The organism is Ideonella oryzae (assembly GCF_024055665.1).
Classification (GTDB): domain Bacteria; phylum Pseudomonadota; class Gammaproteobacteria; order Burkholderiales; family Burkholderiaceae_C; genus Ideonella; species Ideonella oryzae.
The window spans coordinates 224,441-280,761 of sequence record NZ_JAMXMC010000004.1; the positions used below are offsets into that span (position 1 = coordinate 224,441).

At 67.0% G+C, this 56,321-nt stretch carries 52 protein-coding genes and 1 other RNA gene (2 of these 53 running past the window's edge); 30 read left to right on the forward strand and 23 right to left on the reverse strand.

Annotated elements, in window-relative coordinates:
- The 4 genes in view from M0L44_RS07925 to M0L44_RS07940 are tightly spaced (at most 52 nt apart) and all read right to left on the reverse strand, a layout consistent with a single transcriptional unit that may run on beyond the window.
- Positions 1-20: the beginning of a DHA2 family efflux MFS transporter permease subunit gene (locus M0L44_RS07925; RefSeq protein ID WP_290429043.1), read on the reverse strand. The gene continues 1,546 nt to the left of window position 1, outside the view; the window shows 20 of its 1,566 coding nt (coding positions 1-20); its start codon is at positions 18-20; its stop codon lies beyond the left edge, outside the window.
- Between the two features lie 31 nt (positions 21-51).
- Positions 52-1,290 (reverse strand): HlyD family secretion protein, encoded by a 1,239-nt coding sequence (locus M0L44_RS07930; RefSeq protein WP_252769099.1) that lies wholly within the window; start codon positions 1,288-1,290, stop codon positions 52-54.
- A 52-nt stretch (positions 1,291-1,342) separates the two neighbouring features.
- Positions 1,343-2,851 (reverse strand): efflux transporter outer membrane subunit, encoded by a 1,509-nt coding sequence (locus M0L44_RS07935; protein ID WP_252769100.1) that lies wholly within the window; start codon positions 2,849-2,851, stop codon positions 1,343-1,345.
- A gap of 7 nt (positions 2,852-2,858) precedes the next feature.
- Positions 2,859-3,377, reverse strand: coding sequence for a MarR family winged helix-turn-helix transcriptional regulator (locus M0L44_RS07940; protein ID WP_252769101.1), 519 nt, complete (start codon positions 3,375-3,377; stop codon positions 2,859-2,861).
- Positions 3,378-3,545: 168 nt separating this feature from the next.
- Between M0L44_RS07940 and M0L44_RS07945 the strand changes: the two genes are divergently transcribed.
- The 4 genes from M0L44_RS07945 (at position 3,546) to M0L44_RS07960 (ending at position 6,269) form a co-directional block, all read left to right on the forward strand.
- Positions 3,546-4,217, forward strand: a complete 672-nt coding sequence (locus tag M0L44_RS07945; protein ID WP_435526398.1) for a YiaD family glycine zipper/OmpA-like lipoprotein — start codon at positions 3,546-3,548, stop codon at positions 4,215-4,217.
- Between the two features lie 85 nt (positions 4,218-4,302).
- Positions 4,303-5,157 carry a thymidylate synthase gene (locus tag M0L44_RS07950; protein WP_252769103.1) on the forward strand — a complete coding sequence of 285 codons (855 nt, stop codon included), beginning with the start codon at positions 4,303-4,305 and terminating at the stop codon, positions 5,155-5,157.
- 10 nt (positions 5,158-5,167) lie between these two features.
- A complete protein-coding gene (locus M0L44_RS07955) occupies positions 5,168-5,683 on the forward strand; it encodes a dihydrofolate reductase (RefSeq protein ID WP_256490161.1) in 516 nt (171 codons plus the stop codon).
- 10 nt (positions 5,684-5,693) lie between these two features.
- Complete coding sequence (locus M0L44_RS07960) at positions 5,694-6,269, forward strand: DUF4337 domain-containing protein (protein ID WP_252769104.1); 576 nt, start codon at positions 5,694-5,696, stop codon at positions 6,267-6,269.
- Positions 6,270-6,282: 13 nt separating this feature from the next.
- Here the strand turns inward: M0L44_RS07960 and M0L44_RS07965 are convergent, their stop codons facing one another.
- On the reverse strand, positions 6,283-9,423 hold the full coding sequence (locus tag M0L44_RS07965) for a bifunctional diguanylate cyclase/phosphodiesterase (protein WP_252769105.1): 3,141 nt from the start codon (positions 9,421-9,423) through the stop codon (positions 6,283-6,285).
- 69 nt (positions 9,424-9,492) lie between these two features.
- Between M0L44_RS07965 and xth the strand changes: the two genes are divergently transcribed.
- Complete coding sequence (gene xth, locus M0L44_RS07970) at positions 9,493-10,266, forward strand: exodeoxyribonuclease III (protein ID WP_252769106.1); 774 nt, start codon at positions 9,493-9,495, stop codon at positions 10,264-10,266.
- A gap of 39 nt (positions 10,267-10,305) precedes the next feature.
- Here xth and ntrC read toward each other — a convergent pair whose 3' ends face one another.
- The 7 genes from ntrC to M0L44_RS08005 form a co-directional block, all read right to left on the reverse strand.
- On the reverse strand, positions 10,306-11,847 hold the full coding sequence (gene ntrC, locus M0L44_RS07975) for a nitrogen regulation protein NR(I) (RefSeq protein ID WP_252769107.1): 1,542 nt from the start codon (positions 11,845-11,847) through the stop codon (positions 10,306-10,308).
- A 15-nt stretch (positions 11,848-11,862) separates the two neighbouring features.
- Positions 11,863-12,957: a nitrogen regulation protein NR(II) gene (gene glnL / locus M0L44_RS07980; RefSeq protein WP_354004104.1), complete on the reverse strand. Its 1,095-nt coding sequence runs from the start codon at positions 12,955-12,957 to the stop codon at positions 11,863-11,865.
- Between the two features lie 19 nt (positions 12,958-12,976).
- Positions 12,977-13,429 (reverse strand): hypothetical protein, encoded by a 453-nt coding sequence (locus tag M0L44_RS07985; protein WP_252769108.1) that lies wholly within the window; start codon positions 13,427-13,429, stop codon positions 12,977-12,979.
- 150 nt (positions 13,430-13,579) lie between these two features.
- Entirely contained in the window at positions 13,580-14,995 is a 1,416-nt protein-coding gene (gene glnA, locus M0L44_RS07990; RefSeq protein ID WP_252769109.1) for a type I glutamate--ammonia ligase, read from the reverse strand.
- A 293-nt stretch (positions 14,996-15,288) separates the two neighbouring features.
- Complete coding sequence (locus M0L44_RS07995; RefSeq protein ID WP_252769110.1) at positions 15,289-16,077, reverse strand: competence/damage-inducible protein A; 789 nt, start codon at positions 16,075-16,077, stop codon at positions 15,289-15,291.
- Positions 16,078-16,117: 40 nt separating this feature from the next.
- Positions 16,118-16,975: an EI24 domain-containing protein gene (locus M0L44_RS08000; protein WP_252769111.1), complete on the reverse strand. Its 858-nt coding sequence runs from the start codon at positions 16,973-16,975 to the stop codon at positions 16,118-16,120.
- A gap of 63 nt (positions 16,976-17,038) precedes the next feature.
- On the reverse strand, positions 17,039-17,851 hold the full coding sequence (locus M0L44_RS08005; protein WP_252769112.1) for a TIGR00266 family protein: 813 nt from the start codon (positions 17,849-17,851) through the stop codon (positions 17,039-17,041).
- A gap of 120 nt (positions 17,852-17,971) precedes the next feature.
- On the opposite strand from M0L44_RS08005, the gene M0L44_RS08010 reads away from it, so the two are divergent.
- Both M0L44_RS08010 and M0L44_RS08015 read left to right on the forward strand, forming a co-directional pair.
- Entirely contained in the window at positions 17,972-18,715 is a 744-nt protein-coding gene (locus M0L44_RS08010) for a hypothetical protein (RefSeq protein ID WP_252769113.1), read from the forward strand.
- A 62-nt stretch (positions 18,716-18,777) separates the two neighbouring features.
- A complete protein-coding gene (locus M0L44_RS08015) occupies positions 18,778-20,055 on the forward strand; it encodes a pectin acetylesterase-family hydrolase (RefSeq protein WP_252769114.1) in 1,278 nt (425 codons plus the stop codon).
- Positions 20,056-20,134: 79 nt separating this feature from the next.
- Here M0L44_RS08015 and ssrA read toward each other — a convergent pair.
- The 4 genes from ssrA to ompA form a co-directional block, all read right to left on the reverse strand.
- Positions 20,135-20,505, reverse strand: a transfer-messenger RNA (tmRNA) gene (gene ssrA / locus M0L44_RS08020).
- 15 nt (positions 20,506-20,520) lie between these two features.
- Entirely contained in the window at positions 20,521-21,183 is a 663-nt protein-coding gene (gph, locus tag M0L44_RS08025; protein WP_252769115.1) for a phosphoglycolate phosphatase, read from the reverse strand.
- Positions 21,180-21,881 (reverse strand): bifunctional 2-polyprenyl-6-hydroxyphenol methylase/3-demethylubiquinol 3-O-methyltransferase UbiG, encoded by a 702-nt coding sequence (gene ubiG / locus M0L44_RS08030; RefSeq protein WP_252769116.1) that lies wholly within the window; start codon positions 21,879-21,881, stop codon positions 21,180-21,182. The genes gph and ubiG overlap by 4 nt, the downstream gene beginning before the upstream one ends.
- A 70-nt stretch (positions 21,882-21,951) precedes the next feature.
- Entirely contained in the window at positions 21,952-22,599 is a 648-nt protein-coding gene (gene ompA, locus M0L44_RS08035; RefSeq protein ID WP_290429044.1) for an outer membrane protein OmpA, read from the reverse strand.
- Between the two features lie 273 nt (positions 22,600-22,872).
- On the opposite strand from ompA, the gene gyrA reads away from it, so the two are divergent.
- From gyrA to M0L44_RS08120, 17 genes are all read left to right on the forward strand, one after another.
- Positions 22,873-25,503, forward strand: a complete 2,631-nt coding sequence (gyrA, locus tag M0L44_RS08040; protein WP_252769117.1) for a DNA gyrase subunit A — start codon at positions 22,873-22,875, stop codon at positions 25,501-25,503.
- Positions 25,500-26,072 carry a DUF2059 domain-containing protein gene (locus M0L44_RS08045; protein WP_252769118.1) on the forward strand — a complete coding sequence of 191 codons (573 nt, stop codon included), beginning with the start codon at positions 25,500-25,502 and terminating at the stop codon, positions 26,070-26,072. Before gyrA ends, M0L44_RS08045 begins: the two co-directional genes overlap by 4 nt.
- Positions 26,073-26,094: 22 nt before the next feature.
- Entirely contained in the window at positions 26,095-27,198 is a 1,104-nt protein-coding gene (serC, locus tag M0L44_RS08050; RefSeq protein WP_252769119.1) for a 3-phosphoserine/phosphohydroxythreonine transaminase, read from the forward strand.
- Positions 27,191-28,306, forward strand: a complete 1,116-nt coding sequence (gene pheA, locus M0L44_RS08055) for a prephenate dehydratase (RefSeq protein WP_252769120.1) — start codon at positions 27,191-27,193, stop codon at positions 28,304-28,306. The genes serC and pheA overlap by 8 nt, the downstream gene beginning before the upstream one ends.
- A gap of 12 nt (positions 28,307-28,318) precedes the next feature.
- On the forward strand, positions 28,319-29,194 hold the full coding sequence (locus tag M0L44_RS08060) for a prephenate dehydrogenase (RefSeq protein WP_252769121.1): 876 nt from the start codon (positions 28,319-28,321) through the stop codon (positions 29,192-29,194).
- Positions 29,195-29,255: 61 nt separating this feature from the next.
- Positions 29,256-31,271, forward strand: coding sequence for a bifunctional 3-phosphoshikimate 1-carboxyvinyltransferase/cytidylate kinase (locus M0L44_RS08065; protein WP_252769122.1), 2,016 nt, complete (start codon positions 29,256-29,258; stop codon positions 31,269-31,271).
- A gap of 148 nt (positions 31,272-31,419) precedes the next feature.
- Positions 31,420-33,129, forward strand: coding sequence for a 30S ribosomal protein S1 (gene rpsA / locus M0L44_RS08070; RefSeq protein WP_252769123.1), 1,710 nt, complete (start codon positions 31,420-31,422; stop codon positions 33,127-33,129).
- A gap of 53 nt (positions 33,130-33,182) precedes the next feature.
- The gene (locus tag M0L44_RS08075; protein ID WP_151123576.1) at positions 33,183-33,491 is read left to right on the forward strand and encodes an integration host factor subunit beta; all 309 of its coding nucleotides are present in this window, start codon (positions 33,183-33,185) and stop codon (positions 33,489-33,491) included.
- 74 nt (positions 33,492-33,565) lie between these two features.
- Positions 33,566-34,462: a Kdo hydroxylase KdoO gene (gene kdoO / locus M0L44_RS08080; protein ID WP_252769124.1), complete on the forward strand. Its 897-nt coding sequence runs from the start codon at positions 33,566-33,568 to the stop codon at positions 34,460-34,462.
- On the forward strand, positions 34,459-35,586 hold the full coding sequence (locus M0L44_RS08085; protein ID WP_252769125.1) for a glycosyltransferase family 9 protein: 1,128 nt from the start codon (positions 34,459-34,461) through the stop codon (positions 35,584-35,586). Before kdoO ends, M0L44_RS08085 begins: the two co-directional genes overlap by 4 nt.
- A gap of 24 nt (positions 35,587-35,610) precedes the next feature.
- On the forward strand, positions 35,611-35,922 hold the full coding sequence (locus M0L44_RS08090; RefSeq protein ID WP_252769126.1) for a LapA family protein: 312 nt from the start codon (positions 35,611-35,613) through the stop codon (positions 35,920-35,922).
- Positions 35,912-37,060: a lipopolysaccharide assembly protein LapB gene (gene lapB, locus M0L44_RS08095; protein WP_252769127.1), complete on the forward strand. Its 1,149-nt coding sequence runs from the start codon at positions 35,912-35,914 to the stop codon at positions 37,058-37,060. The genes M0L44_RS08090 and lapB overlap by 11 nt, the downstream gene beginning before the upstream one ends.
- 2 nt (positions 37,061-37,062) lie before the next feature.
- Complete coding sequence (locus M0L44_RS08100) at positions 37,063-37,647, forward strand: D-sedoheptulose-7-phosphate isomerase (RefSeq protein WP_252769128.1); 585 nt, start codon at positions 37,063-37,065, stop codon at positions 37,645-37,647.
- Positions 37,644-38,591: a D-glycero-beta-D-manno-heptose-7-phosphate kinase gene (gene rfaE1 / locus M0L44_RS08105; protein WP_252769129.1), complete on the forward strand. Its 948-nt coding sequence runs from the start codon at positions 37,644-37,646 to the stop codon at positions 38,589-38,591. Before M0L44_RS08100 ends, rfaE1 begins: the two co-directional genes overlap by 4 nt.
- Entirely contained in the window at positions 38,588-39,142 is a 555-nt protein-coding gene (gene gmhB, locus M0L44_RS08110; protein ID WP_252769130.1) for a D-glycero-beta-D-manno-heptose 1,7-bisphosphate 7-phosphatase, read from the forward strand. Before rfaE1 ends, gmhB begins: the two co-directional genes overlap by 4 nt.
- Positions 39,143-39,254: 112 nt before the next feature.
- Positions 39,255-40,043: a glycosyltransferase gene (locus M0L44_RS08115; protein WP_252769131.1), complete on the forward strand. Its 789-nt coding sequence runs from the start codon at positions 39,255-39,257 to the stop codon at positions 40,041-40,043.
- A gap of 92 nt (positions 40,044-40,135) precedes the next feature.
- The gene (locus M0L44_RS08120; protein ID WP_252769132.1) at positions 40,136-41,269 is read left to right on the forward strand and encodes a glycosyltransferase family 4 protein; all 1,134 of its coding nucleotides are present in this window, start codon (positions 40,136-40,138) and stop codon (positions 41,267-41,269) included.
- Positions 41,270-41,299: 30 nt separating this feature from the next.
- On the opposite strand, the gene M0L44_RS08125 is transcribed toward M0L44_RS08120, so the two are convergent.
- Positions 41,300-41,788, reverse strand: coding sequence for an adenylyltransferase/cytidyltransferase family protein (locus M0L44_RS08125; protein ID WP_435526399.1), 489 nt, complete (start codon positions 41,786-41,788; stop codon positions 41,300-41,302).
- 213 nt (positions 41,789-42,001) lie between these two features.
- Between M0L44_RS08125 and M0L44_RS08130 the strand changes: the two genes are divergently transcribed.
- Positions 42,002-42,286, forward strand: a complete 285-nt coding sequence (locus tag M0L44_RS08130; protein ID WP_252769134.1) for a ComEA family DNA-binding protein — start codon at positions 42,002-42,004, stop codon at positions 42,284-42,286.
- Positions 42,287-42,288: 2 nt separating this feature from the next.
- Here M0L44_RS08130 and M0L44_RS08135 read toward each other — a convergent pair whose 3' ends face one another.
- The 3 genes from M0L44_RS08135 to dnaE all read right to left on the reverse strand — a co-directional run bounded on the left by M0L44_RS08135 (position 42,289) and on the right by dnaE (position 47,721).
- Entirely contained in the window at positions 42,289-43,491 is a 1,203-nt protein-coding gene (locus M0L44_RS08135; protein WP_252769135.1) for a patatin-like phospholipase family protein, read from the reverse strand.
- Between the two features lie 72 nt (positions 43,492-43,563).
- A complete protein-coding gene (locus tag M0L44_RS08140) occupies positions 43,564-44,076 on the reverse strand; it encodes a hypothetical protein (RefSeq protein ID WP_252769136.1) in 513 nt (170 codons plus the stop codon).
- 102 nt (positions 44,077-44,178) lie between these two features.
- Positions 44,179-47,721 (reverse strand): DNA polymerase III subunit alpha, encoded by a 3,543-nt coding sequence (dnaE, locus tag M0L44_RS08145; RefSeq protein WP_252769137.1) that lies wholly within the window; start codon positions 47,719-47,721, stop codon positions 44,179-44,181.
- 155 nt (positions 47,722-47,876) lie between these two features.
- Between dnaE and M0L44_RS08150 the strand changes: the two genes are divergently transcribed.
- Positions 47,877-49,211, forward strand: a complete 1,335-nt coding sequence (locus tag M0L44_RS08150; RefSeq protein WP_252769138.1) for an esterase-like activity of phytase family protein — start codon at positions 47,877-47,879, stop codon at positions 49,209-49,211.
- On the opposite strand, the gene M0L44_RS08155 is transcribed toward M0L44_RS08150, so the two are convergent.
- Positions 49,212-50,168, reverse strand: a complete 957-nt coding sequence (locus tag M0L44_RS08155) for an asparaginase (protein ID WP_252769139.1) — start codon at positions 50,166-50,168, stop codon at positions 49,212-49,214. It abuts the gene before it with no gap.
- Positions 50,169-50,240: 72 nt separating this feature from the next.
- Between M0L44_RS08155 and lexA the strand changes: the two genes are divergently transcribed.
- Entirely contained in the window at positions 50,241-50,915 is a 675-nt protein-coding gene (gene lexA / locus M0L44_RS08160) for a transcriptional repressor LexA (RefSeq protein WP_252769140.1), read from the forward strand.
- A gap of 25 nt (positions 50,916-50,940) precedes the next feature.
- Entirely contained in the window at positions 50,941-51,333 is a 393-nt protein-coding gene (locus tag M0L44_RS08165; protein ID WP_252769141.1) for a helix-hairpin-helix domain-containing protein, read from the forward strand.
- On the opposite strand, the gene M0L44_RS08170 is transcribed toward M0L44_RS08165, so the two are convergent.
- A complete protein-coding gene (locus tag M0L44_RS08170) occupies positions 51,320-52,624 on the reverse strand; it encodes an MFS transporter (RefSeq protein ID WP_252769142.1) in 1,305 nt (434 codons plus the stop codon). The two genes, M0L44_RS08165 and M0L44_RS08170, sit on opposite strands and share 14 nt — an antisense overlap.
- A gap of 44 nt (positions 52,625-52,668) precedes the next feature.
- Entirely contained in the window at positions 52,669-54,396 is a 1,728-nt protein-coding gene (locus M0L44_RS08175; protein WP_252769143.1) for an HDOD domain-containing protein, read from the reverse strand.
- Positions 54,397-54,710: 314 nt separating this feature from the next.
- Here M0L44_RS08175 and trxA point away from each other — a divergent pair, with 314 nt between their 5' ends.
- Together trxA and rho are read left to right on the forward strand one after the other, a co-directional pair.
- Positions 54,711-55,040, forward strand: a complete 330-nt coding sequence (gene trxA, locus M0L44_RS08180) for a thioredoxin TrxA (RefSeq protein WP_252769144.1) — start codon at positions 54,711-54,713, stop codon at positions 55,038-55,040.
- Between the two features lie 261 nt (positions 55,041-55,301).
- A protein-coding gene (gene rho, locus M0L44_RS08185; protein ID WP_252769145.1) for a transcription termination factor Rho crosses the window boundary here: on the forward strand, positions 55,302-56,321 show its 5' portion. The gene runs 246 nt beyond the window's last position; only the first 1,020 of its 1,266 coding nucleotides appear in the window; it begins with the start codon at positions 55,302-55,304; its stop codon lies beyond the right edge, outside the window.

Here is a 56,321-nt window from a genome sequence, read left to right on the forward strand (position 1 = left end):
GCCGAGGGGGCCTGGCTCATGGAAGACCGTCTCCAGGAAAGAAAGGGGCGCTCAGTTCGCGGCCTGGGGCGTGGTTGCGGCGGCCGCGCGGGCCGGCGCCCGGCCCAGGTTGGCCGCGATCAGGCGCTTGACCAGCGCCTCGGCGTCCCGGTCCTGGGCGTTGTAGACATCGGTGGCCGAGGCCGGCTGGGTGCGCGGCTGGTCCGACAGCAACTTGCCCGACTGGTCCGCGGTGTCGACCGTCACGTTCATCGACAGGCCCACGCGCAGCGGGTGCTCGGCCAGCTCCTTGGCGTCCAGCGAGATGCGCACCGGCACGCGCTGGACCACCTTGATCCAGTTGCCCGTAGCATTCTGGGCGGGCAGCAACGCAAAGGCCGCGCCAGTGCCTGCGCCCAGGCCGACCACCTGGCCGTGGTAGACCACCTTGGTGCCGTAGACGTCGGCCTCCAGCTCGGCAGGCTGGCCAATGCGCAGGCCCTGGAGCTGGCTCTCCTTGAAGTTGGCGTCCACCCACAGGTCATTGAGGGACACCACCGTCATCACCGGCGTGCCGGCCTGCAGGCGCTGGCCCAGCTGCACGTTGCGCTTGGCCACCTGGCCGTCGGTGGGCGCCAGCAGCGTGGCACGCTGCAGCGCCAGATAGGCTTCCCGCATCTTGGCGGCGGCACGCTGAACGGCCGGGTGATCGGCCACGCTGGTGCCGTCGACCATGGCCTGGCTGGCGGCCAACTGCTCGCGTGCGGCCTGCACGGCGGACTCGGACGCCGATGCCGCATTGCGCGCAGCCACCAATTGAACGCTGGCATGCTGGAACTCTTCCTTGCCCACGGCGCCGGTGCTGACCAGCGCGCTGCGGCGGGCCACGTCGTCCTTGGCACGGCTGAGCTCGGCCTGGGCCCGGGACAGGTCTGCCTCGCGCAGCGCCAGTTGGGCCTGCAGGGCCGCCGTGTTGGCATAGAGACCACGGGTCTCGCGCACGGTCTGGGCCAGTTGGGCCTCGGCCTGGTCCAGGGCCACGCGTGCATCGGCCGTGTCGAGCTTGACCAGCGGCTGACCCGCCTTCACGAAATCGGTCTCGTTGGCCTGCACGGCCACCACCGTGCCGCCCACCAGCGGCGTGATCTGCACCACGTTGCCGGAAACATAGGCGTTGTCGGTGTCTTGCAGATGGCGACCGACCATCCAGTGGTAGATGCCCCAGCCGGCGCCAGCCACCACGACGGCAGCGGCGATCACGGTCAGGCCGCGGCGACGGGCGGCGGCGTTGCTTGTCGTTGAATCGTTCATGTCGGGAACTCTTGAAAGTTGTGCGAGCCGGGCTCGTTCGAATGCAATGCGGTCAACCTGGCGGTGCCGCGAGATCAGGGGGTCGCGCGGAGGCTGCGCCATCGGCCACGCGGGCCGGCTCGGCTTGCCATCCACCGCCCAGGGCCGTGGCGAGGTCCACCGCCGCCGTGGCCCGGCGGGCCTGCAGGTCCACCGCCGCGCGCTGCTGGGCCAGCCACTGGCTCTCGGCATTGAGCACGCCGAGGTAGTTGGTCAGGCCGGCGCGGTAGCGGTCCCGGGCGATCTGCCAGGCTTTCTCGGCGCTGGCCAGCGCCGCCGACTGCTCGGTCTGCTGGCGCTCGAGCGACTGGACGGAGCCCAGGGCATCGGCCGCCTCGCGCACGGCGGTCAGGACGGTGGCGTTGTACTGGGCCACGACCGCGTCGCGCTCGGCCTCGCGTCCGCTCAGCTGCGCCGTCAGGCGCCCGCCCTCAAACAGCGGCAGGTGCAGGGCCGGGCCGAAGCTCCATTCACGGCTGCTGGACTTGAACAGGTTGTTCAGCCCCAGCGAGGACAGGCCCACCAGGCCGCTGAGCTCGATGTCGGGATAGAACTCGGCGCGGGCGCTGCGGACATTGGCCCCTGCCGCGTCCACCCGCCAGCGTGCGGCCGCGATGTCAGGCCGGCGTCCGAGCAGGTCGGCGCCCAGGCGGTGCCCACCGGTGCTCAAGCCCGTGCTGGGCAGCGCCGGGCTCAGGCCGTCCAGGGCATCGACGGGCTGCGCGGTGAGCGCTGCCAGCGCGTGGCGCGCCAGCATGATCTGCTCGTCGATGGCCTCGATCTGGCTGCGCGCATCGGGCAGCGCGCCTTCGCTCTGGGTCAGCTCCAGTGCGGTATCCAGGCCAGCGGTCACGCGTTGCCGGGTCAGGCCCAGCATCTCCTCGCGCTGGGCCAGCGTGCGCTCGGCCACACGCTTCTGGGCCGCCAGCCGGCCCAGCTGCAGGTACACCCGGCTGACCTGGCCTGACAGCGTCAGCCGGGCGGCCGAAGCGTCGGCCTCGGCGGCGTGGGCCTGGTCGATCTGGGCGGTCCACTGGGCATCGAGCCGACCGAAGAAGTCCGGCGACCAGCTCAGGGCCGCGTCCAGGGCCCCACTGTTGTAGACGCCGCCGCCGTAGGGCGGCGGGTAGATGCTGTTCTCGGTGAAGCGCTGCCGTGTGACGTTGGCCGCCAGATTGGCCTGCGGTGCGGTGGCCGAATGGACCATGTCGGCCATGGCCCGGGCCTGGGCGGCACGGGCTTGGGCCTGGGCCAGGGTCGGATGGGCGGCCAGGGCCTGGTCGATCAGCCGGGACAGGGTGGCGTCGTCGAAGGACTGCCACCAGTCGCCCGCCAGGGGCGCGGCATCGGCCTGGGTGGACAGACCGGTGCGCTCGGCCCCAAACAGGGCGGCGCCGGGCTGCTCAGGCCCTGGCAGGGCGCAGCCCGCCAGCACGGCCAGCAAAGCCGCGGCCGCCACCCGGCCGGAATGCGCGACACCATGGCGCCGCGGGGAGGTAGGAAAGGACTGAAGCCGGTTCATGGTGATGTCAGGAAGCGCCACCCTGCCCTTCGGCAGTGGCGGACGACTGGGAAAGACGGAGGGCTTCGCCGTTGGCCAGGATGCGCTCCAGCAAGCCGCGCAACAGCATCCATTCGTCATGGGTGAAGCCACTGAGGTGCCGGTTGAGCACCCGGCAGAGCACCTCGGGCACCTGGCTGGCAATGGCCTGGCCCTCGGGCGTGAGTGCCACGTGCACGACCCGGCGATCGCTGGTCGAGCGCTCGCGGCGCAGCAGGCCCTTGCTCTCCAGGCGGTCCAACAGACGGGTGGTGGCCCCGGGGTCCAGTTGCAGGTCGCGGGCCAACCCGGCCACCGTGGACTGCCCGCAGTTGTAGAGTTTGAACAGTGGCATCCACTGGGCGTGGGTCATGTCCCAGGCAGCCAGTTCCTGGTCCGCATCGGCCAGGATGCTGGCCAGCACCCGACGCATCATGTAACCAACACTGATCTCCGGCCGGAACTCCGCGGGCTGGTAGAAGTCAGCTGGAATGGGAGGCGAATTCATGAGGCGGATGATATTTGCCCAAGCAATGAATGACGCGGCAATCAAAATTGACCCCAGGAGACATGAGGGTCATTGCCGGGTCGGTTCGGGTGCTTGCCGCCCTGGCCCCGGCCAGGGTGTTTCCTGTCTGTCCAACCGTCGCTGAAAAGGAGAACACACATGAACACGATGTCCCAGGATCTGCCCCGCTCCCCTCGTCTGATGCGAGGCACAGGGGTGGCGCTTGCCGTGGCGCTGGCCTTCAGTGGCTGTGCGGAGATGGGCGCGCGCGAGAAGGGCACCGCCACAGGGGCCGCGATCGGCGCGATCGGCGGCGCTGTGATCAGTTCTGCCACCGGCGGCAAGGCGGGCACGGGCGCGCTGATCGGCGGTGCCGTGGGCGCCGTGGCCGGCAACATCTGGTCCAAGCGCATGGAAGACAAGCGCAAGCAGATGGAAGCGGCCACCCAGGGCACGGGCGTGGAAGTCAGCCGCACGGCCGACAACCGCCTGCAGGTGAACGTCCCCAGTGACATCAGTTTCGACGTCGGACGCTCGGCCCTGCGGCCGGCGCTGCATCCGGTGCTCGACAAGTTCGCCTCCGGCCTGGACAGCAGTATGAAGGTGATGGTCATCGGCCACACCGACAGCACCGGCAGTGACGCCATCAACGACCCCTTGTCGGTCGACCGAGCCGCCAGCGTGCGGGACTATCTGGTGATGCGCGGGGTTTCGCCCACCCGGATCTCGATCGAGGGCAAGGGCTCGCACCAGCCCATCGCGGACAACGCCACGGTGGACGGACGGGCCCGCAACCGCCGCGTCGAGATCTTCCTGAGCGAGGCCCAACCCCAAGGCTGAGCCCAACGCTCCCCGACGGACCGGCAGGGCAGCGCCTAGAATCCTGCGCTTCCGCGGTGCCCCGCCGCCCTGCCGATCTGCCGCCATGACCTCCTCCGCCACGCCCAGCGCGCCGCGCCCCGTCCGCCACCAGTACGAGGACTTCATGCGCCATGTGTACGAGCATGGCGTGGCCAAGGGCGACCGCACCGGCACCGGCACCCGCAGCGTGTTCGGCCACCAGATGCGCTTCGACCTGAACGAGGGCCTTCCGCTGGTGACCACCAAGAAGGTCTACCTGCGGGCCATCATCGTCGAGCTGCTGTGGTTCCTGCGTGGCGACAGCAATGTGAAGTGGCTGCAGGAGCGCGGCTGCACGATCTGGGACGAATGGGCCCGCGAAGACGGCGACCTCGGTCCGGTCTACGGCGTGCAATGGCGCAACTGGCCCACACCGGACGGCCGCCACATCGACCAGATCAGCGAGGTGGTGCGCACGCTGCGCAGCAACCCCGATTCGCGCCGCATCATCGTCAGCGCCTGGAATGTGTCCGACCTGGACCGCATGGCCCTGATGCCCTGCCACGCGTTCTTCCAGTTCTACGTCTCGCCCGAACTGGGGCCCAACGGCAAGCGCAAGCTCAGCTGCCAGCTCTACCAGCGCAGCGCCGACATCTTCCTGGGTGTGCCGTTCAACATCGCCAGCTACGCGCTGCTGACCCACATGCTGGCCCAGCAGTGCGACCTGGACGTGGGCGACTTCATCTGGACCGGCGGCGACTGCCACATCTACGACAACCACCTGGAGCAGGTGCAAACCCAGTTGGCGCGCGAGCCCCTGCCCTACCCGGTGCTGAACATCAAGCGGCGCCCGGCCTCGATCTTCGACTACGAGCCCGAGGACTTCGAGGTGCTGGACTACCAGCACCATGCGCCGATCAAGGCCCCCGTCGCGGTCTGAGGGGGCCACGATGATCCGTCCTACCGTGCTGGTCCTGATCGCCGCGGTGGCCCGCAACGGCGTGATCGGGCGGGACAACCAGTTGCTCTGGCACCTCCCCGAGGACATGGCCCACTTCCGCGAGACCACCCGCGGCGCGCCGGTGATCATGGGCCGCAAGACCTGGGAATCTCTGCCGCCGCGGTTTCGTCCGCTGCCGGGGCGTCGCAACATCGTGCTCAGCCGTCAAGCTGGCGGTGTGGCCGAAGGCGCCGAGGTGGTTGCCAGCCTGGACGAGGCCCTGCTGCGCCTTCAGGCATCACCGCAGGCTTTCGTGATCGGCGGCGAACAGCTCTACCGCCTGGCTCTGCCACGCGCCGACCAGCTCGTGCTCACCGAACTCGACCGCGACTACGAAGGTGATGCACATTTCCCGCGCTGGGACCGCGATGCCTTCACCGAAGTCGACCGCCGTCCCGCGCAGTCCGCACCAGCCGACGGTCCGGGCTATGCCTTTGTCACTTACCAGCGGCGCCCAGGCGCCTGAAACAGCCACCATGTCCGACCACGGCTTCCACGTCCACGGCCCCCACGATCACGAACTGGAGCACGCTGCCCATGCCGACCCCGGTGGCATGGCCGGGCAACTGGCGGTGGTGACAGCCATCCTGGCGACGGTGGGTGCGCTGTTCTCCTACATGGGCGGTGCCGCCCAGGCCAATGCTGTGCTGGACAAGAACACGGCCGCGATCAAGAAGACCGAGGCCTCGGACCAGTGGAATTACTACCAGGCCAAGAGCAGCAAGCAGAGCCTGGCCGAACTGGCCGCCCTGCTGGTGCCCGAAGACAAGCGGGCCGACTACACGCAACAGGCCCAGCGCTACAAGAACGAGAAAGAAGAGATCAAGTCCAAGGCCGAGGCACTGGAGCAGGAATCCAAGGACTGGGACGACCGGTCCGAACAGCAGCTGCACATCCACCACCGCTGGGCCCAGGCCACCACCGTGCTGCAGGTCGCCATCGCCATGGCGGCCATCGCCATGCTGACGCGGCGCCGCTGGCTGGAATGGGCCACGATCGGCGGCGGCGTCCTGGGCGCCGCCATCGGCGTGGCCGCCCTGCTCCACCTGTGACCTCAGCCAGAGCTCAGGCGGGAGCCAGGGCCCCGCGGGCCCCGATCCAGCGGGCCAGCTCGTCGGCCGGCATCGGCCGGCCATACAGATAGCCCTGCAGCTCGTCGCAGCGGGCCAGGGTCAGTGCCTGAGCCTGCTCCCCGGTTTCCACCCCCTCGGCCACCACGGTGAGGCCCAGCGTGTGCCCCAGGCCGATCACGGCATGGATCACCGCCAGATGGGTGCTGTCCTCCAGCATGCCCAGCACGAAGGACCGGTCGATCTTGAGCCGGTCGATGGGGAAGCGGTTGAGGTAGTTGAGGCTGGAATAGCCGGTGCCGAAGTCATCGATCACCAGCCCGACGCCCAGGGCCCGGATCTCGCGCAGCACCACCAGGTTGGCCTCCACGCTGTCCATCAGCATGGACTCGGTCAACTCCAGCTCCAGCACGCCTTGGGGCACGGCGTAGCGCTGCAGGCAGGCCCGCAGATGGTCCAGCAGCCCGGGGTGCCGCAGCTGCACGGCGGACAGGTTCACCGAAACCTCCCGCGGCAACTGACCAGAACGCTGCCAGGCCTGGATCTGCCGGCAGGCCTCCTCGATGACCCAGGCCCCGATCGGCACGATCAGCCCCGACTCCTCGGCCACCGGGATGAACTGAGCGGGTGAAACAGCCCCCAGTTCCTCGTGGTGCCAGCGCAGCAAGCCCTCCACCCCCACCAGTTCCGCCGTGCCGGCAGCCACCCGCGGCTGCCAGTGCAAGGCCAGGCCGTCGCCCTCCGTGGCCTGGCGCAGCGCCGCCTCCATGCTCAGGCGCTGTTGGGCGCGCTCGGTCATCTCCTGGCTGTAGAACTGCGCACTGTCCCGTCCTTCGGACTTGGCCTGGTACATGGCCGTGTCCGCGTGGCGCATGAGCAGGTCCAGTTCATCCGCATCGTCGGGGTACATCGCAATGCCCACGCTGCAGGAAACATGCAATGCGTGCTCGTTGACCTGGTGGGGCGCGCGGATCAGCGGGATCAGGCGCTGGTCCACCACATGCGCCACCTCGTCCGCGTCATGCACGCCACTGAGCACGATGATGAACTCGTCCCCCCCGAGGCGGCTCACGGTGTCGCCCGCGCGCACCGCATCCGACAGGCGCTGCGCCACCGACCGCAGCACGCCATCGCCCACGTGGTGTCCCAGCGTGTCGTTGATGTCCTTGAAACGGTCCAGGTCGACGAAAAGGAGCGCCACGTGTCCGCCGGTGCGCTGGGCCTGCTGCAGGGCCATGCGCAGCCGCTCGATGCACAGCGTGCGATTGGGTAGGCCGGTCAGGACATCGTGGTGCGCCAGGTACTGGATGCGCTCTTCGCTCTTCTTGCGGTCGCTGATGTCGATCGAGGTGAAGATGTAGTGGGACCAGGCGCCCTGGGGCTCGCGCACGCCACTGACCATGAGCCAGGCCGGAAAGTCGCTGCCGTTGCGGCGCTTCAGGCGCAACTCGCCCTGCCAGGTGCCGCGCTTGGCCACCACCTCCCACATCGTCTCCAACATGGTCGAAGGCACCTGGAACAAGGTCTCGGGTGCCGCGCCGACCACCTCGCCCACATCCCGCCCGGTGGAGCGGTAGAAGGCCTGGTTGGCCGACAGCACCCGCCGGTCGGCGTCGGCGATCAAGATGCCTTCGGACGAGGCCTCGTACACCTTGGCCCACAGCTCCAGGCGCCGCTCCATCAGCTTCAGGTGGTTGATGGGGGTGAACAGGGTCAGCACAGCGTCTTGCCCCTGGTACTCCAGACGCCGTGCCGACAGCACCGCCCAGGCGGTCTCGTGGCCACCATGCCAACGGACCTCGAACTCGTCGACAGCATCGCGGTCGGCCAACTGCTGGAAGAAGCGGGCCCGCACCGAAGGTTCCAGGCTGGTGGCCCAGGGATCGCGACGGCGCCCCGCCAGCCAGGCCTCGGCCGGCGCGTTGGCGTGCAACACCTCGTGGCCGGGAATGGCGGTCACCACGATGGCGATCGGTGTCGCCTCCAGCAAGGCCTGCTGAGCGTGTGCCGCCCGGGCGCTGGCAGCCATTTCCTGCTGCTCTTCACGGGCACGGTCGAGCTCCTCCAGCATGCCGTTGAAGCCCGTGACCAGGCGCCCGATCTCGTCCTGGCTGGACCATTCGGCGCGCAGACTGTGGTCACCCGTGCGCCCGACGGTGTCCACCACCTGGGACAGCCGACGCAGCGGGAAGCGGATCTGCTGCGCCACCATGTAGACCATGCCCAGGATGCAGCCGAGCAGGAACAGCGCCGTGCCCAGATGCAGCCACATGCGGGTGTACAGCCCGGAGACCCGCTCGTGAAGCATCATGTCCAGCGTGTCGCCTGCGCCGCGCCAGGTGTCACGCAACTGCTCCAGCAAGGCCTGCTGGCTGGCCTTCAGCATGGCCTGTGCCGCGATGTCGTCCGGCGCCTCGACCCAGCGCCTGGCCGCGTTGCGGAACCCCTCGATCTGCGCCACCAGGGCTGCCTCGCGTTGGCCTTGCAAGCCTTTGAGCGCGGGGCGCGCGGCCTGGGCCTCTGACCAGTCCGACTGCATGCCCCGCAGCGTGGCGTCAAGCTGCCCTTCGAGCACCAGGTACTGGGTGGCCCGCGAAGCATCGTGATGCTCGGCCAGATGGGCCGCGATGCGGTGCTGTGCCTCCAGCAACTCGGGGAAGCGCAGCACGATGAGCGACATCATGTAGTAGCTGTCCAGGTCCGGATCAAGGATCAGGTTGGACTGGTTGCCCAGGCGGGTCAGCAGGGCGCGGCCTTCACCGATGACAGCGGATGCCGCGGGCGAAGGCTCCAGCGCCGCCACCAACTGCTGGTTGAGTTCACCGCTGCCCATGCCGGCCCCATGCTCCTGCTCCTGCGCCCGCAGCCGCTGCACATGCTGTGGCCAGCTCAGGCGGGGTGCGGCGTCCGCGCCCAGTCGGGCCCCGTCGATCAGGGTGTCACGCAGGGCACTGATGTAGGTATTGCCCGCGATCTCCTTGCGGGCGAAGTCGATGAACAGAAACTTCTCGTTGACCAGGATGCTGGTGACGTAGATCACTGCGCACAGATCCAGCAGATAGATCAGCAGCAGCTTGCGCCCCACGCTCAGCCGCGACAGCAGGCGAGCGAAAGGGTTTCGGGTTGTATCAGGCATAGCGGCAGGTTTAGCAAAGCCCATGCCGCTTCTCGCAGCGCGGTGTGCAGTTTTCGATAGCATGCGCACATGCAATTCGCCACCTGGAATGTGAACTCCCTGGCCGTGCGCCTGCCCCAGTTGCTGGACTGGCTCTCAGCCCACCCTGTGGACGCCCTGGTCCTGCAGGAGACCAAGCTGACCGACGACAAGTTCCCGCAGGCCGAGATCGAGGCCGCGGGCTACCAGGTCGCCTTCCACGGCCAGAAGACCTACAACGGGGTGGCGCTGCTGTCGCGCAGTGCCGCCACCGAGATCACCAAGAACATCCCTGGCCTGGCCGATGAGCAGGCACGGGTCATCGCGGGGACGGTGGGCGACACACGGGTCATCGGCGCCTATTTCCCGAACGGGCAGGCACCGGGCAGCGAGAAGTTCGCCTACAAGATGCAGTGGCTGGAGGCGCTGCAGGCCTGGGTCCGCGAAGAACTGGACCGCCACCCGCAGCTGGTGCTGATGGGCGACTTCAACATCGCGCCGGAAGACCGCGACGTCTACGACCCGGTGGCCTGGGCCGGCCAGATCCACTGCACCCCGGAAGAGCGTGCGCATTTCCAGCAGTTGCTGGGCCTGGGCCTGAGCGACGCGTTCCGCCTCTTCGAGCAGCCCGCGAAGAGCTGGAGCTGGTGGGACTACCGCAACCTGGCGTTCCGTAAGAACCAGGGCCTGCGCATCGACCACATCCTGGTCAGTCCGGCGCTCAAGCCCCGCGTCACGGCCTGCGAAATCGACAAGGCGCCGCGCAAGAACGAGCGCCCGAGCGACCACGCGCCGGTGATCGTCACGCTCGCCGACCAGCCCTGAGGCAGCGTGACAGCGCCGGCCGCACGCGCGGCCGGTGACTCAGTCGTCCAGGGACAGTTCCTGGATCTTGCGGGTGATGGTGTTGCGGCCGATACCCAGCTTCTGGGCGGCCTCGATGCGCCGGCCGCGAGTGATGTGCAGGGCCGTGCGGATCAGCCGTGCCTCGAACTGCCGCGTGAGCAGGTCCCAGACCTCGGGCGAGCCAGACTCCAGCAGACGCCGGGCCTCGATCTCCAGGTCACTGAGCCAGCGCGGATCTCCGCCCAGCCCCTCGGACACGGCGGTCTGCCCCGCGGTGGGCAAGGCACCCACCGGTTGAGCGACCGGCGCGTCCTGCGCAGGCATGCCTTGCGGTAGGCCGCTGGAAACGGGCATGAAGGTCGCTGGCGCCGCGGCCGGAAGGTCCGACGCCGGGGACTGGCTCAGGATCTCGGGCGGCAGATCCTTGCTCTCGATCACCTGGGCCGGGGCCATCACGGTCAGCCAGTGGCAGACATTCTCCAACTGCCGCACGTTGCCCGGGAAGCTGAAGGTCTTGAGGCGCTCCAGCGCCTCGTCGGTGATGCGCTTGGGCTCCACGCCCAGTTCCTTAGCACTCTTCTGCAGGAAGAAGCGGGCCAGGGCCGGCACGTCCTCGGCCCGCTCGCGCAACGGGGGCAGACGCAGGCGGATGACATTCAACCGGTGGAACAGGTCCTCCCGGAAGACCCCATCGCGCACCCGCTGCTCCAGGTTCTGGTGGGTGGCTGCGATGACCCGCACATTGGCCTTGAGCGGCTGGTGACCGCCCACCCGGTAGAACTGACCATCGGACAGCACGCGCAGCAGGCGGGTCTGCAGGTCGAAGGGCATGTCGCCGATTTCGTCCAGGAACAGGGTGCCACCATCGGCCTGCTCGAAGCGGCCGCGACGCATGGTCTGCGCACCGGTGAAGGCACCCCGCTCGTGACCGAACAGCTCGGACTCCAGCAAGTCCTTGGGAATGGCCGCGGTGTTGATGGCGATGAAGGGCCCATTGGTGCCCTGCTCGCCGCGCGGGCTGTGGCGGTGCAGCGCCCGGGCCACGAGCTCCTTGCCCGAGCCGGACTCGCCGGTGATCAGCACCGTGACATTGCTCTGCGAGAGGCGGCCGATGGCGCGGAAGACATCCTGCATGGCCGGAGCCTGGCCGAGGATCTCGGGCACCGGCAGGTTGCGCTCGTCGCTGACCTCCTCGCGCAGGCTCTCCTCCACCGCACGCCGGATGAGCTCCACCGCCTTGGTGAGGTCGAAGGGCTTGGGCAGGTACTCAAAGGCCCCGCGTTGGAAGGCCGAGACCGCGCTGTCCAGGTCCGAGTAGGCGGTCATGATGATGACCGGCAGGTTCGGCAACTGCTCCTTGACCTTGCCCAACAGGTCCAGCCCGGAGCCACCCGGCATGCGGATGTCGCTGACCAGCACCTGGGGTTCGTCGTCGGCCAGCGCCGCCAGCACCTCGCGGGGGTTAGAGAAGCTGCGCACCGGCAGTTGCTCGCGCGCCAGCGCCTTCTCCAGCACGAAGCGGATGGATTGATCGTCGTCGACGATCCAGATGGGTTTCATGGGGCAGTCTTTGCGTCAGGGCAACGGGATCAGGATCTTGAAGACCGTGCGTCCCGGCTCACTGTCGCATTCGATCGTGCCCTGATGCTGCTGGACGAAGGTTTGCGCCAGAGTGAGCCCCAGCCCGGAGCCCCCTTCACGCCCTGACACCAGGGGGTAGAAGATGCGCTCCTTCAGGCTGTCGGGGATGCCTGGTCCGTTGTCCTCGACATGCAATTCCAGTGCCAATCGATATCGCTGCTTGCCAATGGTCACTTGTCGCGCCACACGCGTGCGCAGCACGATGCGGGCGTCGCCCTGCTCAATCCGCTCGTTCAGCGCCTGGCAGGCGTTGTGAACGATGTTGAGCAAGGCCTGAATGAGTTGCTCACGGTCGCCCCGGAATTCGGGCAGCGACGCGTCGTAGTCGCGCTCCACCGACAGCCCGCGCGAGTGTTCGGCCAGCACCAGTGCCCGCACACGTTCGCAGACTTCATGGATGTTCACGTCACCGATCACATGCGGCTTGCGGTGCGGTGCCAGCAAACGGTCCACCAGGGTCTGCAGGCGGTCGGCCTCGTGGATGATGACCTGGGTGTACTCGGTCAGCTCCGGCGAAGGCAGGTCCATGGCCAACAGCTGCGCCGCGCCACGGATGCCGCCCAGCGGGTTCTTGATCTCGTGGGCCAGGTTGCGGATGAGTTCCTTGGTGATCTGCGCCTGACCCATGGCCCGCTCCTCGCGGTCCTGGCGGGTCTGCTGCTCGATCTCGAGCATCTCGACCAGGATGCGCTGGTGGGATGGCTCGGTCTGGCTGACGATCACATGGACGGGCAGCGGATCTGTGAAGCCCACCACGCTGCGGCGCAAGGCGCCCTCGAAGCGGCGTGTGGCAAATTCGTTGCGGGAGACGGCCTGGATGGCCTCGTGCAACTGGGCCGGCTCGCGAAACCAGTCCAGCAGGGAGCTCTTGACCAGCGAGCGCCGGGACTGGCCGATCATGGTCTCCAGTCCGGCATTGGCGTACAGGCAGAAGCCGTCCGGGGTGACCACCGCCACCATGGTGGCCAGCAGGTCGAAGCTCTCCCAGGCCCGGGCCTCGATGGATTCCTGTGAACGAAGCAATTTCACCTTCACGATGGCAGCCGGCTCAGTCCAGCTTGCCCAGTTCGCGCTTGATGGCCGCCACATCGGCCTCCTTGCGCGAGATGGATGCCTTCAGATCGGCGGTGCGATCCAGGTACTTTTGGTAGTTGCGCTCGTCGCCTCGACGCTCGGGCTGGCCGTTGTTGTATTCCTTCTTGAGGGCATCCAACTCGCCCTGCGCCTTGCCCAACTCGTCCGACAGGATGCGCTTGGCATCACTGTCGCGGGCCTTCTGCTCGCTGCGGTCCACCTTGGACTCGGCTCCCGCTCCACTGGCCGGCGCCGTCGATGCGGAGCGCGACTTCGGCCCCGAAATGGTCGTCGGCTCCGTCGCCTCCTTGGCCTTGCAACCCCTCTGGGCAGCCTCCTTGGCGCTCAGCGTGTTGGTGAACACATTGCCCGGGCACACATAGTAGACGGAGCCACTCTGAGCCAGGACCGGCAGCGGCGCCGACATCGCGAGGACCAGAAAGCCAGACGCCGCCAGATGCGTGCATGCGGGGCGAAGCAGAGACGAAGCAAACGACTTCATGAGGGCATTGTCACTCGAAAAAAAAAGGGACGGCAACCGCCGCCCCCTTTCCGTAGAGCATGCCTGCCGTGCAGGTCACAGAGCGTAGTACATGTCGTACTCGACCGGGTGCGTGGCCATGCGGAAGCGGGTCACCTCTTGCATCTTCAGCTCGATGTAAGCGTCGATGTAAGCATCGGTGAACACGCCACCCTTGGTCAGGAACGCGCGGTCCTTGTCCAGGTAGTCCAGGGCCTGGTCCAGGCTGTGGCAGACGGTCGGGATCTTCGCGTCTTCTTCCGGCGGCAGGTGGTACAGGTCCTTGGTGGCGGCTTCGCCCGGATGGATCTTGTTTTCCACGCCGTCCAGACCGGCCATCAGCAGGGCTGCGAAGGCCAGGTACGGGTTGGCCGAGGGATCCGGGAAGCGCGCTTCGATGCGGCGGCCCTTCGGGTTGGCCACGTACGGGATGCGGATCGAGGCCGAACGGTTCTTGGCCGAGTAGGCCAGCTTCACCGGGGCTTCGAAGCCCGGCACCAGACGCTTGTACGAGTTCGTACCCGGGTTGGTGATGGCGTTCAGGGCACGGGCGTGCTTGATGATGCCGCCGATGTAGTACAGCGCGAACTCGCTCAGGCCGGCATAGCCGTCGCCAGCGAACAGGTTCTTGCCATCCTTCCACACGGACTGGTGCACGTGCATGCCGGAGCCGTTGTCACCAACGATCGGCTTGGGCATGAAGGTCGCGGTCTTGCCGTAGGCATTGGCGACGTTCACGATGATGTACTTCTGCAGTTGCAGCCAGTCCGCACGCTCGACCAGCGAGCTGAACTTGGTGCCGATTTCCATCTGACCGGCGTTGGCCACTTCGTGGTGGTGCACCTCGACCGGAATGCCCATCTGCTCGAGCAGCAGGCACATTTCCGAGCGCATGTCCTGGCCGCTGTCGACCGGGGGCACCGGGAAGTAGCCGCCCTTGACGGTGGGACGGTAGCCGGTGTTGCCGTGCTCGTATTCCTTGCTGCTGTTCCAGGCAGCTTCTTCGGATTCAATCTTGAAGAAGCAGCCGGACATGTCGTTGCCCCAGCGGATGCTGTCGAACACGAAGAATTCGGGTTCGGGGCCGAAGAAGGCGGTGTCGCCCAGGCCGGAAGCGCGCATGTAGGCTTCGGCGCGCTTGGCCAGCGAGCGCGGATCGCGCTCATAGGGCTTGCCATCGGTGGGATCGATGACGTCGCAGGTCAGGATCAGGGTGGGCTCTTCGAAGAAGGGATCGATGTTGGCCGTGTTCGGGTCCGGCATCAGCAGCATGTCGGAGGCTTCAATGCCCTTCCAGCCGGCGATCGAGGAGCCGTCGAAGGCATGGCCCGACGTGAACTTGTCTTCGTCAAAGGCGGACACCGGCACGGACACGTGCTGTTCCTTGCCACGGGTATCGGTGAAGCGGAAGTCAACGAACTTGACTTCGTTGTCCTTCACCAGCTTCATCACATCGGCGACGGTCTTGGCCATCAAAAAGGCTCCTGGCGGATGAGTTGTCAACAAGTTGCTCGGAGGATGTCGGGCTGGAAATGGCGCTTGTCTACGACCAGTCCGGGGGCATCACAGCGGGGAAAAATGTAGCAGAAACCATGCCCACAAATGGTGATCCCATTCATCCCAGTCAGGCGCTGAGGCCATCAAGCTGACGCCACAGGACAGACAATGCACCGGCGCAGGCCGTCCATCGGGCTCCACGGCCGAGGAAGCCCCGTTTTGGAATCAGTGTCACCACAATGGTGCATTTAGGATGCACCAAGTTGGAGTCAGTCCGCGGGCTGGACCCGCACCCCCGCCCGGGCCGCCAGGGCCTGCTTCAAGTGCGTGAACGCGGTCGCAGCAGCCTGAGGCGGCCCTTTGACGCCCAGCTCGATGTGCAGCCCACGCTCGGGGTGATCCACACTGGGCAGGCTGAAGACCTTGACGCCGCTGAACCGGGCCTCGATCTCCTCCATCAGCGGCGTGAGCGCAGCCTCGTTGGCCCCGAAGACGTAGAGCGCGTGCTCCTGGTGTTCGGGCGAGCGCAGATCGGTGTAGCGGTGGTCGAGCACCCATTCGATCATCGGGTGGGCCATCACCGGGAACCCGGGCACGAAGTGGACATGGCCCACGGAGAACCCCGGGATCTTGTTGTAAGGGTTGGGAATGAGTGACGCCCCGACCGGAAAGACACCCATGTTCAGCCGGTGCACGTTGTCGGCCCGGTCCGGCTCGTAGGGCACCCCCTGTTCCACGGCCACATCCCGCATGCGCTCCTGGATCAGGGCCTTGGCCTCGGGATGCAGCTGCAGTGGCTGACCACAGGCCAGGGCGGCGCACTGCCGGGTGTGGTCGTCCGGCGTGGCACCGATGCCGCCGCAGGAAAACACCACATCGCCGCTGCCAAAGGCCTCCCGCAGGGCGACGGTGATGCGCTCGCGCTCGTCGCCGATGTAGCGCGCCCAGGCCAGCGAATGCCCGCGAGCGGCCAGCAACTCGATGACCTTGGCCATGTGCTTGTCCTGGCGGCGACCGGAGAGGATTTCGTCGCCGATGATGATGAGACCGAAGTTCATGAGCCGATGGGGATGGACGGTGAGATGGCAGGCAAGCGGCTCAGCCCTGGGCGGAGCCAGGCTCGGCGGGCAAGATGACAGGACCGGCCGAAGCCGGATCACCCGCCTGTACCCGGGCCCGCTGGAGCGCCGCCAGCAGATAGTGGACGAACCACAGACAGGAGAACGCGAACACCAGGGTGTAGAGCCAGATGGACACGGCGATCAACAGCGGTGCCAGGATCAGCGCCATCGCGCTGACGGCCCAGATCAGCGAAGGCGCCGCCCCCAGAAAACCCGAGATCAGGCCGATCAGCAGCAACGGCCAGCGGTGTTCCCGCTGCAGGCTCAGCCGCTCTTCCAGGCTGGCATGCTCGGACAGCGCGTCGTAGGTCATGACCTGGGCGGTGAGCCAGCCCCAGATCATCGGCGGGATCACCAGCGCCAGCGGTGGCACCAACCACAACGGCACCGTGAGGATGAGCGCCACCATGGCCACCAGGGTGAAAAGCCCGGAGCGCCAGGCACTCTCCCAGAGCTGCCCACCCCGCTTGCGTTCCAGTGCCGGGAAGCGCCGCTCGGCCACCAGGCTAACCAGGGCCGGCATCATCAGCAGCGCCACCAGCAGCAGGGACATGACCACGGCCACCGGCACCGCCAGCGCCACGATGATCATCGGCGCCATCACGGCACGGAAACTGGCCCCCACATAGGTGTCCATCCAGCGCAGCACGGCCTCGGTCAGCGCCCAGTTCTCCAACTGGGCACGGACAGCCGAAACCGCCGGCTCCCAGAAGAAGTAGCCCATCACGAGGAACAGACCGCCAGCGATGAGCAAGGGCAACAGGGTCAGCCCGATCACCCGCGGCCGCATGAGATAGGCCGCAGCGCGCCAGAAGGAATCCAGGAGAAGCTTCATGTCATTCAGCGGGCCAGTGAGACCCGCCCTTGGCTCCCCGGTCTGCCCGAAGAGCAGCCTACATCACTCGTCGTCGCCACCCAGCACCGAGCCCAGCAGGCCGCCGGCACCGAAGCCCCCCAGCAGGGAGCCTTCCTCACGCGAGCCTCCCATCTGCGGCGCCGCCGCGAACACACGGCTGGCCAGGCGCGAGAAGGGCAGGCTCTGCAGCCAGACCGTGCCCGGACCGGTGAGCTTGGCGAAGAACAGGCCCTCGCCACCAAACAGCGCGGTCTTGACCTTGCCGACGTACTGGATCTCGAAGTTCACATCGGGCGTGAAAGCCACCACGCAACCGGTGTCGACCAGCAGGGTCTGGCCCGGCTGAAGCTCGCGGCGAAGGACCGTCCCGCCCGCATGCACGAAGGCCAGGCCATCGCCCTCAAGCTTCTGCATGATGAAGCCCTCGCCGCCGAAAAAGCCGACCGACAGCTTCTGCTGGAAGTAGACGCCCAACGACACCCCACGCGCAGCACACAGGAAGGCATCCTTCTGGCACACCAGCATGCCACCGAGTTGGCTCAAATCCATCGGCAGGATCTTGCCGGGATACGGTGCCGCAAAAGCCACCCGCAGCTTGCCGCTGGCCTGGTTGGTGTAGACGGTGGTGAACAAGGACTCACCGGTGATCAGGCGCTTGCCCGCCCCCAGCAGCTTGCCGAACAGCCCGCCGGTCGACTTCGAGCCATCGCCGAACACCGTGTCCATCCCGATGCCTGCGTCCATGAACATCATGCTGCCGGCTTCGCCCACGGCCGCCTCACCCGGATCCAGTTCGACTTCGACGAACTGCATCTCCGAGCCCTTGATTTCATAGTCCACCACATCCATGGCCATCGCGATCCCCTTGGGAGAATGAGTCAGAAGGGGCAGATGGTACCGAAGGCCCATGACCCCGCGCATTCCCATGCGAACTCGGGATGGACCTTTCCATCCCAGACGGCAGACTGCATCGGCATGGACACCGCACCGTCAGGCCAGCCGCCCCTGCTGCGCCGCAACAAGGTCATCTGGCTCTTGAGCGCCATCGCCTTGCTCGTTTTGGTGGTCTGGGTGTCTCGGTCTGTGGCGCGGAGCTCACCTGCACCGGCAGCAGCCACAGGGCAAACGCTTTCCAAGCCGCCCGTTCACCCAGCATCGTCGCTTTCCTGGGGGAGTGCAGCGCCAGGCGCGGGGCAAAGCGCCGAGGCTTCCGTTCCGGATGGGCTCACGGCGCAGGAGTGGGCCCAGGTGCAGCCGGCCCTGGCCAGCGACCCCGATGCAGCGTCGGAACTTCAGCGCATCGGGCGCTGGCTCAGCTTCCAACGCCGGGGGCAGCGCTTCCAGGAAGCGCTGCATCGCCAGGATCACGGCCCCGAAACACAGGCGCTGGCCCGTCGGATCGACGCAGAGATCGACACCCACTTGGCACTGGGCGAATTGAGCGGCCCCGAAGCGCTGGCACTCAAGTCCGCAGTGCTGGGCGAACTGGAACCTGACACGCCAACCCGGGCGCAAACCCTGAGGCAGTGGCGTGAGACGCAGATCGACCGCCATCCCCCAGCCGCGGACCCCAGGGATGCGGCCTACGCCACGGCACAGGCCGAGATCGTCGCCCGCTGGCGCAGCCAGTCTGGCGAATCCCCCAACAGCGATGCGCTCCGGGCCCAGTTGATCCAGGCGCGGGCGCGGGTGTACGGCCCCTCCGCGCCCGCCCCCTGAACCCCGCGCTTTCTGAGCATCCCGCATTGCCGCCCCAAGAAGCCCAACCACGAGGAGACACCATGCGCAGCCCGTTCACCCAAGATCGCTGGACCGCTTCCCGAGTCCGCCGCTGGCTGCTGTGCAGCGCACTGCTGGTCAGTCCCTGGGCCCAGGCAGGCTACTTCACCTGGGACATGGTGGAACTGCCGGCCTCGTCCGGCGCCGCCTGCGGCAACGGCACGCCCTACCGCTTCTTCGTCAACCGCACACCACTGAACCACGACGTCGCCATCACCTTTGAGGGCGGCGGCGCCTGCTGGGACCAGAACGCCTGCGAAGGCAAGGGGGACTATGCCGCGAGCAATCCGGACGGCATCCCACCGGATTACATGAAGTCGCTGAAGTACATGGCCGCGAGGGGCCTGGTGACGCCCTTCTCCTCGCGCCTGGACCCGCTGCAGAAAGCCCGCACCCAGGACTGGAGCCTGGTCTACCTGCCCTATTGCACGGGCGACGTGCATGCGGGCCAGAAGGTGGTCGTCTATGCCGATGCCGATCCCGCCCACCCCCGCGTCGAGCACCACCAGGGCCAGGTGAACATTCAGGCCGCCATGGCTTGGCTGCGTTCCCACTGGGGTCGACCCACGGACCTGCTGGTCGGCGGCTTTTCCGCCGGGGGTGTCGGCTCCACAGTCAACTATCAGACCGTGCGCCAGATGCTGGCACCGTCCGGGCGAAGCAGCCTGCTGGCCGATTCGGGGCCACTGTTCAGCGCCCCACGCGGCAACACCCCACAACAGTCGCCCTCCCTGCCACTGCATGAGCGCATCCGACAGGCCTGGGGGCTGGATGGCCCGAAGGGCATGGTGACGCGACTGGCGCGCACGCTCCCCGGGCTGGACACCAACAACCTGGGTTCAGTCAACGCCGCACTGGCCAACAAGTACCCCCAGGACCGCTTCGGCTACCTCGCGTTCCAGACCGACGGCGTCTTCTCGGGATTCAGCTACACGGACTTCTTCCCTGACATCGCCAACGAGCCCGATCCGGATGTGCGAGCCCAGAAGCTCAACGCACTGTGGCGCTCGGATCTGGCCAACTGGCTCCCCCTGCTCAATGCCGCCCCGAACATCGACTATCACGTCCCCTTCTACCGGGACTTCAACGACAGCCACTGCCTGACCATCGTCGACTTCTCGGGCACGGGGATCCAGGAGCAGGGCCTGGCCGACATCGGCCCCTTCGTGGACAACCTGCTGGACCGTGGGCCAACGATGCGCAACGTCGAGGTCGACCAGGTCAGCGACCTGACCCAGTGGCTCAGTCCCATCTTGCGGCTGCTCAACCGCATCCTTTGAGCACCGCCAAAAGAAAAGCCCTGGAGGAACGCCCCAGGGCTTTCAGGTGAGCCAGCCGACGCATCGGCTGGCTGTGTGATGGTGGAGCCGGGGGGAATTGAACCCCCGTCCGCAAGCCATCGCCAGGTAGATCTACATGTTTAGCTGACTGATTTGATTCTCGTACCCCCGGTCGCGCAGCAGCACGCTACCGGTGACACCAGCCACTTGATCTCGTCTCCTGATGCATGGCCAATCAGGAAACCAGCCCATGTGAATGACCTCTCAGCGCTTGCCTTGCGGCTCACGCCCGGCCCATGGGCCAACCGTTGAGAGGCTCACCGGTGTTTAAGCGGCGAGGGCGAAACGTTCGTCGTTCGCAGTTACTTGTTTCCAGTGGTTTTACGAGCGAACTGGTGCTCGACATGCACTATCCCGACTCCGCACCCACGTCGAAACCAGATCGGCCCCAGGATAGAGCGTAGTTTAGGCCAGATTCAGCCAGTTCAAGAGGTCCTGTGGCGTTTCGATGACCACATCGGCGCCCCACTCGCCCACGGCCGCGCCCAGGCCCAGGTAACCCCAGGTGACGGCGACGGTGCGCATGCCCGCCGCCCGCCCGGCCTGCACATCCCGCAGATCGTCGCCCACATAGACGCACTCGCTGGCAGCCACACCCAGGCGCGAAGCCGCTTCCAGCAGTGGTGCCGGGTGAGGCTTGGCATGGGCAGTGGTATCCCCGCAGACCAGCACGGCGCTGCGCTGGGCCAGGCCCAGCCCCTGCACCACCGGCTCCGCATAGCGGGTGGCCTTGTTGGTCACGATACCCCAGGGCAGGCCGCGCAAGGCCAGCTCATCCAGCAACCAGGCCGACTGGTCGAACACACGAGTCTGATCCAGAAGCCGCCCCTGATACTCGGCCAGGAACGCCTCCTTGAGTTCTTCAAACCCGTCGTCTCCGGGTTGGAGGCCAAAACCCGCACCCACCATCCCCCGCGCACCGCTGCCCACCAGGGGACGCAAGGTGGCGTAGGGCAGCGAGGACAGGCCCTGCCGCTGCCGGAGACGGTTGAGGGCTCCAGCCAGATCCGGCGCGCTGTCGATCAAGGTGCCGTCCAGATCGAACAGCAGTGCGGCGCAGGCCTTCATGCGCTCTTGCGGCAAGCCACCAGGTAGTTGACCGAGGTGTCAGACGACAACCAGTAGCGCTTGCTCAGGGGGTTGTATTCCATGCCTTTGAACCCCTCGACGGAGAGGCCGGCCGAGCGGATATGCGCCGACAACTCGCTGGGCTTGATGAAGCGCGCGTACTCGTGGGTGCCCTTGGGCAGCAGCTTGAGCAGATGTTCAGCCCCAACGATGGCGAAGAGGAAGGCCTTGGGGTTGCGGTTGAGCGTGGAGAAGAACACCCAGCCCCCCGGGCGAACGAGCTGCGCACAGGCACGGACGACCGAGGCTGGATCCGGCACATGCTCCAGCATCTCCATGCACGTCACCACATCGAAGCTCTCTGGCCGCTCGGCAGCCAGGTCTTCCACAGCCACCTCCCGGTAAGCCAGGTTCTCGACACCGGCCTCCAGCGCATGCAACTGGGCGACCTTCAAAGGCTTGGCCGAGAGATCAATGCCCAGGACCTTGGCTTTGCGGCGGGCCATCGACTCGGCCAGGATGCCGCCGCCACAGCCCACGTCCAGCACCTCGGCCTCTTCCAGTCGAGCCTGGGAGGCGATCCAGTCCAGACGCAAGGGATTGATCTGATGGAGGGGGGCAAATTCGCCTTCGGCGTCCCACCAGCGATGGGCCAATTCACCGAATTTGTCGAGTTCTTGGGGGTCTGCGTTCACCATGTGCGTGATGTTAGCGGCAGAAAAGAAAAAACCCCGCCAAGGCGGGGTTTTGAGCATCAGCCGAGGCTGATTACTTGGCGCGGGTACCGACCACTTCGATTTCCACGCGGCGGTTCTTGGCGCGGCCTTCGGCGGTCTTGTTGGAGGCCACGGGCTGCTTTTCGCCCTTGCCTTCGGTGTACACGCGGGTCTTCTCGATGCCCTTGCTCACCAGGTAAGCCTTGACGGAGTCAGCACGCTTGACCGACAGCTTCTGGTTGTAGGCGTCCGAGCCAACGCTGTCGGTGTGACCGACGGCGATGATGACTTCCAGGTTCATGCCGGAGGTCTTGGAAACCAGGTCGTCCAGCTTTTCCTTGGCGGCCGGCTTCAGGGTCGCCTTGTCAAAGTCGAAGAAGGCGTCAGCAGCGTAGGTCACCTTCTCGCTGGTCGGGGCGGCAGGCACCGCAGCGGGAGCGGGAGCCGGGGCCGGAGCCGGAGCAGCCGCAGGGGCGGGAGCCGGAGCGGGAGCGGCCGGAGCAGGCACGCCATCGCAACCCTGAACGCCGGTGGCCGGGGTCCAGTTGCTGTCACGCCAGCACAGTTCGTTGGTGCCGTTCTTCCAAACGGTGCCGTCCGTAGCGCGCCAGTTGTCGACCGACTGGGCCAGAGCGCTCGACAGGGGAGCGGCAAGCGCAGCGGCTGCAAACAGCATCGCCACCTTGTTCAGTTTCTTCATGATTCTCCTCTCAAGGAAAGCCGCAGGTTGTCTGCGATATGTCCAAATCGGAAGCGAGATAAACGACAGGCAGCCCAAGGAAAGGACCTGCTTGCCATCGACGACTGATTGTGCCATAGGGCGTCCGATTGCCCGTATTGTGTGCCAGGGCCCGCCCAAAGCGACCGCTCTTGTTGCTCCAGAGCCACAAGAGCCCCGGTTTAGAATCGGCCGTTCGACCTGCTGCGCCCACCCCCCTGTGGCGCCCTTCTGGCTTCGCGTCCCGCCCTCTCCATGACTTCATTCGCCAAGGAAACCCTGCCCATCAGCCTCGAGGAGGAGATGCGGCGTTCGTATCTGGACTACGCGATGAGCGTCATCGTCGGGCGCGCCCTGCCCGACGCACGCGACGGGCTGAAGCCGGTGCACCGGCGCGTGCTGTTCGCAATGAACGAGATGGGCAACACCTACAACGCCAAGTACCGGAAGAGTGCTCAGGCCGTGGGTGAGACCATGGGTAAGTACCATCCGCACGGTGACTCGGCCATTTACGACACGATCGTGCGCATGGCCCAGGACTTCTCGCTGCGCCACATGCTGATTGATGGCCAAGGCAACTTCGGCTCTATCGATGGCGACAACGCGGCGGCCATGCGGTACACCGAAATTCGCCTGGCAAAGATCTCAAATGAGATGCTTTCCGACATCGACAAGGAAACCGTCGATTTCGGGCCAAACTATGACGGCAGCCTTCAAGAGCCGATGGTGCTGCCAGCGCGTCTGCCCAATTTGCTGGTCAATGGCTCGGCCGGTATTGCGGTGGGCATGGCCACCAATATCCCGCCACACAACCTCAATGAGGTGGTGGATGCCTGCCTGCACCTGCTGAAGGCGCCGGAAGCCACGCTGGAGCAGTTGATGGAGATCATCCCGGCGCCGGACTTCCCGACCGCCGGCATCATCTATGGCGTCAATGGCGTGCGCGAGGGCTACCGCACCGGCCGCGGCAAGGTCGTCATGCGCGCCAAGGTCCACTTCGAGGACATCGACTGCGGCCAGCGCCAAGCGATCATCGTTGACGAGATTCCCTATCAGGTCAACAAGAAGACGCTCCTGGAACGCATCGCCGAGCTGGTGCACGAGAAGAAGCTCGAGGGCATCAGCCACATCCAGGACGAGTCCGACAAGTCCGGCATGCGGGTGGTGATCGAGCTCAAGCGCGGCGAAGTGCCCGAGGTGGTGCTCAACAACCTGTACAAGCAGACCCAGCTGCAGGATACCTTCGGCATCAACATGGTGGCGCTGATGGATGGCCAGCCCAAGCTGTGCAACCTCAAGCAGCTGCTGGAGATCTTCCTGGAGCACCGCCGCGAGGTGGTGACCCGGCGCACCGTCTACGAACTGCGCAAGGCCCGCGAGCGCGGCCATGTGCTGGAAGGCCTGGCCGTCGCGCTGGCCAACATCGACGAATTCATCCGCATCATCAAGGAATCGCCCACCCCGCCGGTGGCCAAGCTGGCCCTGATGCAGCAGAGCTGGGACTCTTCGCTGGTGCGTGAGATGCTCTCGCGCGCCGAGGGCGAAAACCCCGGTGGCGCCGCGGCGTACCGCCCGGAAGGCCTGCCAATGCAGCTCGGCATGCAGCCCGACGGTCTGTACCGCCTTTCCGAGGACCAGGCCGGCGAGATTCTGCAGATGCGTCTGCAGCGCCTGACGGGCCTGGAGCAGGACAAGATCATCGGCGAGTACCGCGAGGTGATGGCCCAGATCGCCGACCTGCTGGACATCCTGTCCAAGCCGGCGCGGGTGACGACGATCATCAGCGACGAACTGGTCGCCCTGCGCCAGGAATTCGGTCAAACCAAGGTCGGCGCACGCCGCTCGGTGGTCGAACACAACGTGCAGGAACTGGGCACCGAGGATCTGATCACGCCCACCGACATGGTGGTGACACTCAGCCACACCGGCTACATCAAGAGCCAGCCGCTGGCCGAATACCGCGCCCAGCGCCGTGGCGGCCGCGGCAAGCAGGCCACCGCCACCAAGGAAGACGACTGGGTCGACCAGCTCTTCATCGCCAACACCCATGACTGGATCCTGTGCTTCAGCGATCTGGGACGGGTGTACTGGCTCAAGGTCTGGGAGGTGCCGCAGGGCGGCCGCGCCAGCCGTGGCAAGCCCATCGTCAACATGTTCCCGCTGCAACCGGGCGAGAAGGTGACCGTGGTGCTGCCGCTGACCGGCGAGTTCCGCAGCTTCCCCGAAGATCACTACGTCTTCATGGCCACCAAGATGGGCACGGTCAAGAAGACGCCGCTGAACGATTTCAGCAACCCGCGCAAGGCCGGCATCATCGCGGTGGGCCTGGACGAGGGAGACTTCCTGATCGGTGCCGCACTGACGGACGGCAAGCACGACGTCATGCTCTTCAGCGACAGCGGCAAGGCCGTGCGCTTTGACGAGGACGATGTGCGCCCGATGGGCCGCAGCGCCCGCGGCGTGCGCGGCATGATGCTGGAAGACGGCCAGTCGCTGATCGCGATGCTGGTGGCCGAGGACGAAACCCAGTCCGTGCTGACCGCCACCGAGAACGGCTTCGGCAAGCGCACCTCCATCGTCGAGTACACCCGCCACGGCCGTGGCACCAAGGGGATGATCGCCATCCAGCAGAGCGAGCGCAACGGCAAGGTCGTGGCCGCCACGCTGGTGCGGCCGGAGGACGAGATCATGCTGATCACCGACAAGGGCGTGCTGGTGCGCACCCGCGTCGCCGAAATCCGCGAGCTGGGCCGCGCCACGCAGGGGGTCACGCTGATCGCCCTGGACGACGGCGCCAAGCTGAGCGGCCTGCAACGCATCGTCGAAAACGATGCAGGCGCCGCCGATGGCGACGCGAACGGTTCGACCGAGGACACTGCTGAATGACTCCCAAGATGACCCGCTGGACCGTGGCCCTGGCCGCCAGCCTGCTGCTGACCGGCCTGGCCCAAGCCCAAACAAAGAAGGATCTGGCCGCCAAGGTGGTCCAACTTCAGCAAATCTATTACAGCCGGATTGGTCAACAGTTGGCCGGGAACACGGCCCAGTCCCTGCTGCAGCAAGCTGGGGCCGCGATATCTCAGTTGCCTGCTGACAAACGCGAAGCTGTTGCCAAGGACGTTCAAGCCGATGTCAAAAAGTTCTACGACAGCACCTCGGCCACGCTGACTGACAAAGCAGGAAAGATCGCACTCGCAAACGTACCTGCCGAGTTGGAGTCCAAGTTCAGCGAAGAGGAACTCAAGCAGATCATCGCGTTTTTGGAATCGCCTGTTTCCAAGAAGTTCGATGACACCATGGGCAGCACCATGGGAATGGTGACCGACAAGTTGCTAACCGATTCGCGCAGCGTCATGGAGCCCAAAATCAAAGCGCTGCAGGAGTCGATCCAAAAGCGCCTGAGTGCAGCCGCCAGCACGCCGGCCGCTTCGGCCGCCAAGCCCGCCAAGAAGTAACCTCTCACCTCCGCCCACGCGCATGAGCACGCCGCACCGCCCCTACAACTTCTCCGCCGGCCCGGCTGTCCTGCCCGAAGAGGTGCTGCGCCAGGCCGCCGAGGAGATGCTGGACTGGCATGGCTCGGGCATGAGCGTGATGGAGATGAGCCACCGCGGCAAGGAATTCATCTCCATCTACGAGGACGCAGAGCGCACCGTGCGTGCGCTGCTGCAGGTGCCGGCGAATTTCCGCATTCTGTTCATGCAGGGTGGCGGTCTGGGCGAGAACGCCATCGTGCCGATGAACCTCTCCCGAGGCGGCCTGGTGGACGTGGTCGTCACCGGCTCCTGGAGCCAGAAGTCACTCAAAGAGGCCGGCAAGTACGCCGATGCCCGCGCCGCCGCCAGCAACGAGGCCGATGGCCACCACAGCCTGCCTGCGCCGGCCGGCTGGCAGTTGCGTGACGGTGCAGCCTACGCGCACATCTGCTCCAACGAGACGATCCACGGCATCGAGTACCCCGAACTGCCCGATCTGGCGGCCCTGGGCAGCACCGCCCCCCTGGTGGTCGACGCCTCCTCGCACATCCTCTCGCGCGGCATCGACTGGTCCCGCGTGGGCGCGCTGTTCGCCGGCGCGCAGAAGAACATCGGCCCGGCCGGCGTGACCCTGGTCTTCGTGCGCGAGGACCTGCTGGACCGCGCCCTGCCCATCTGCCCCTCGGCCTTCAACTACAAGTTGGTGGCCGAGAACCAGTCCATGTTCAACACCCCGCCGACGTACGGCATCTACATCGCCGGTCTGGTCTTCCAGTGGGTCCAGCGCCAGGGCGGGGTGCCCGAAATGGAGCGGCGCGCCATCGCCCGCTCCACCCTGGTCTACGACGCCCTGGACCACAGCGACGGCTTCTACCGCAACCCGGTGGCGCCCGCTGCCCGCTCCCGGATGAACATCCCGTTCTTCCTGGCGGATGAATCGCTCAACGACGCCTTCCTCGCCGGAGCACGCGAGGCAGGCCTGCTGCAACTCAAGGGCCACAAGTCCGTGGGGGGCATGCGCGCTTCGCTCTACAACGCCATGCCGCTCGCCGGTGCCCAGGCACTGGTGGATTACCTCCAAGACTTTGCCCGCCGCCATGGCTGACCCCCAAGCCACCCCGCCCGACGTTCCCGAAGAACTGCTGGCCCTGCGCCACCAGATCGACACCCTCGACCGCGACCTGCTGGCCCTGGTCAACCGGCGCGCAGCGCTGGCCCAGGCCGTGGGCGAGATCAAGAAGAAGGAAGGCTCGGTCGTCTTCCGCCCCGAGCGCGAGGCCCAGGTCATCGATGGCCTGAAAGCCGTCAACCCCGGCCCGCTGAAGACCGAAAGCATCGCCCCCATCTGGCGCGAGGTGATGTCGGCCTGCCGCGCCCTGGAGACGCCCACCCGCGTGGCCTTCCTCGGCCCGGCCGGCACTTTCAGCGAGGAAGCTGCCCTGGGCTTCTTTGGCGCCTCCATCGTGCGGGTGCCCTGCGCCAGCATCGACGATGTGTTTCGCACCACCGCCGCCGGCGCGGCCGACTTCGGTGTGGTGCCGGTCGAGAACTCCACCGAGGGCGTGGTCGCCCGCTCGCTGGATATTTTCCTGACCACCCCGCTGTTCATCATCGGCGAGACCAGCCTCTTCGTGCGGCACAACCTGCTGCGCAAGGAAAACCAGCTGGAAGGCATCGAGGCTGTGGTGGCCCACCCGCAGGCCCTGGCGCAGTGCCACGGCTGGCTGTCGGCCCACCTGCCCCAGGTGGAGCGCCGCCCGGTCTCCAGCAACGCCGAAGGGGCCCGCCTGGCGGCCCTGGACCCGAAGCTGGCGGCCATTGCCAGCGCACGCGCGGGCAGCGAGTACGGTCTGCACCTGGTCGCTCCCGCCATCCAGGACGACACCCACAACCGTACCCGCTTCGCCATCGTCACCGATCCGCACCGCCACCCCGTGCCACGCGCCTCGGGCCACGACTGCACCAGCCTGGTGGTTTCGGTGAGCAACCGGCCCGGTGCCGTGCACGACATGCTGGTGCCACTCAAGCAGCACGGCGTGTCGATGACGCGCTTCGAATCCCGCCCGGCGCGGTCCGGTCAGTGGGAGTACTACTTCTACATCGACTTGCAGGGCCACCCGGACGACCCGCAGGTGGCCACCGCGCTGCGCGAGTTGCGCAGTGCCTGCGCTTACTTCAAGGTGCTGGGCACCTACCCGCTGGACGTGCACTGAGCCATGGCGGCGATGTTCAAGCAACTCGGCCTGATCGGCTGCGGCCTGATGGGCGGCTCCTTCGCCCTGGCCATGAAGCAAGCCGGGCTGGTGGACCGGGTGATCGGCTACAGCAAGTCGCCCTCCACCACCGAGAAGGCCAGGCAGCTGGGCGTGATCGACCAGGCCGCCGAGAGCGCGCTGCTGGCCGTCTCCGGCGCCGACGTGGTGCTGCTGGCGGTGCCGGTGGCGGCCACCGAGCCCACCTTCAAGGCCATCCGCCACCTGGTCAGCCCCCACACCCTGTTCATGGATGTGGGCAGCACCAAGCGCGATGTGGTGGACGCCGCCCGCCGTGCCCTGAAGGACCGCGTCGGCGCCTTCGTGCCGGCCCACCCCATCGCGGGCAAGGAACTCTCTGGCGTGCAGCACGCCGATGCTCAGCTCTATCGCGAGCAGCAGGTCATCCTCACCCCCTTGCCCCAGACCCGACCGGAGCTGGTCGAGAAGGCCCGGGCCCTCTGGGGTGCCTTGGGGGCGCGGGTGAGGGTGATGACGCCGGAGGCCCACGATGCCGCCTTCGCGGCCGTGAGCCACTTTCCCCACCTGCTGGCCTTTGCCTACTTCACCGGCATCCTGCAGCAGGAACAGGCCGAAGAGTTCCTGCGCCTGGCCGGCCCGGGCTTCCGCGACTTCACCCGCATCGCGGCCAGCGATCCGGCGATGTGGCGTGACGTGCTGATCGCCAACCGCGAGGAAATCCTCAAGCAGTCCGAATTCTTCCGTGGCGCCCTGGGCGTGCTGGAGCAGACCCTGAGAGACTGCGAAGGCGACGCGCTGGAGGCGCTGGTGCGTGGCGTGTCCGAGGCTCGCAGCCACTGGCGCATGGGCTCCGGCCGCCCGCGCTGAGGCCTTTTCTCCCTGACGCCGGCCCGCCTGCCTTGCCGGGCCGCTTTTCCTGTCGTCCGCCATGTACACGACCGAATTCCTCGACCTCCCTCCCCTGGTCCGTGCCGGTGGCCGCGTGCGTCTGCCCGGCTCCAAGAGCATCTCCAACCGTGTGCTGCTGCTGGCCGGTCTGGCGGCCGGCACCACCGAAGTCCATGATCTGCTGGATTCGGACGACACGCGGGTGATGCTCGACGCCCTGCGCCTGCTGGGCTGTGGCCTGCAACGTGACGGCGAGGTGCTGAAGGTCACCGGGCTGGGCGGACAGCTGGCCCGCAAGGACACCCAGCTCTTCCTGGGCAATGCCGGCACCGCCATGCGGCCGCTGACGGCTGCCCTGGCCGTGCTGGCAGCCAGCCAGGGCGGCCAGTTCCAGCTCTCAGGTGTGGCCCGCATGCACGAACGGCCGATTGGCGACTTGGTGCAGGCCCTGCGCCAGCTGGGCTGCCCGGTGGCCGACCTGGGACAGCCGGGGTTCCCGCCGCTGCAGGTGGGTGATGGCGCACTGCACGCCCTGAACACCGCGGCCCCCATCCGCGTGCGCGGCGATGTCTCCAGCCAGTTCCTCACCGCCCTGCTGCTGGCCCTGCCCCTGGTCACCGCCCAGGGCCCGGTGGCCATCGAGGTCGACGGCGAGCTGATCTCCAAGCCCTACATCGACATCACGCTGCGCCTGCTGGCGCGCTTCGGCATCGCAGTGGAGCGCGAGGGCTACCAGCGCTTCGTGCTGCCTCAGGGCTCGGCCTACCGCACCCCCGGCCGCATCCATGTGGAGGGTGATGCCTCGTCGGCTTCCTATTTCATCGCGCTGGGCGCCATCGCGGGCACGGACCAGCCGGTGCGCATCGAAGGTGTGGGGCTGGACTCCATCCAGGGCGACATCCGCTTCGTCGAAGCCGCCCAGGCCATGGGCGCGCAGGTGATGGGTGGCCCGGGCTGGCTGGAGGTGCAGCGCGGTGCCTGGCCGCTCAAAGCCCTGACGCTGGACTGCAACCACATCCCCGACGCGGCCATGACCCTGGCCGTGATGGCGCTCTACGCCGACGGCCCCACCCGGCTGAACAACATCGCGAGCTGGCGGGTGAAGGAAACCGACCGCATCGCCGCCATGGCCACCGAGCTGCGCAAGCTGGGTGCCACCGTCACCGAGGGCCCCGACTTCATCGAGATCCAGCCCCTGGCCGGCCCCTGGCAGGCGGCCAGCATCCACACCTACGACGACCACCGCATGGCCATGTGCCTGTCGCTGGCCGCCTTCAACCCGCTGGTGGCGGGTGAACCCGGTGCCCCGGTGCGCATCCTGGACCCCAAGTGCGTGGGCAAGACCTTCCCGGACTACTTCGAGACCCTGTTCGAGGTGGTCACGCCTGCCGCGAACCAGGTGCCGGTGTTGACCGTCGACGGCCCCACCGCCTCCGGCAAGGGCACGTTGGCCAGCGAGCTGGCCCGCCGGCTGGGCTTCCACCTGCTCGATTCTGGCGCCCTGTACCGGGCCACAGCCCTGGCCGCTCAGGATGCCGGCGTCTCCCTGGACGACGAGGCGGCCCTGGCCGAGTTGGCCGGGCGCCTGGCGCTGCGTTTCGAGGGCCAGCGCGTCTACCTGGCCGGGCGGGACATCACCGATCCGCTGCGCCTCGAATCCACCGGGGGCATGGCCTCGCGGGTGTCGGTGCACCCCGCCGTGCGCCAGGCCCTGCACCAGCTGCAGCTCTCCTTCCGCCGGGCCCCGGGCCTGGTGGCCGATGGCCGCGACATGGGCACGGTGATCTTTCCCGGCGCCTCGCTCAAGGTGTTTCTCACCGCCAGCGTCGAGCAGCGGGCCGAGCGGCGCTATAAGCAGTTGATTTCCAAGGGGGTTTCTGCTAACCTTCCGCAGATTCAGTCTGACCTGCGGTTGCGGGACGAGCGGGATGCGAACCGATCGGTTGCACCTTGCAGGCCGGCTGAAGATGCGATGCTGCTGGACAACTCGGCGCTGTCGATCGAAGACTCGGTCGTGCAATGCCTGGGCTGGTGGCGGCAACGCAGGCCGTTCTGAGCTGCTCACTCGGTTCGGCTGGGCCCACCACCCTTCCCTCCTGGCGCGTCCTGTGCCTTCAAGGGCGGTGAATCCGTCAACCTAACCCCAGCGGCCTTGCAAACCGCACAGCTGTCGGCGGCGTCCGCCCGCTGACTCAGGAAATCCCATGTCCCAGACTCAAACCGCCGATTTCGGTGGAGACTCCTTCGCCGCTCTGTTCGAGGAATCGCTGCAGAAGAGCGAAATGCGCTCGGGTGAAGTCATCACCGCCGAGGTGGTGCGCATCGAGCACAGCTTCGTGGTCGTCAATGCCGGCCTGAAGAGCGAAGCCTATGTGCCCATCGACGAATTCAAGAACGACCAGGGCGAAATCGAAGTCCAGGTCGGCGACTTCGTCTCGGTGGCCATCGACGCCGTCGAAAACGGCTACGGCGACACCATCCTGTCGCGCGACAAGGCCAAGCGCCTGGCCTCCTGGCTGTCGCTGGAAACCGCTCTGGAGTCTGGCGACTTCGTGACCGGCACCGTCTCCGGCAAGGTCAAGGGTGGCCTGACCGTTCTGGTCAACGGCATCCGCGCCTTCCTGCCCGGCTCGCTGCTGGACACCCGCCCCGTGAAGGACATGTCGCCCTTCGAGGGCAAGACCATGGAATTCAAGGTCATCAAGCTCGACCGCAAGCGCAACAACGTCGTGCTGTCGCGCCGTGCCGTGGTTGAAGCCTCGATGGGCGAAGAGCGCGCCAAGCTGCTGGAGACGCTGCACGAAGGTGCCATCGTCAACGGCGTGGTCAAGAACATCACCGAATACGGTGCGTTCGTGGACCTGGGCGGCATCGACGGCCTGCTGCACATCACCGACATGGCATGGCGCCGTGTCCGTCACCCGAGCGAAGTGGTGACCGTGGGTCAAGAGCTGACCGCCAAGGTCCTGAAGTTCGACGCCGAGAAGAACCGCGTTTCGCTGGGCATCAAGCAACTGGGCGATGACCCCTGGATGGGCGTGGCCCGCCGCTACCCGACGGGCACCCGCCTGTTCGGCAAGGTCACCAACATCGCCGACTACGGTGCCTTCGTCGAGATCGAGCCGGGCATCGAAGGCCTGGTGCACGTCTCCGAGATGGACTGGACCAACAAGAACGTCGCTCCCTCCAAGGTGGTCACCCTGGGCGAGGAAGTCGAAGTCATGGTCCTGGAAATCGACGAAGACAAGCGTCGCATCTCCCTGGGCATGAAGCAGTGCAAGGCCAACCCCTGGGAAGAGTTCTCGGCCACCGTCAAGCGCGGCGACCGCGTCAAGGGCCCGATCAAGTCGATCACCGACTTCGGCGTCTTCGTGGGTCTGGCTGCCGGCATCGACGGCCTGGTGCACCTGTCCGACCTGTCGTGGCACGAAGCGGGCGAAACCGCTGTGCGCAACTACAAGAAGGGCCAGGAAGTCGAAGCGATCGTTCTGGGCATCGACGTCGAGCGCGAGCGCATCTCCCTGGGCATCAAGCAGCTGGATGGCGACCCCTTCGCGACCTTCACCTCGGTCAATGACCGCGGCGTGATCGTGAACGGCACCGTCAAGACCGTCGACGCCCGTGGCGCCGAAGTGCAGCTGGCCGACGATGTGATGGGCTACCTGCGCGCTTCCGAAATCAGCCGCGACCGCGTCGAAGACGCCCGCAACGTGCTGAAGGAAGGCGACGAAGTCTCGGTGATGATCGTCAACGTGGACCGCAAGACCCGCAACATCCAGCTGTCGATCAAGGCCAAGGACCAAGCCGACCAGCAGGAAGCCATGCAGCGTCTGTCCGCCGAGAACACCGGCAACGCCGGCACCACCAGCCTGGGCGCCCTGCTGCGCGCCAAGCTGGACCAAGGCAGCAACTGATCGCTGTCCACCGACGTCTGTTCCTCCACCCGACCCGAGCCCTGTCCTGACCCATGACGCGTTCTGATCTCGTTGCCAAGCTGGCTGAGCGATTTGCCCAACTGACGCAGCGCGACACCGAGTTCGCGGTCAAGACCACGCTCGATGCGATGTCCGACGCCCTGGCGCGCGGGCACCGCATCGAGATTCGGGGCTTCGGGAGCTTCTCGATCAGCCGCCGACCGCCGCGCATGGGCCGCAACCCACGCTCCGGCGAGAAGGTGACGATTCCCGAGAAGCTGGTGCCGCACTTCAAACCGGGCAAAGCCCTGCGCGAGGGTGTGGATGCCAGCCTGCCGGTGGACAATACAGACGGTCGGTAAGCGCCTGCTCTTCGGGGCAGACGCCCCTTGGAACACACTCATCGACGCTCGGGCCCTCCCGGGCGTTTTTCATCATGGCCCGCCTCGACGAGATTCTTCAGACCCACGGCGACAGCGACTGGCAGGATGGCCAGCCGGGCGCGACCACCCACGCAGTGGAGTCCTCGCTGGAAACGGGCCATGTGCTCGTCTTCCCCCAGTTGCGCTTCGTGCTGAGCGCGGCAGAAGAGCGCTTTCTCGACACCCGCTACGCGGACCCGGCCACCAAGAACATCAGTCTGCGGGGTGCGCAGGCCCTGATGCGTGGCGCCGTGGGCAGCGCCGAAGAACTCGTCGAACTGCGCGCGATGTTGATCCGCTTCCGGGACCAGGCCACCGCGCTGGCGCAGCGCCTGTTCCCCCACTACACCGGCAAGCTGCAGGTTGCCAACACCTCCTACCGGCCGATCTCCGTCGAAGGCCGCGAGACCAGCTGGCGCAAGGACGACACCCGCCTGCATGTGGACGCCTTCCCGTCCAACCCGACCCAGGGCGCCCGCCTGCTGCGCATCTTCACCAACGTGAACCCGGGTACCCAGCCGCGCGTCTGGCGCGTGGGCGAGGACTTCCAGGACTTCGCCGGCACCTTCCTGCCACGCATCAAGCGCCCCCTGCCCGGCTCCGGCTGGCTGCTGGAGGCCCTGCACGTCACCAAGCAACGCCGCACCGAGTTCGACCACCTGATGCTGGGCCTGCACGACGGCGCCAAGGCCGACATGGCCTGGCAGCGCGACTGCCCACAACGCGAGGTGGCCTTCGCTCCCGGCACCACCTGGGTGGTGTTCAGCGATCAGGTGCTGCACGCGGTCATGTCCGGCCAGTTCATGATGGAGCAGACCTTCTGGCTGTCGCCGGCCGATCAGCAACAGCCCCAACACGCTCCCCTGCAGGTGCTGGAACGGATGACCGGCCGCCGCCTGGGTCTCTCATGACCGGGCTGGCCGAACGGGCAATTGCCCTGGCACCTCGCCGGATCCTGATCGTTCGTCTCAGCGCGCTGGGCGACGTGGTGCTCAGCTCCGGCCTGATCCCGGCCCTCAAGGCCCGCTGGCCCGAGGCCCGGCTGAGCTGGCTGGTGGATGCCCCGGCCGCACCGCTGCTGGCCCACAACCCACGGCTGGACGAATTGCGGGTGCTGCCGCTGAGCCAGTGGAAGCAGCTCTGGCGCTCGGGCCATCGCCTGCAGGCCTGGCGCGCCTTCCGGGCCTGGGCGCACGAGCTGCGCGCCCAGGAATTCGATCTGGTGATCGACCCCCAGGGGCTGTTCAAGAGCGGTGTGTGCGGCTGGCTCAGCGGTGCTCCGCTGCGGATGAGCCTGTGGCCCCGCGAGGGCAACCAGCTCTTCGTGCACGACTGCGTCCGCCCGGCCGTTCCGCCCGGTCCCGAACGCATCATCTCCTTCGAATACCGCGCCCTGGCGGATGCCGTGGGCGCACCGGAGTTCCGGCTGGACCTGGCTGTGGGAGAAGCCCCGCGCCAGCGCGCCATCCAGGTCATGCGAGAGGCCGGCATCGCCGGCCGCCCAACCGCCATCCTGGCCCCCTTCACCACCCGTCCCCAGAAGCACTGGCTGGAGGAACGCTGGCCCGTGCTGGCCGCCGCGCTGTGGGAGGCCGGCTACCAGCCTGTGATCCTGGGTGGACCGGGCGACCGGGCCGGCGCCGAGCGCATGGCCAGCCGGGAAGCCCGGATCGTCAACCTGGCGGGTCGCCTCAAGCTGGACGAGACGGTGGCCGCCATTGCGCAGAGCCAACTGCTGATTGGCGTGGACACCGGCCTCACCCACATGGGCATCGCGCTGGGCCTGCCCACGGTCGCGCTGTTCGGCTCTACCGCCCCCTACCTGCATGCCGGCACTGACCGTGTGAAGGTGCTGTACAAGGCCCTGCCGTGCTCGCCCTGCCACCGCGCCCCAAGCTGCCAAGGTCGGTTCGACTGCATGCACGAGCTCTCTGTTGCCGAGGTCATGCAAACCGTGCACCAGGTCGCCCTGGCGCCCAAGCCCGTCCAGGGAAACTCGATCCCCAGGCCGGAATCGGGGGCCGGACATCCTTAGAATGCATCCATTCGTGGAGTGGCGATGCGTGTCTTCGTGTGGCTCTTGCGAGCCTTTCTCTTCTTTGCCCTGTTCGCCTTTGCCCTGAACAACCAGCAGGTGGTCACGGTGCATTGGTTCTTCGGTTTCGTGTGGAACGCGCCGTTGGTCATCGTCGTGCTGGCAGCGCTGGCGGCGGGGCTGGTCTTTGGCGTGCTGTCCATGACGCCGAGCTGGTGGCGTCAGCGACGTCGAGCCCAGCAGCGCCCTGTCGCAGAAACTCCTCCCAGCGCGGAGGCGGGCCCCACGGCGGTCGCCGCGCACGCCATTCCGGCCGACTTCCCCGATGGAATTTGAACTTCAATGGTTGCTGATCGGCCTGCCGATCGCCTTCGCACTGGGTTGGCTGGGTTCGCGGCTGGATCTGCGACAGGTGCGTCGCGAACAGCGCGATGCCCCCAAGGCCTATTTCAAGGGCCTGAACCTGTTGCTCAACGAGCAACAGGACAAGGCCATCGACGCCTTCATCGAGGCTGTCCAAAACGATCCGGACACGACCGAGCTGCACTTCGCGCTGGGCAACCTGTTCCGTCGTCGGGGTGAGTTCGAACGCGCCGTGCGGGTGCATCAGCACCTTCTGGGGCGGGCCGACCTGGGCAACACCGAACGTGACCGCGCACAGTACGCTCTCGCCCAGGACTTCATGAAGGCTGGTCTCTTCGATCGTGCCGAAGAGGCCTACCGCGCCCTGCTGGGCACGCCCTTCGACACCGAAGCCCGGCTGGCCCTGCTGAACCTGTATGAGCGTTCCCGTGACTGGCACGCGGCCGCCGAAGTAGCCGCCGTGCTGGAGCACAACGGCATCGGGTCCTTCGGGCAGCGGATCGCGCACCACTGGTGCGAACTGGCGCTGGAAGCCGATGCCCGCCAAAGTGCCGAAGAAGCCGACAAGGCCCTGGCCCATGCCCGCAAGGCTGCGCCCCAGGCCCCACGCCCCCTGTTGATCGCCGGTCAGCGGCTGGCACGGCAGGGCCTGCCGGCACAGGCCCTGGCCATCTGGAACGAACTGCGTGCCCGCGACGTCGCAGCCTTTGCACTGATCGGCCAGGAGTACGTGAACGCCGCCCGGGCCTGTGGTCAGACCGATGCCGCGCGCCAGGCCCTGCATGAAGCCTACGAGCGTGCGCCCAGTCTGGACTTGCTGAGGGCCTGTGCTTCGCTGGATGGACACGAACTCAGCGCCGACCCGGCCCTGCTGCAGCATCTGCAAAAGAAACCCACCCTGGGTGCCGCTGCCGCCATGCTGCAGCGCCCGCTGTCCCAATGGGACGAACCGGCCGCCCAGGCCGTGCGCGTGGCCGTCGGCCGCGCGGCCCAGCCGCTGCAGCGCTACCGCTGCGCTGCCTGCGGATTCGAGGCCCAGCGCCACTTCTGGCAATGCCCTGGTTGTCTGAGCTGGGACAGCTTCCCGCCCGAGCGGATTGAAGAACTCTGACCATGATGTCCTCCTCCGCCCCCACGCTGTTCCAGTCAAACCTGGACGAACACCTGCGGCTGTTTCACCAGTTGGCCACACTGACCCCCGAGGTCAACGAGGCCGGTCGGCGCATCGCCGCTGCACTGGCGCAAGGCGGCAAGCTGCTGCTGTGTGGAAACGGCGGTTCGGCCGCCGACGCCCAGCACATCGCCTCCGAACTCACCGGCCGCTTCATCCACGAGCGGCGCCCCCTGGCGGGCATCGCCCTGACCACCGACAGTTCCGCCCTGACCTGCATCGGCAATGACTATGCCTTCGACGAGGTGTTTGCCCGCCAGCTGCGGGCCCTGGGCCGCAGCGGTGACGTCCTGATCGGCATCTCGACCTCGGGCCACTCGGCCAACGTGGTCAAGGCCGCGCAGACGGCTCGAGAGATGGGCATCGTCTTCATCGGCCTGCTGGGACGCGACGGCGGCGCCCTCAAGCCCTTGTCCGATGTGGCCATCGTGGTTCCGTCCGTGGTGACGGCTCGCATCCAGGAAGCCCACCTCCTGATCGGCCACACGCTCTGCGGCTTGATCGAGCACGAACTGGGGTTGGCATGACGGCGGCGCGTGTCCCGCTGCCTCCGGTGGAGGCCATGCGCCGCAGCCGCGTGCTGGTGGTGGGCGATGTGATGCTCGATCGCTACTGGTTCGGCGCCGTGGACCGCATCTCGCCCGAGGCCCCGGTGCCTGTGGTGCGGGTCACCCGCGAAGAAGACCGGCTGGGCGGCGCCGCCAACGTCGCCGTCAACAGCCAGGCCTTGGAAGCCCAGGTCACCCTGCTCACGGTCGTGGGGGACGACGCCCCCGCCACACGACTGGAGGAACTGCTGCAAGCCCGGCGGATCCGCGCCGTGCTGCGGCGCGACCCGGCCCTCAAGACCATCGTCAAGCTGCGCGTCATTGGGCGCTCACAGCAACTGCTGCGCGTGGACTTCGAGAACACCCCCGACCACGAGGTGCTCAACCAGATGCTGGCCAGCTTCGAAGAACAGCTGGCCCAGCACGACGTGGTGGTGTTCTCGGACTACGGCAAGGGCGGCCTGGCCCATATTCCGCAGATGATCAAGCAAGCCCGTGCCGCGGGCCGCCTCGTGCTGATCGACCCCAAGGGCAGCGACTACGTGCGCTATGCCGGCGCGTCGGTGCTGACCCCCAACCGCTCCGAACTGGCCCAGATCACCGGCCCCTGGCGGGATGAAGTCCATCTTGGCGAGTTGGCCCAGAGCTTGCGGCGCGCGTTGCGCCTCAATGCCCTGCTGCTCACCCGATCGGAAGAAGGCATGACCCTGTTCGACGATGCAGGAGCCCACCATGTGCCGGCCGAGGCCCGCGAGGTGTTCGACGTCACCGGTGCTGGCGACACGGTCATTGCCACCCTGGCCTCGCTGGTGGGCACGGGCATGCCTGTGGCCCAAGCCGTGCCCTGGGCCAACCATGCCGCCAGCCTGGTGGTGGGCAAGTTCGGCACCGCCAGCGTGAGCCACGCGGAACTGCTGGCATGAGCGACGCCAAGATCGCCTTCCTGGACCGCGACGGCGTGGTCAATGTCGACGTGGCCTACCTGAGCCGTTGGGAAGACTTCCGCTTCGTCCCCGGAACGGTCGATGCGCTGCGCCAATTGCAGTCCCAGGGCTACCAGTTGGTTGTGGTGACCAACCAGTCCGGCATCGCCCGAGGCTACTACAGCGAGGAAGACTACCAGGCCCTCACACGCCGCATGCGTCAGGCACTGGCGGACGAGGGCGTGACCCTGGCCGGGATCTACCACTGCCCGCACCTTCCCCGCGCCGAAGTGGCCCGCTATGCGTTGGACTGCGACTGTCGAAAGCCCGCTCCCGGCATGATCCTGCGCGCAGCCACCGACTTGAGTGCCGACCTGCATGCCTCCATCCTGGTCGGAGACAAGGGTTCAGACATCCAGGCCGCCCGGGCGGCCGGTGTGGGTCGGGCCTTCCTGGTGCGCTCGGGCCAGGCACTGACGCTGGAGGAATGCGCCAGCGCAGACGCATGCTTCGACGATCTGGCCGACTGTGTCAGGCACCTCGGGGCCTGACGGCGCTTGCCGGCCAGGCCATGCTCACAGGCCTTGCTGACCAAGTCGCATCGCAGCACACAGCGCGCCGCACCCGCCCGGAGCCACGCCGCTCCCCTCCAGAAGAGCAGAAATGAAACAAAGAATCATCGTGTCTCTAACCTCCTTCCCGGGCGGGATGGGTGTGATCGTCCCCACGCTGAAAAGCCTGCTGAAGCAGAGCCTTCCTCCTGACAAGATCGTCCTCTACTTGGCCGACCCCGAGTTTCCCGATCGGGGATTACCAGAAAACTTGGAAATGCTGGTAAAAGAAAATCCGATTCTTGACATCAGATTCCACCCCACCAATATTCGATCATACAAAAAACTGATCCCAGCACTGAGAGATTTCCCAGATGATGTCATCATCACCGTGGACGATGATGCACTCTACTCTCCCGACCTGATAAAAAGATTAATCTCAGAGCACAAGAAATATCCATACTCCATCATTGCCCACCGCACAAGAAGAATGATGTTCGACAAGGGATGGAATCTTCTTCCCTACAAGAGCTGGAAAATATACAAGCACCTCCGGTACATCGCCTGGGGATCTCATCCAAAATACACCAACTTTTTTACGGGAACAGGCGGTGTTCTGTACCCGCCGCATGCCCTGCATCCAGACACGGCCAAAGAGGAATTGTTCATGGACTTGGCCCCGACTGCAGATGACGTGTGGTTCTGGGCCATGGCCGTCAGAAGAAAGACAAAGATAAAGCCCGTATTCTTTGGATTTCCTCACATCAACACGCTCGAGAAACTAGAGCAACATAAGTTGACCACAGTTAACCTGATGGACGACAGAAATGTAAAGTTCGCCAATGCGATCATGGAAAAATTCCCCGAGATCCTGAAAATCATCCAGAACCAGAAGAACTGATTCGATTTTTGGTCCTGCCCCAGGCATTTTCTGACGCTCTGACCAAACACGTTAGAATGCGGCCAGACAACTGAATGATATTCAGCGCCACCATGAGAATCATCCACATCGAGACAGGCAAAGACTGGAGAGGGGCGCAAGTCCAGGTTCTCCACACGGCCGCCGGTCAGCAGGCACTGGGCCACGAGGTCCATCTGGTGTGCCCTCCGGGGTCGGCCTTGGCGCAGCGAGGAAAAGACGCCGGCCTCACGGTGCATCACCGTCGCTGCCGGGCGGCCCTGTTTGGCTATGACGTGCTACAGATGGCCGCCTTGATGCGCCGGATCCGTCCCCACATCGTCCACTTGCACAGCTCGCACGCTCACAATGTGGGGGGCATGGCGGCATGGATCTCACGGGTTCCGGCGGTCGTGCTGTCACGTCGCATGGACACCCCCATCACTGTCTGGCATCACAAGCTCAAGTACCGTTTTGGCTACGACACCATCATCGCTATTTCCCAGAGCGTGAAGAAGGTCCTGGTCAATGCGGGCATCAGCGAGGAGAAGATCTCCGTGGTGCGCAGCGCCATCGACTATTCGTGGTGGAGCCGCTCCGGCGAGAGGGACCGCATCCGCCATGAATTCGGCTACCAGGACAGCGACACGGTGGTCGCCGTCATCGCCGCCATTGAACCGCGGAAAGGTCAGGAGCTTCTGATCCGTGCACTGCCCCGGATTCTGGAGCGCGCGCCGAACGTCAAGGTGCTTCTGGCAGGCAAGGATGACATTGCCCAGCCCGAACGGGCCTTGGCAAGTCAACTCGGGCTCACGGACAAGGTGACGTTCGCGGGTTTCCGCCCCGATGTGAAGGACGTCATCGCCGCCGCGGACATCATCAGCGCCCCCTCCTATCTCGAGGGGCTTGGCGTGTCGATCATGGAGGCCATGGCCTGCGGAAAACCCGTCGTCGCCACGACCGCGGGCGGCATTCCCGAAAGCGTGGTCGATGGTGAAACCGGCATCCTCTTTGAGCCTGGCGACACGGCTGGCCTGGCCAACGCCATCATCCGGCTGGCTGTCGATGATTCTTTGAGATCATCGATGGGACAGAAGGGACAGGCCAGGGCGAAGCACTCATTCTCGGTGGATTCGCTGATTTCCCAAACCCTGGAAATCTACGGCGCGCTCCTTGACCGCCAGGCCATCCTCCTGCGGGGTGCAGGTCCCCCCCCACCCTGTCCCTGATGGCCAAGAGGACATGGGAATGCCGTGGTCTCACCCCTTGGGGGCCGGGATCGTGACCCGGATGCGGCGCACCAGTTCGGTGGTGGAGTAGCCGTCCACGAAGGGAATGGCCACGGAGCGCCCGCCCCAGGAGCGCACCAGTGCCGTCTCGGCCAGGGTCTCCATGTCGTAGTCGCCGCCCTTGACGTACCAGTCCGGGCGGATGCGGGCGATCAGATCGACCGGCGTGCTTTCGTCGAAGAAGGTCACCAGGTCCACGCTGGCCAGCGCCCCCAGCACCCAGGCCCGGTCTTGCTGGCGGTTGAGCGGTCGGTCCGGCCCTTTGCCCAGGCTGCGGGCGGAGCGGTCGGTGTTCAGCCCCACGATGAGCGAGCCGCCCAGCAGGCGGGCCGCCTGCAGGTAGCTGACATGCCCACGGTGCAGCACGTCGAACACCCCGTTGGTGAAGACCCAGGGACGCGGCAGGCGAGCCAGCGCCGATGCCAGTGCCTCGGCGGGCGCCACCTTGTCCTCGATCAGTGTCAAGGACCTCGGCGATCCCTCTTCTTGCGGGGCGTCGGAGGAGGCAGAGGGGCAAGAGGAGGGATGCGTCACGAGGGAGACGATGCAAGCATCGTGAAGGAGCAGAACTGCTGGAATTATCGGCTGCACCCGGCACCACCTGCCCGGGTTTTCACAAGGGAACACAGCGACATGCACATCCACAGAGACAGGGAAGGACGCCGACGCTGGATGGCGCTTGGGGCCTGGCTGCTGCTGAACGGCTCGACCGGGCTGTTCGCCGCCGGCATCGATACCGCCGCCACAGAGGTGAACCAGGCCAACCAGGCCGAACTCGAGATGATCAAGGGCATCGGCCCTCAGCTGTCGACCCAGATCCTGGGTGAACGGGAGCGCAGCCCCTTCAGGGACTGGAGCGACTTCATCGCCCGCCTGCCGGGTGTGGGGCCGGGCAAGGCGCGCAAGCTCTCTGCCGCCGGCCTGCGGGTGGGCGGTCAGCCCTTCTCAGCACCCTGAGCTCATGCGCCCATCGTGGTGGGCCGCAGGAAGTGCAGCACGGCCTCGCGCTGGTCCAGCGTGTCGCGCTCACCCAGGGCAATGAGCTCGCGGGTGAAGGCTTCCTCGAACAGCAGGTAGCTGGCCAGGGCCGCCCCACGGGCCCCCGCGCCCTCGCCCTCCACCCCCACGCCGCCCAGCAGCGCGCGCACCGCCAGCGGCAAGGCAGACAGGTGCCGCGCCGCGATGTCGTCCAGCCGCTGGCTGGGCGAGATGACCAGCAGTTCCACCGGGCGCAACGGCGTGTGTTGCCGCGCCTCCGGCGGCAGCAGGCTCAGGGTGTGGTTGATGCGCCGCAGCCGCTCCACATCCACCGACAGCGCGTCCAGGAAGATGCTGGACAGCGCATGGCCGCCGATCTGCGCCACGCTGGGATAGTCCTCGGTCACCGGACGCTGCAGGGCCGGCGGCTCGTGCAGGCGCCCCGCCCCGATGACCAGCACCCGGTTCGCGCCCAGGTGCACGGCCGGCGAGACCGGCGCCGTCTGGCGCATGGAGCCATCGCCAAACCACTCCAAACGCTCGCCCTGCGGCAGCGTCTGCGCGGGGAAGACGAAGGGGATGGCCGATGAGGCCAGCAGGTGGTCACGGCTGAGCTGGCACGGCAGGGCCAGGCGCTGCGAGCGGGTCCAGGGCTGTCGGGAATCACCCGCCGCAACTTGGTAGAAGGTGACGTGCAGGCCGCTGCTGTAGCTGGAAGCCGTGACAGCCAGGGCCTGGAGGTGGCCCTGCGCCAGCAGGCCCTCCAGCCGCTCCAGCGGCACCATGCGCTGCAGCAGCTCGCCCAGCGGAGCGTTGTCCAACAGGGAACGCGGCCGCTGGCGCACCCAGCGGGCGATCACCCAACCCAGGGACATCAGGGTCAGCCAACGCGCCCCGGTACGGATGATGCCTAGCGCGTCGGCCCGGTAGACCTGGTCGGCGTGGAAGTGGGACCAGACGTCGACCAGGGCATCCACTCCTGCATCGAAGTCATCGGCCTGGCAGGCCAGCGCGGCGGCGTTGATGCCGCCGGCCGAGGTGCCGGTGATGACCGGAAAGGGATTGCCCCCAGCCAGGCCGGCTTCGCGGCGCAAATGACGCAGGGCCTTCAGGACACCGACCTGGTAGGCCGCCCGGGCGCCGCCGCCGGTGAGGACCAGGCCGCGCACGGGAGTGGACGGCATGCGTGGCAGTCTAGTGCCGCGACGCGCCGCCGCCCAAGGGATCAGACGGGCAAAGCGCCCCCGTTAACAGCGTTACCAGCGACCACGGTCGCCGTCACGGTCATGGTCGTGTCCGTGGTGGCGGTCCTCGTCCCAGCCGCGGCCGTAACCCGGGCCGTAGCCATAGCCGGGCCCGGGGCCACCGCGGTACACCGGCACAGGCTGGTAGACGACCGGCGGCGGGGGCGGTGGGCCGCGGCGCACCACCGGCACCACATGGGCCTGGTACCAGTCGTCTCGCACGAAGTAGACCGGCGCGCCGCAGGCACCGTACTGGCCGCAGTAGCGCGCCCAGTGGGCCCGGTGGGCGGGCGGTGCCCAGAGGTAGACCGGCTGCACCGGAGCCCACATGGGAGCAGGCTGCACGATGACCGGCTGCGGCGCGATCAGCGCCGGTTCGTAGAAGCGGCCGATGTCGATGCGGCCTTGCAGGCCCGGCTGGCCGATCGAGATGGACACCCCCACATCCGCGGCATGGGACAGCGGGGCCCAGGCCGCCAGGGCGGCCGTGAGCGCGAGCGCGCTCCAGCGATGGCGATTCAGCATGGCGTCTTGGCGCCCGCCTGACGGCAGCGGGCGGACACAGTCGTTGAACATAGATCAACAACGCGGCGCCCCCCGGGCCGGGATGACGGGGGATACGCCTGCTTACCTGCTCTCGGCTTCGTACACGATGCGCGCCTGCCCCTCGCCGGCCAGCGCCTTCCAGGCGGCCAGGGCCTCGTTGGTGGGCCAGAAGCGGCCACGCTCGCCCAGGTCCACCTCACCCACGGCTTGGGGCCGCTCCACACGCACCCGCACCGCCAGGCCCTGCACCAGCTCGCCCTCGTCCGTCTGCTCCACACGGGCCGGATGCTCGCGCAACAGGCCGGCCACCGCCGGTGCCGTGCCATGCAGGGCCACGCTGAAGTAGCGGCCAAAGCGGGCGCGCGCACCGGCCAGGCTCCAGACCTGCTGCACGTTCAGGCGCAGACCACCGGAAAAGCGGTCCGGCTGGGCCTTGCCCTGCACGATGATCAGCTCGTCGTCGCGCAGCAACTCCTTGTTCGCATCCAGCAGTTCCTCGTTGGCCACCGCCTCGATGGGCTCGCTCTTGTCGTCGAGTTTGAAAATGCCCACCCGGCCACGCTGGCCGTTGATGATGCGCAGGTCGCTGACGATGCCCGCGAGCAGTTGCGGGTCGCGGCTGTCGATCAGGTCGGCGATGCGGCGCTTGCAGAACTGCCGGACCTCGGCCTCGTCCTCGTCGAACAGATGGCCCGAAAGGTAGAAGCCCAACGCAGCCTTCTCCTGTGACAGGCGCTCGCGCACGCCCCAGGGTTCGACCGCCACCATCGCAGGCTCCTGGCTCAGCGAGCCGTGATCGTCCTCCCCGCCGAAGTCGAACAGACCACCCTGCAGCGCATTGGCGGCCTGGGTCTCGGCCCAGTCGAAGGCCAGGCCGATGGTGGCCAAGGTGGCAGCGCGGTCAGGGTGGAGCTCGTCGAAGGCACCCGCCTTGATCAGCGCCTCCACCACCCGTTTGTTGACCCGACTCTTGTCCACCCGGCGGCAGAAGTCGAACAGGCTGGTGAAGGGGCCGTCGGCCTCGCGCACGGCGGCAATTGCCTCGATCGCGCCCTGACCCGTGCCCTTGATGGCCCCCAGACCGTAGCGCACCGCCCTGCGGCCCTCCTGGCCCGGCAGCGGCTCGAAGCGGTAGACGCCGCGGTTGACGCTGGGCGGCTCGAAGCGGATGCCGAAGTTCTTGACGGCGTCGGTCAGCAGCACCTTGAGCTTGTCGGTGTCGCTGATTTCGATCGTCATGTTGGCCGCGAAGAACTCGGCCACGTAATGCACCTTGAGCCAACCGGTGTGGTAGGCCAGCAGGGAATAGGCGGCAGCGTGCGACTTGTTGAAGCCGTAGCCCGCGAACTTCTCCATCAGGTCGAAGACCTCGTCGGCCTTCTCCTGGCTGATGCCCTTCTTGGCCGCGCCCTCCCGGAAGATCTCGCGGTGCTTGGTCATCTCCTCGAGCTTCTTCTTGCCCATGGCCCGGCGCAGCAGGTCCGCGCCGCCCAGGCTGTAGCCCCCCAGCACCTGGGCGGCCTGCATCACCTGCTCCTGGTAGACCATGATCCCGTAGGTCTCGGCCAGCACCTTCTCCAGCAGGGGGTGCGGGTACTCCACCACCTCCTTGCCGTGCTTGCGCGCGACGAAGGACGGGATCAGGTCCATCGGGCCCGGGCGGTACAGCGCGTTCAGGGCGATCAGGTCCTCCAGCCGGCTGGGCTGGGCGTCGCGCAGCATGCCCTGCATGCCACGGGATTCAAACTGGAACACCGCCTCGGTCAGGCCGTCGGAGAAGAGCTTGTAGACCGCCTTGTCGTCCAGCGGGATCGTTTCGAAGGCGAAGTTCTTCTGGTCCGGGTAGCGGGTGGTGATGAACTCCTTGGCCAGCTCCAGGATGGTCAGCGTGGCCAGGCCCAGGAAGTCGAACTTCACCAGGCCGATCTGCTCGACGTCGTCCTTGTCGAACTGGCTGACCGCCGAGTCGCTGCCCGGCTGCTGGTAGAGCGGGCAGAAGTCGGTGATCTTGCCCGGGGCGATCAGCACGCCCCCGGCGTGCATGCCAATGTTGCGCACCAGGCCCTCGACCCGCTCGGCCAGGCTGAGCAGGGCCGCCACTTCTTCCTCGGCCGCCTCGCGCTGCTCCAGCTCGGGTGCCTCCAGGCGGGCGTAGACCAGCTTGGGATTGGGCTTCTCGGGCACCTTGGCCAGCGTCACATGCTTGCCCGGCGGCGCCGGGATCAGCTTGGCGATGGAATCCACATGGCCGAAGCCCATGCCCAGCACCCGGCCCACGTCGCGCAGCGCGGCCTTGGCGGCCATCGTGCCGAAGGTGGCGATCTGGCTCACGGCCTCGCGGCCGTAGCGCTCTTTCACATACTCGATCACCCGGTCGCGGTTGCTCTGGCAGAAGTCCACGTCGAAGTCGGGCATGGACACCCGCTCCGGGTTCAGGAAGCGCTCGAACAGCAGGTTGTACTTCAGCGGGTCCAGGTCGGTGATGGACAGCACATAGGCCACCAGCGAGCCCGCACCGGAACCCCGGCCCGGCCCCACCGGGCAGCCGTTGGCCTTGGCCCACTTGATGAAGTCCGACACGATGAGGAAGTAGCCCGGGAACCCCATCTGCAGGATGGTGTTGAGCTCGAACTCCAGCCGCTCAACATAGGCGGGCCGCTGGGCCTCGCGCTCGGCCGGTTCGGGGAACAGCAACTCCAGCCGCTGCTCCAGGCCTTCGTAGGATTCCTGGCGCAGGAAGTCGTCGATGGGCATGTGGCTGCCATCGGGCAGCAGCGGGGTGGGGAAGTCCGGCAGGAAGTTCTTGCCCAGCACCAGCGTGAGGTTGCAGCGCGCGGCAATGCGCACGCTGTTGGCCAGCGCCGAGGGAATGTCGGCGAACAGCGCCGCCATCTCGGCCTGCGACTTGAAGTACTGGTCCTGGCAGAAGCGCTTGACCCGGCGTGGGTTGGCCAGCGTTTCGCCCTCGGCCACGCAAACGCGGGCCTCGTGGGCCTCGAAGTCGTCTGCGGTGAGGAACTGCACCGGGTGGGTGGCCACCACCGGCAGTTGCAATTCGGCCGCCAAGGGCACCGAGGCACGCACCAGCGCCTCGTGGTGCGGCAGGCCGCCGCGCTGCAGCTCGATGTAGAAACGACCGGGAAAGAGCTCGGACAGCGCCTGGGCGGCCTGCCGGGCCCGGCCGACATCCCCCGCCAGCAAGGCCTGGCCCACCGGGCCGAACTCGGCGCCGGAGAGCGCAATCAGCCCTTCGCCCAGCTCCTGCAGCCAGTCCCAGCGCAGCAGGGCCTGGTTGCGCTGGACATTGCGTGTCCAGGCACGGGCCAGCAACTCAGACAGGTTGTGGTAACCCGCGACATCCTGCACCAGCAACAGCAGCCGCCCCGGCGGCGCGTCGGGTGCGCAGTCCATCGGCTCGATCCAGGCGTCGCAGCCCACCACCGGCTTGAGGCCCTTGCCGCGGCAGGCCTTGTAGTGCTTGACGGCGCCGAACAGGTTGCCCAGGTCCGCGATGCCCAGGGCCAGCTGTCCGTCGGCCTGGGCTGCGGACACCGCATCGTCGATCCGCAAGGTGCCATCGACGACGGAGTATTCGGTGTGCAGGCGCAGGTGAACAAAGCTCATCACGGCATTGTAAGGAGCGGGGTTCGAGCCTCTGATCTAGGGGGGTGGATGTCACGCCGGCGTCACGCGGGCTGTCAAGACTTGTAACCGTCATGGCCTGCCCGCCGGGCCGCTGCGCATCCGCATTCATCAACGACAAGGTTCGAGGAGTCCCCATGTTTGTCCGTTCCCTGGGCGCTGTTGCCCTGGCCTGCGCCGCCGCGCTGGCCCCCGCCCATGCCGCCGTCACCTTGATCGCTCGCGGCGCGCTGACGCTGGACCAGGACCTGAGCGGCCTGACCAACACGCTGGAGAACGGCCAGGCAGCGAATCTGCTCGGCGGCATCGGCTCGGGCCTGGCCTGGGCGGGTGGCACCACCTTCCTGGCCCTGGGTGACCGCGGCCCCAACGCCGTGGCCTGGAACAGCACCGTGGACGACACCACCAGCTGGATCCCCCGCTTCCACACCCTGGACCTGAAGCTGCAACCGGCCGTGGGCGGCAGCCTGCCCTACGCCGTGCAGGCCACGCTCACCGGCACCACGCTGCTGTGGAGCGGCAGCGCCCTGAGCTACGGCCCCGCGACCCCGGTGGGCCCGGTGGCCGGCCGCGCGTACTTCTCCGGCCGCTCGGACAACTTCGCGTCCGGCGCCAATTCGCTGGACAGCAGCTTCGCCCGCCTGGACCCGGAAGGCATCCGCGTCTCGCGCAATGGCAAGAACGTGTTCATCTCGGACGAGTACGGCCCCTACGTCTACGAATTCAACCGCAAGACCGGCAAGCGCACCCAGGTCTTCAGCCTGCCGGCCGGCACCTTCGCCGTGAGCAACCTGTCGTCCATGGGCAGCGCCGAGATCAGCGGCAACACGCACGGCCGCGTGGCCAACAAGGGCATGGAAGGACTGGCCATCACGCCCGAGGGCAAGCACCTCTACGGCTTCATGCAGAGCCCGCTGATCCAGGACGGCGGCGATGGCGGCCGGGCCAACCGCATCGTCTGGATCGATGTCTCGACCGGCAAGGTCAAGCAGTACGCCTACGACAACTACATTCCGGCCAAGAGCAAGGCCTACAACAGCAGCGAGATCCTGGCGGTCAACAGCAAGGTGCTGCTGGTGCTCGAGCGCGACGGCAAGGGCCTGGGCGATGGCAGCACCGCCTCGGTCAAGCAGATCTGGAAGGTGGACCTGACGAACGCCGAGGACGTCAGCCAGCTGTCCGGCCAGGACGCTCTGCTGGCCAAGGCCCCGGCCAAGTCCCTGTTCCTGGACATCCGTGCCACGCTGAACGCCGCCGGCATCACCGATGACCAGATCCCCGCCAAGCTCGAAGGCCTGGCCTTCGGTCAGGATGTGGTGGTCAACGGCCAGACCAAGCACACGCTGTACATCGCCAACGACAACGACTTCCTGCCGGTCGTCAACGGCCTGTCCAACCCCAACCAGTTCTTCGTCTTCGCCTTCGATGACGCCGACCTGGGGGGCAGCACCTTCCAGAACCAGCAGTTCTGATCAGCCCTGCAGCAGCAACTGCAGCAGCAGCTCCACCCGGGCCTTGGCCGGGGTGAGCAGGCCGGCCGAGGGCAAGGCGCCCTCCGGCTGGCCCACCACGCCACCGGCCCAGCAGCGGCTGGCGCGCAGCACGGTCACCCCCTGGGATTGGGCGGTGCGCAGGGCGGCCTCTAGCGCCGCATGCAGCGTTCCGTTGCCGGTGCCCTCGGCCACCAGACCACGGGCGCCCAACGCCACCAGGGCCGGCACCAGGGCGCCGTCGCAGCCCGCATGGCTGACCACGATGTCCACCCGCGGCCATTGGGCCACCGGCTGGCGGATGGCCTGGGCCAGCCGTGCGGCCTCGTCCGCGCCGGCCTGGGGCCAGGGCCGCAGCACGCGCAGCTGGCCTTCCTGCACCAGCGCCAGCGGGCCGGCCTCGTCGGTGGCAAAGGCGTCCACGCGATAGCCGTGGACCTTGCGCACATCCTCGGCAGCCATCACCCGCCCTGCCGCCACCGCCAGCACCCCGTGGACGCCAGGCCAGCCGGCCACCGTCACGGCGTCCAGCAGGTTCTGCGGGCCATCGGGCATCAGCGCCGAGGCTGGCCGCATTGCCGCGGTCAGCACCACCGGCTTGGTAGGCGCCAGCACCCGGTGCAGGAACCAGGCGGTCTCCTCCAGCGTGTCGGTGCCGTGGGTGATCACCACGCCTTGCACGTCCTCACGCGCCAGCGCCTCGGCCACCGCCTGGGCCAGGCCTTGCCACAGCCCATGGTCCATGTCCTTGCTGTCGATCTGGGCCAGCTGGCGGGCCTCCAGCGCATGGCCGGCCAGGGCTGGCACGGCGGCCAACAGATCGGCCACGCTCACCTCGCCGGCGCGGTAGCCCACGTTGTCCGAGGCCGCCCGGGACCGCCCAGCGATGGTGCCGCCGGTGCCCAGGATGACGGTGCGCGCAGAAGTAGTGCTTGGCATTTCGAAAAGGTCTGGATAAAAATACAGATACTGGATGCAACCTCAGCCCTGTTCACCGCGGGGCCCGCCAACATGGAAAGCCCCAAGCTCACCGCCCGCCAGCAGCAGATCCTGGATCTGGTGCAAAGCACGATCGAGCGCACCGGCGCGCCCCCCACCCGGGCCGAGATCGCCGCCGAACTGGGCTTCAAGTCGCCCAATGCGGCCGAAGAACACCTGCAGGCCCTGGCGCGCAAGGGCGTGATCGAGCTGGTGGGCGGCACCTCGCGGGGCATCCGCCTGCAGACGCGGACTTTACGCGCCCTCAACGAGGCCCGCGGCAAGCAGTTCGCCCTGCCCCTGCCCAGCCTGGCCCAGCTCACCCTGCCGCTGGTGGGACGTGTGGCGGCCGGCCACCCCATCCTCGCCCAGGAACACATCGACCAGACCTATGTGCTGGAGGCCAGCCTGTTCCCACGCAAGCCCGACTACCTGCTGAAGGTCAAGGGCATGAGCATGCGCGACGCCGGCATCGTCGATGGCGACCTGCTGGCCGTGCAGAAGACGCCCGACGCCCGCAACGGCCAGATCGTCGTGGCACGGCTGAACGACGAGGTCACCGTCAAGCGCTTCCACCGCGGACGCCATGGCATTGAGCTGCTGCCCGAGAACCCCGACTTCCAGCCCATCGTGGTGGGCCCGGAGGTGGAGGATTTCCAGATCGAAGGCATTGCCGTCGGTCTGGTGCGGCAGAACATGCTGATCTGAACCTGCTGCGCAGCCGCCCCACGCCATGATCAAGCGCCCCAAGGCCACCCGGGCCGAAGACTGCCAGACGCTGGAGCAACTGCCCAATGTGGGCCCGGCCATGGCCGGCGACCTGCGGGCCCTGGGCCTGCACCACCCCCAGGACCTGCGCGGGCAGGACCCTCTGGCCCTGTACCGCCGCCTGGAGGCGCTGACCGGCTCACGGCAGGATCCCTGCGTACTCGACACCTTTATGGCCATCGTCGATTTCATGGAGGGCGGGCCGCCGCGCCCCTGGTGGAGCTTCACGGCCCTGCGCAAACAGCGGCATGGTGTGCTTCAACTCGACAGCCCCGGACCCACCACCGTGTGGGACGCACGGGATGTGGGGCATGCAAGGCCGCCCCATGGCGAGGGCGTCGACCTCAGGTCAGCGTGAGGCTGTTGCGCCGGGCCAGGGCCGGAAACCAGCGCCACCACAGCGCCACCACCAGCAGGGTGCCCATGCCGCCGGCCACCACGGCCCCCACCGGCCCCAGCAGCGCGGCCGTGGCCCCGGATTCGAATTCGCCCAGCTGGTTGCTGGCGCCAATGAACACCGAGTTGACCGCCGACACCCGGCCGCGCATTTCGTCAGGCGTCTCCAGCTGCACCAGGGTCTGACGGATCACCACGCTGACCATGTCGGCCGCGCCGGTGACGGCCAGGGCCAGGAAAGCCGGCCAGAAGGAACGTGAGAGGCCGAAGGCAATGGTGGCCAGGCCAAACAGGGCCACGGCGACCAACAGCCACACACCAGCGCGGCGGCGCAATGGACGACGCGCCAGCCACAGCCCCACCCCGACGGCCCCCAGGGCCGGGGCCGAACGGAGCAGCCCCAGAGCCTCGGGGCCACTGTGCAGGATGTCGCGGGCAAAGATGGGCAGCAGCGCCGTGGCCCCGCCCAGCAACACGGCAAACAGATCCAGTGAGATGGCGCCCAGCATCACCGGCTGATGACGGATGAAGCGGATGCCCGCGGTCAACTCGCGCCAGCCTGGCGAAGGAGCCCGCGGCGGCACGGGCCGAGGACGGATGCTGAGCACCGCACTGATCGCACCGAGCAGCAGCAGCAGCGACACGCCGTAGACCATGGCCGCGCCCCAGAACTCGGGGCCCAGCGGCCACAGGGTCTGCAGGCGCTGCCCCAGAACCGGCCCCGTCCCGTACAGCACGCCCCCCAGGGCCGGCGCCAGCACCACGGCAGCCTGCATCACCGAGCTGTTGGTGGCCACGGCGCGTGCCAGCAGGGACGACGGCACCAAGGTGGGCGTGAGGGCCTGCAGCGAGGGCATCTGCACCGCGCGGGCCATCCCCAGCAGCACGGACAAGGCCAGGATCCAGCCGGCACTCAGCGCCGCCCCCAGGCTGGCCAACATCAGACCCAAGGCCACGGTGCACTGCAGGCTCAGGCTCAAGGCCAGCAGCTGGCGCCGGTCATGGCGGTCCACCAGGTGCCCGGCCGGCAGAGTGAACAGCAAGGCGGGCACGAACTGCACCAAGCCCACCAGACCCAGCTGCCAGGCGCTGCGGGTCAGGTCGTACATCTGCCAGCCGAGCGCCACCATCAGCATCTGGTTGGCGGACGTCCCTGCAATGCGCGTGGCCAGGAGCCGGAGGTAGTCGGCCTGATCGCGCAGGCGCGGCGTCGGCGCCGCTTCAGCAAGCGCCGGAAAGGTGGGCAGGGACATTCACGGCAGCTTATCCCAGCCGCCCACAGGCTGCCGGACAAGGGTCATGCCGCGGTCTGGGTCTCGCTGGTCGCGGCACGCTGCGGCGTGGCGGCGGTCGCGCCTTCGGGCAACTTCAGGGATGCCGGATCGGCCGAGGCCTGAATCTCCGCCTGCAAGGCCTCGGCCAGCTCCTTGCTGGAAAGGCCCAGCACGCGGACATAGCGCTGCGCGGCCTGCTTCAGCGCCAGTTGGGCGCGCTGCGGCGGAAGGCTTGCCGCGTCGACCATCTCGTTGGCGCAGCTGGCCGCATAGCGCAGCACGTCGCTGTCGTCCTCAGCGCCACGATGGGCCTCGGAGGGCGCGACGCGGCGGATCATGCGCAGCACGCTGCCGTCGAGCCCCCAGTGCCGGGCCACAGCCAAGCCGAGTTCCTCGGTGTCCACGCCAAGCACGGCATAGGAGGCGGCCTCGGGGGACAGCCCGGGCTGGGCCTGTTCGCCCGGCGCGCCTTCGATGTGCTGCATGAGCCGGCGGATCTGGTGGGCTTCCTCCGGGAAGTGGTACTGCACCACCAGCCGTCCGAGGTTTTGCATCAGCGCAATCAGGTAGACCACTTCACTGTCGTAGCCGGCCGGCGCCAGACGCACGGCCAGGCGTCCGGCACGGTGCACGCGCGCGATCAGCTGTTCCATCTCGACCGCGGCGGACTCGTTCATGGAACCCGGCCATCGGCGCAGGGCCAGGGCGGCACGGCGCACGCCTTCCAGGCCCAGCATGGCGATGGCCCGGCGCAGCATCAGCACCGGTCCTTCCGCACTGACCTGGGCGCTGTTGACCAGGCGAAGCAATTCGAAAGTGAGGGCGATGTCGCCCAGCACCACATCGGCCAGCTCGCTGGTGCGGCTGTTGTCCATCAGGGCCAGATGGGCCACGCGCTCGGCGCCACCGGGCTGGGCCGGCAGCACCCCTGCGGACTGGATGCGGTCCATCAGCAGGGCCAGCGGGCCGTCGCTCTCTGCCTGGGTCCGCAGCCAGCCTTCCAGGGCCCCCTGGAGAACCCGGGCATTGTGATAGCGGTGGCGCGGCTGCCGGTCGGTCGCCCGGTTGACGATGGCACGCAGGGCGTCCGGCACGGGGCGCGACAGTGCCCAGGGCAGGCGCACGATCTCATTGCCCGCAGGCGGCATCCGGGCGATGACGCGGCCCACATCGGGCTCGTCCAGGGCAGGCGTGCCAGCCAAGGCCTGGTAGGTGACCAGGCCCAGGGCCAGCACGTCACGCTCCGCGGCCTCCCGCACGGCCCTCAGTTCCTGCATCGCACCGTCCCGGGCCGCCCAGGTATCTCGCCCGGCCACTTCGAGCCCCATCAGCACCGGCGTGCCCGCATCGGTCAGCCCCAACATCCAGGGCTGGATGTCGCCGTGGGCCACGCCTGCCTCGTGGGCGTAGGCCAGTCCCTGCGCCACACCGGCCACCCAGGCCGCCACATCGGTCGGCGGCAAGCCTTCCCGGCTGAAACGCTCGGCCCAGGTCGCCACCGCCGATCGGTCGTACATGGCATAGGGCCAGCGCTCATGCTCGCCCACCTCGATGGCCTGGGCCAGATGGGGATGCTCCAGGCGCGCGCCCTTGCGGACCGCCCGCTGCCAAGCCTGGGCCGCCTCGCCATCGGGCTGCTTGCGGGGAATGGCCAGCATGCAGTCCTGCTGCTGGCGTGTGTCCACTGCCGCCCACATCATCGTGCGCTCGCTCTTGCCCAGCAGGGCGAGCAGCTGAAAGCGCCCGAACATGCGCCCCGCCCCGGCGGTCGACGCCGACCGGCTGGGCGAAGCGGAGTCTTGAGAGGAACTGGCGGCGCTGGACATCGGAAAGACGGCTGTTTGGATCCGATTGGAAATGCATTCCTGGCCGGGCGAGCGCCCGATGTACCGGTCAAACCCCCACCAGTTTCCACGCCACGATGTGCTGCGGGGGCTGGCCCTGCCTCCGGCACGCCCAAAGCGGATGTGTCAGAATCTCTCGCACTTCAGCTGACGAAGCCCTTGGGGCCGCCCTGCGGGCCCAGCGTTTCGCTGCCAGGCTGAAGCCCCCTTAGGAAATTTCCATGAGCAGCGAACTGATCAAGCACATCTCCGACGCTTCGTTCGAAGCTGACGTTCTGAAGTCCGGCAAGCCCGTCCTGGTGGACTACTGGGCCGAATGGTGCGGCCCCTGCAAGATGATTGCCCCCATCCTGGACGAAACTGCCAAGGAATATGGCGAGCGTCTGCAGATCGCCAAGATGAACGTCGACGAGAACCGCGATGTCCCGGCCAAATTCGGCATCCGCGGCATCCCGACCCTGATGCTGTTCAAGGATGGCCAGCTGGCTGCCACCAAGGTGGGCGCCCTGTCCAAGGCCCAACTGGCCCAATTCCTCGAGAGCCATCTATAATCTCGCCTGTCGCACCGGGGTGAGGCCTGAATTCAGGCCGCCCCGTGGCTGCAAACAGGCTTGAGGCCGCAGCGTCCGGAGCCCACCGGCTCCCTGGCACGCCAGATTCACGGCCCCCGCCCCCTCCAACCGTTTCCACGAGCATCGCGCCCTGATGGTCGCGACAAGGTGCTTGCCCTGAGGCGAGCCGGTCCCTGAGAGTTTTCATTCAGGTCCGTGTGCCCCTGCCCCCGTGGCGTTCCACCCCAAGGGTGACCCCCGATGCATCTTTCTGAATTGAAGGCGCTTCACGTCTCCGCACTCATCACGATGGGTGAGGAGCTGGAGATCGACAACGTCGCTCGTCTGCGCAAGCAGGAGCTGATGTTCGCGATCATGAAGAAGCGCGCCAAGGCCGGTGAACAGGTCTTCGGTGACGGCGTGCTGGAAGTGCTGCCCGACGGCTTCGGCTTCCTGCGCTCGATCGACACCAGCTACATGGCGTCGACCGACGACATCTACCTGAGCCCCAGCCAGGTGCGCCGCTTCAACCTCCACACGGGTGACCTGGTGGAGGGTGAGGTGCGTGTGCCCAAGGATGGCGAGCGCTACTTCGCCCTGGTGAAGGTCGACCGTGTCAACGGCCTGAGCCCGGAGGAGAACAAGCACAAGATCATGTTCGAGAACCTGACGCCCCTCTTCCCGAAAGAGGCGTTCAAGCTCGAGCGTGACGGCCTGAAGGCCGACGAGAACATCACCGGCCGCATCATCGATCTCATCGCCCCGATCGGCAAAGGCCAGCGCGCACTGCTGGTGGCCCAGCCCAAGACCGGCAAGACGATGATGATGAAGCACATCGCCCACGCGCTGGTGGCCAACCATCCTGAGATCCACCTGATCGTGCTGCTGGTCGACGAGCGGCCGGAAGAAGTGACCGAGATGGTGCGCACCGTGCGCGGCGAAGTCATCAGCTCCACCTTCGACGAACCCGCGGCCCGCCATGTGCAGGTGGCCGAGATGGTGATCGAACGCGCCAAGCGCCTGGTGGAACTGGGCAAGGACGTGGTCATCCTGCTGGACTCGATCACCCGCCTGGCCCGCGCCTACAACAACGTGCTGCCCAGCTCCGGCAAGGTGCTGACCGGCGGTGTGGACGCCAACGCACTGCAGCGCCCCAAGCGCTTCTTCGGCGCCGCTCGCAATGTGGAGGAAGGCGGCTCGCTGACCATCATCGGCACCGCGCTGATCGACACCGGCTCCAAGATGGACGAGGTGATCTACGAGGAATTCAAGGGCACCGGC

Coding starts and splice junctions, on each gene's coding strand:
- M0L44_RS08115 (WP_252769131.1), top strand. CDS start 39,255: ATGAAACAAAGAATCATCGTGTCTCTAACCTCCTTCCCGGGCGGGATG.
- lapB (WP_252769127.1), top strand. CDS start 35,912: ATGGAATTTGAACTTCAATGGTTGCTGATCGGCCTGCCGATCGCCTTC.
- M0L44_RS07940 (WP_252769101.1), bottom strand. CDS start 3,377: ATGAATTCGCCTCCCATTCCAGCTGACTTCTACCAGCCCGCGGAGTTC.
- M0L44_RS07960 (WP_252769104.1), top strand. CDS start 5,694: ATGTCCGACCACGGCTTCCACGTCCACGGCCCCCACGATCACGAACTG.
- xth (WP_252769106.1), top strand. CDS start 9,493: ATGCAATTCGCCACCTGGAATGTGAACTCCCTGGCCGTGCGCCTGCCC.
- glnA (WP_252769109.1), bottom strand. CDS start 14,995: ATGGCCAAGACCGTCGCCGATGTGATGAAGCTGGTGAAGGACAACGAA.
- lexA (WP_252769140.1), top strand. CDS start 50,241: ATGGAAAGCCCCAAGCTCACCGCCCGCCAGCAGCAGATCCTGGATCTG.
- M0L44_RS07965 (WP_252769105.1), bottom strand. CDS start 9,423: ATGCCTGATACAACCCGAAACCCTTTCGCTCGCCTGCTGTCGCGGCTG.
- M0L44_RS08000 (WP_252769111.1), bottom strand. CDS start 16,975: ATGAAGCTTCTCCTGGATTCCTTCTGGCGCGCTGCGGCCTATCTCATG.
- M0L44_RS08065 (WP_252769122.1), top strand. CDS start 29,256: ATGTACACGACCGAATTCCTCGACCTCCCTCCCCTGGTCCGTGCCGGT.
- M0L44_RS08015 (WP_252769114.1), top strand. CDS start 18,778: ATGCGCAGCCCGTTCACCCAAGATCGCTGGACCGCTTCCCGAGTCCGC.
- M0L44_RS08060 (WP_252769121.1), top strand. CDS start 28,319: ATGTTCAAGCAACTCGGCCTGATCGGCTGCGGCCTGATGGGCGGCTCC.
- M0L44_RS08010 (WP_252769113.1), top strand. CDS start 17,972: ATGGACACCGCACCGTCAGGCCAGCCGCCCCTGCTGCGCCGCAACAAG.
- M0L44_RS07985 (WP_252769108.1), bottom strand. CDS start 13,429: ATGTCGGCGCCGCTGCCGGTCCTGGCTCAGAGTGGCTCCGTCTACTAT.
- pheA (WP_252769120.1), top strand. CDS start 27,191: ATGGCTGACCCCCAAGCCACCCCGCCCGACGTTCCCGAAGAACTGCTG.
- M0L44_RS08045 (WP_252769118.1), top strand. CDS start 25,500: ATGACTCCCAAGATGACCCGCTGGACCGTGGCCCTGGCCGCCAGCCTG.
- dnaE (WP_252769137.1), bottom strand. CDS start 47,721: ATGAGCTTTGTTCACCTGCGCCTGCACACCGAATACTCCGTCGTCGAT.
- M0L44_RS08170 (WP_252769142.1), bottom strand. CDS start 52,624: ATGTCCCTGCCCACCTTTCCGGCGCTTGCTGAAGCGGCGCCGACGCCG.
- M0L44_RS07995 (WP_252769110.1), bottom strand. CDS start 16,077: ATGAACTTCGGTCTCATCATCATCGGCGACGAAATCCTCTCCGGTCGC.
- M0L44_RS07955 (WP_256490161.1), top strand. CDS start 5,168: ATGATCCGTCCTACCGTGCTGGTCCTGATCGCCGCGGTGGCCCGCAAC.
- gyrA (WP_252769117.1), top strand. CDS start 22,873: ATGACTTCATTCGCCAAGGAAACCCTGCCCATCAGCCTCGAGGAGGAG.
- M0L44_RS07945 (WP_435526398.1), top strand. CDS start 3,546: ATGTCCCAGGATCTGCCCCGCTCCCCTCGTCTGATGCGAGGCACAGGG.
- ntrC (WP_252769107.1), bottom strand. CDS start 11,847: ATGAAACCCATCTGGATCGTCGACGACGATCAATCCATCCGCTTCGTG.
- M0L44_RS07950 (WP_252769103.1), top strand. CDS start 4,303: ATGACCTCCTCCGCCACGCCCAGCGCGCCGCGCCCCGTCCGCCACCAG.
- M0L44_RS07935 (WP_252769100.1), bottom strand. CDS start 2,851: ATGAACCGGCTTCAGTCCTTTCCTACCTCCCCGCGGCGCCATGGTGTC.
- M0L44_RS07930 (WP_252769099.1), bottom strand. CDS start 1,290: ATGAACGATTCAACGACAAGCAACGCCGCCGCCCGTCGCCGCGGCCTG.
- ompA (WP_290429044.1), bottom strand. CDS start 22,599: ATGAAGAAACTGAACAAGGTGGCGATGCTGTTTGCAGCCGCTGCGCTT.
- gph (WP_252769115.1), bottom strand. CDS start 21,183: ATGAAGGCCTGCGCCGCACTGCTGTTCGATCTGGACGGCACCTTGATC.
- rpsA (WP_252769123.1), top strand. CDS start 31,420: ATGTCCCAGACTCAAACCGCCGATTTCGGTGGAGACTCCTTCGCCGCT.
- M0L44_RS08120 (WP_252769132.1), top strand. CDS start 40,136: ATGAGAATCATCCACATCGAGACAGGCAAAGACTGGAGAGGGGCGCAA.
- trxA (WP_252769144.1), top strand. CDS start 54,711: ATGAGCAGCGAACTGATCAAGCACATCTCCGACGCTTCGTTCGAAGCT.
- kdoO (WP_252769124.1), top strand. CDS start 33,566: ATGGCCCGCCTCGACGAGATTCTTCAGACCCACGGCGACAGCGACTGG.
- M0L44_RS08090 (WP_252769126.1), top strand. CDS start 35,611: ATGCGTGTCTTCGTGTGGCTCTTGCGAGCCTTTCTCTTCTTTGCCCTG.
- M0L44_RS08100 (WP_252769128.1), top strand. CDS start 37,063: ATGATGTCCTCCTCCGCCCCCACGCTGTTCCAGTCAAACCTGGACGAA.
- M0L44_RS08005 (WP_252769112.1), bottom strand. CDS start 17,851: ATGGCCATGGATGTGGTGGACTATGAAATCAAGGGCTCGGAGATGCAG.
- M0L44_RS08150 (WP_252769138.1), top strand. CDS start 47,877: ATGTTTGTCCGTTCCCTGGGCGCTGTTGCCCTGGCCTGCGCCGCCGCG.
- serC (WP_252769119.1), top strand. CDS start 26,095: ATGAGCACGCCGCACCGCCCCTACAACTTCTCCGCCGGCCCGGCTGTC.
- rfaE1 (WP_252769129.1), top strand. CDS start 37,644: ATGACGGCGGCGCGTGTCCCGCTGCCTCCGGTGGAGGCCATGCGCCGC.
- M0L44_RS08075 (WP_151123576.1), top strand. CDS start 33,183: ATGACGCGTTCTGATCTCGTTGCCAAGCTGGCTGAGCGATTTGCCCAA.
- M0L44_RS08165 (WP_252769141.1), top strand. CDS start 50,941: ATGATCAAGCGCCCCAAGGCCACCCGGGCCGAAGACTGCCAGACGCTG.
- M0L44_RS08175 (WP_252769143.1), bottom strand. CDS start 54,396: ATGTTCGGGCGCTTTCAGCTGCTCGCCCTGCTGGGCAAGAGCGAGCGC.
- M0L44_RS08135 (WP_252769135.1), bottom strand. CDS start 43,491: ATGCCGTCCACTCCCGTGCGCGGCCTGGTCCTCACCGGCGGCGGCGCC.
- gmhB (WP_252769130.1), top strand. CDS start 38,588: ATGAGCGACGCCAAGATCGCCTTCCTGGACCGCGACGGCGTGGTCAAT.
- M0L44_RS08085 (WP_252769125.1), top strand. CDS start 34,459: ATGACCGGGCTGGCCGAACGGGCAATTGCCCTGGCACCTCGCCGGATC.
- M0L44_RS08155 (WP_252769139.1), bottom strand. CDS start 50,168: ATGCCAAGCACTACTTCTGCGCGCACCGTCATCCTGGGCACCGGCGGC.
- ubiG (WP_252769116.1), bottom strand. CDS start 21,881: ATGGTGAACGCAGACCCCCAAGAACTCGACAAATTCGGTGAATTGGCC.
- M0L44_RS08130 (WP_252769134.1), top strand. CDS start 42,002: ATGGCGCTTGGGGCCTGGCTGCTGCTGAACGGCTCGACCGGGCTGTTC.
- M0L44_RS08140 (WP_252769136.1), bottom strand. CDS start 44,076: ATGCTGAATCGCCATCGCTGGAGCGCGCTCGCGCTCACGGCCGCCCTG.